The organism is Macrococcus equipercicus (genome assembly GCF_024205945.1).
GTDB classification, from domain to species: domain Bacteria; phylum Bacillota; class Bacilli; order Staphylococcales; family Staphylococcaceae; genus Macrococcus; species Macrococcus equipercicus.
In genome coordinates, this window is sequence record NZ_CP073809.1 from 1,153,433 (window position 1) to 1,209,516 (window position 56,084).

General features: G+C 47.2%; 66 protein-coding genes and 1 other RNA gene (2 of these 67 running past the window's edge). 6 read left to right on the forward strand and 61 right to left on the reverse strand.

From position 1 onward, the window contains the following. From KFV11_RS05875 to KFV11_RS05960, 18 genes are all read right to left on the reverse strand, one after another. Positions 1-135, reverse strand: partial view of a sensor histidine kinase gene (locus KFV11_RS05875; protein WP_254249472.1) — the start only. It extends 1,233 nt beyond the left edge of the window; 135 of the gene's 1,368 nt are visible here — the first part of the coding sequence; the start codon lies at positions 133-135; the stop codon falls past the left edge of the window. Beyond that, positions 132-794 carry a response regulator transcription factor gene (locus tag KFV11_RS05880; protein ID WP_149458699.1) on the reverse strand — a complete coding sequence of 221 codons (663 nt, stop codon included), beginning with the start codon at positions 792-794 and terminating at the stop codon, positions 132-134. Before KFV11_RS05880 ends, KFV11_RS05875 begins: the two co-directional genes overlap by 4 nt. A 179-nt stretch (positions 795-973) precedes the next feature. Further along, entirely contained in the window at positions 974-1,597 is a 624-nt protein-coding gene (locus KFV11_RS05885) for a phosphatase PAP2 family protein (RefSeq protein ID WP_149458698.1), read from the reverse strand. A gap of 11 nt (positions 1,598-1,608) precedes the next feature. Further along, positions 1,609-2,673, reverse strand: coding sequence for an undecaprenyldiphospho-muramoylpentapeptide beta-N-acetylglucosaminyltransferase (gene murG / locus KFV11_RS05890; protein ID WP_149458697.1), 1,065 nt, complete (start codon positions 2,671-2,673; stop codon positions 1,609-1,611). Positions 2,674-2,686: 13 nt separating this feature from the next. Continuing rightward, positions 2,687-4,075: a S41 family peptidase gene (locus KFV11_RS05895; RefSeq protein ID WP_254249473.1), complete on the reverse strand. Its 1,389-nt coding sequence runs from the start codon at positions 4,073-4,075 to the stop codon at positions 2,687-2,689. 93 nt (positions 4,076-4,168) lie between these two features. Beyond that, positions 4,169-4,345, reverse strand: coding sequence for a hypothetical protein (locus KFV11_RS05900; protein WP_254249474.1), 177 nt, complete (start codon positions 4,343-4,345; stop codon positions 4,169-4,171). Continuing rightward, positions 4,330-4,554 carry a YozE family protein gene (locus tag KFV11_RS05905; RefSeq protein WP_149458695.1) on the reverse strand — a complete coding sequence of 75 codons (225 nt, stop codon included), beginning with the start codon at positions 4,552-4,554 and terminating at the stop codon, positions 4,330-4,332. Before KFV11_RS05905 ends, KFV11_RS05900 begins: the two co-directional genes overlap by 16 nt. Further along, positions 4,554-5,054, reverse strand: a complete 501-nt coding sequence (locus KFV11_RS05910) for a PTS sugar transporter subunit IIA (RefSeq protein WP_149458694.1) — start codon at positions 5,052-5,054, stop codon at positions 4,554-4,556. The genes KFV11_RS05905 and KFV11_RS05910 overlap by 1 nt, the downstream gene beginning before the upstream one ends. 25 nt (positions 5,055-5,079) lie before the next feature. After that, entirely contained in the window at positions 5,080-5,508 is a 429-nt protein-coding gene (gene msrB, locus KFV11_RS05915) for a peptide-methionine (R)-S-oxide reductase MsrB (protein WP_149458693.1), read from the reverse strand. 1 nt (position 5,509) lies between these two features. Next, positions 5,510-6,028: a peptide-methionine (S)-S-oxide reductase MsrA gene (msrA, locus tag KFV11_RS05920; RefSeq protein WP_254249475.1), complete on the reverse strand. Its 519-nt coding sequence runs from the start codon at positions 6,026-6,028 to the stop codon at positions 5,510-5,512. Positions 6,029-6,033: 5 nt separating this feature from the next. Further along, a complete protein-coding gene (locus KFV11_RS05925) occupies positions 6,034-6,576 on the reverse strand; it encodes a DUF2140 family protein (protein WP_254249476.1) in 543 nt (180 codons plus the stop codon). Beyond that, a complete protein-coding gene (locus KFV11_RS05930) occupies positions 6,569-7,282 on the reverse strand; it encodes a lysophospholipid acyltransferase family protein (RefSeq protein ID WP_254250599.1) in 714 nt (237 codons plus the stop codon). Before KFV11_RS05930 ends, KFV11_RS05925 begins: the two co-directional genes overlap by 8 nt. 1 nt (position 7,283) lies before the next feature. Beyond that, positions 7,284-7,754, reverse strand: coding sequence for a dihydrofolate reductase (locus tag KFV11_RS05935; protein ID WP_149458689.1), 471 nt, complete (start codon positions 7,752-7,754; stop codon positions 7,284-7,286). Positions 7,755-7,765: 11 nt separating this feature from the next. Continuing rightward, on the reverse strand, positions 7,766-8,716 hold the full coding sequence (locus KFV11_RS05940) for a thymidylate synthase (RefSeq protein ID WP_254249477.1): 951 nt from the start codon (positions 8,714-8,716) through the stop codon (positions 7,766-7,768). 237 nt (positions 8,717-8,953) lie between these two features. Continuing rightward, entirely contained in the window at positions 8,954-9,733 is a 780-nt protein-coding gene (locus KFV11_RS05945) for a class I SAM-dependent methyltransferase (RefSeq protein WP_254249478.1), read from the reverse strand. After that, positions 9,717-10,154, reverse strand: a complete 438-nt coding sequence (locus KFV11_RS05950; RefSeq protein WP_149458686.1) for a BrxA/BrxB family bacilliredoxin — start codon at positions 10,152-10,154, stop codon at positions 9,717-9,719. The genes KFV11_RS05945 and KFV11_RS05950 overlap by 17 nt, the downstream gene beginning before the upstream one ends. 1 nt (position 10,155) lies before the next feature. Beyond that, positions 10,156-11,268: a conserved virulence factor C family protein gene (locus tag KFV11_RS05955; protein ID WP_149458685.1), complete on the reverse strand. Its 1,113-nt coding sequence runs from the start codon at positions 11,266-11,268 to the stop codon at positions 10,156-10,158. A gap of 10 nt (positions 11,269-11,278) precedes the next feature. Then, complete coding sequence (locus tag KFV11_RS05960; protein WP_149458684.1) at positions 11,279-11,455, reverse strand: zinc-finger domain-containing protein; 177 nt, start codon at positions 11,453-11,455, stop codon at positions 11,279-11,281. Between the two features lie 113 nt (positions 11,456-11,568). On the opposite strand from KFV11_RS05960, the gene KFV11_RS05965 reads away from it, so the two are divergent. Further along, positions 11,569-12,270 carry a queuosine precursor transporter gene (locus tag KFV11_RS05965; protein ID WP_254249479.1) on the forward strand — a complete coding sequence of 234 codons (702 nt, stop codon included), beginning with the start codon at positions 11,569-11,571 and terminating at the stop codon, positions 12,268-12,270. After that, complete coding sequence (locus KFV11_RS05970; RefSeq protein WP_170234533.1) at positions 12,251-12,655, forward strand: ribonuclease HI family protein; 405 nt, start codon at positions 12,251-12,253, stop codon at positions 12,653-12,655. The genes KFV11_RS05965 and KFV11_RS05970 overlap by 20 nt, the downstream gene beginning before the upstream one ends. Before the next feature lie 167 nt (positions 12,656-12,822). On the opposite strand, the gene KFV11_RS05975 is transcribed toward KFV11_RS05970, so the two are convergent. The 8 genes from KFV11_RS05975 to KFV11_RS06010 form a co-directional block, all read right to left on the reverse strand. Beyond that, on the reverse strand, positions 12,823-13,695 hold the full coding sequence (locus tag KFV11_RS05975; RefSeq protein WP_254249480.1) for a 5'-3' exonuclease: 873 nt from the start codon (positions 13,693-13,695) through the stop codon (positions 12,823-12,825). A gap of 3 nt (positions 13,696-13,698) precedes the next feature. Further along, positions 13,699-14,496 (reverse strand): sulfurtransferase, encoded by a 798-nt coding sequence (locus KFV11_RS05980; RefSeq protein ID WP_254249481.1) that lies wholly within the window; start codon positions 14,494-14,496, stop codon positions 13,699-13,701. Positions 14,497-14,507: 11 nt separating this feature from the next. Then, positions 14,508-17,873, reverse strand: a complete 3,366-nt coding sequence (locus KFV11_RS05985; RefSeq protein WP_254249482.1) for a dynamin family protein — start codon at positions 17,871-17,873, stop codon at positions 14,508-14,510. A gap of 109 nt (positions 17,874-17,982) precedes the next feature. Then, positions 17,983-19,101, reverse strand: coding sequence for a THUMP domain-containing class I SAM-dependent RNA methyltransferase (locus KFV11_RS05990; RefSeq protein ID WP_254249483.1), 1,119 nt, complete (start codon positions 19,099-19,101; stop codon positions 17,983-17,985). A gap of 147 nt (positions 19,102-19,248) precedes the next feature. Next, positions 19,249-19,622: RNase P RNA component class B (rnpB, locus tag KFV11_RS05995), an RNA gene on the reverse strand. A gap of 44 nt (positions 19,623-19,666) precedes the next feature. Continuing rightward, entirely contained in the window at positions 19,667-19,978 is a 312-nt protein-coding gene (locus KFV11_RS06000; RefSeq protein WP_149458677.1) for a DivIVA domain-containing protein, read from the reverse strand. A gap of 10 nt (positions 19,979-19,988) precedes the next feature. After that, positions 19,989-20,546 (reverse strand): SLOG family protein, encoded by a 558-nt coding sequence (locus tag KFV11_RS06005; RefSeq protein ID WP_254250601.1) that lies wholly within the window; start codon positions 20,544-20,546, stop codon positions 19,989-19,991. Next, the gene (locus KFV11_RS06010) at positions 20,546-20,878 is read right to left on the reverse strand and encodes a DUF1798 family protein (protein WP_254249484.1); all 333 of its coding nucleotides are present in this window, start codon (positions 20,876-20,878) and stop codon (positions 20,546-20,548) included. Before KFV11_RS06010 ends, KFV11_RS06005 begins: the two co-directional genes overlap by 1 nt. 74 nt (positions 20,879-20,952) lie before the next feature. Here KFV11_RS06010 and recU point away from each other — a divergent pair, with 74 nt between their 5' ends. Beyond that, positions 20,953-21,561 carry a Holliday junction resolvase RecU gene (gene recU / locus KFV11_RS06015; protein ID WP_254249485.1) on the forward strand — a complete coding sequence of 203 codons (609 nt, stop codon included), beginning with the start codon at positions 20,953-20,955 and terminating at the stop codon, positions 21,559-21,561. Positions 21,562-21,564: 3 nt separating this feature from the next. Then, positions 21,565-24,102 (forward strand): transglycosylase domain-containing protein, encoded by a 2,538-nt coding sequence (locus KFV11_RS06020; RefSeq protein WP_254249486.1) that lies wholly within the window; start codon positions 21,565-21,567, stop codon positions 24,100-24,102. Between the two features lie 59 nt (positions 24,103-24,161). Here the strand turns inward: KFV11_RS06020 and KFV11_RS06025 are convergent, their stop codons facing one another. The 11 genes from KFV11_RS06025 to KFV11_RS06075 all read right to left on the reverse strand — a co-directional run bounded on the left by KFV11_RS06025 (position 24,162) and on the right by KFV11_RS06075 (position 34,919). Continuing rightward, positions 24,162-24,491 (reverse strand): YpoC family protein, encoded by a 330-nt coding sequence (locus tag KFV11_RS06025; RefSeq protein WP_149458672.1) that lies wholly within the window; start codon positions 24,489-24,491, stop codon positions 24,162-24,164. Then, positions 24,481-25,140, reverse strand: a complete 660-nt coding sequence (gene nth, locus KFV11_RS06030) for an endonuclease III (RefSeq protein WP_254249487.1) — start codon at positions 25,138-25,140, stop codon at positions 24,481-24,483. Before nth ends, KFV11_RS06025 begins: the two co-directional genes overlap by 11 nt. Beyond that, on the reverse strand, positions 25,130-25,795 hold the full coding sequence (locus tag KFV11_RS06035) for a DnaD domain-containing protein (RefSeq protein ID WP_149458670.1): 666 nt from the start codon (positions 25,793-25,795) through the stop codon (positions 25,130-25,132). Before KFV11_RS06035 ends, nth begins: the two co-directional genes overlap by 11 nt. Positions 25,796-25,847: 52 nt before the next feature. After that, entirely contained in the window at positions 25,848-27,140 is a 1,293-nt protein-coding gene (gene asnS / locus KFV11_RS06040; RefSeq protein ID WP_149458669.1) for an asparagine--tRNA ligase, read from the reverse strand. Further along, positions 27,137-28,324 (reverse strand): pyridoxal phosphate-dependent aminotransferase, encoded by a 1,188-nt coding sequence (locus KFV11_RS06045; protein ID WP_254249488.1) that lies wholly within the window; start codon positions 28,322-28,324, stop codon positions 27,137-27,139. Before KFV11_RS06045 ends, asnS begins: the two co-directional genes overlap by 4 nt. Positions 28,325-28,385: 61 nt before the next feature. After that, positions 28,386-30,971 (reverse strand): helicase C-terminal domain-containing protein, encoded by a 2,586-nt coding sequence (locus tag KFV11_RS06050; RefSeq protein WP_254249489.1) that lies wholly within the window; start codon positions 30,969-30,971, stop codon positions 28,386-28,388. A gap of 1 nt (position 30,972) precedes the next feature. Then, positions 30,973-31,950: a biotin--[acetyl-CoA-carboxylase] ligase gene (locus KFV11_RS06055; protein ID WP_254249490.1), complete on the reverse strand. Its 978-nt coding sequence runs from the start codon at positions 31,948-31,950 to the stop codon at positions 30,973-30,975. Continuing rightward, complete coding sequence (locus KFV11_RS06060) at positions 31,943-33,109, reverse strand: CCA tRNA nucleotidyltransferase (RefSeq protein WP_170234532.1); 1,167 nt, start codon at positions 33,107-33,109, stop codon at positions 31,943-31,945. The genes KFV11_RS06055 and KFV11_RS06060 overlap by 8 nt, the downstream gene beginning before the upstream one ends. Continuing rightward, a complete protein-coding gene (gene bshA / locus KFV11_RS06065; protein WP_254249491.1) occupies positions 33,093-34,223 on the reverse strand; it encodes an N-acetyl-alpha-D-glucosaminyl L-malate synthase BshA in 1,131 nt (376 codons plus the stop codon). Before bshA ends, KFV11_RS06060 begins: the two co-directional genes overlap by 17 nt. Position 34,224: 1 nt before the next feature. Further along, entirely contained in the window at positions 34,225-34,599 is a 375-nt protein-coding gene (gene mgsA, locus KFV11_RS06070; RefSeq protein WP_149458664.1) for a methylglyoxal synthase, read from the reverse strand. Then, positions 34,596-34,919 carry a nucleotide pyrophosphohydrolase gene (locus KFV11_RS06075; RefSeq protein ID WP_149458663.1) on the reverse strand — a complete coding sequence of 108 codons (324 nt, stop codon included), beginning with the start codon at positions 34,917-34,919 and terminating at the stop codon, positions 34,596-34,598. Before KFV11_RS06075 ends, mgsA begins: the two co-directional genes overlap by 4 nt. A 96-nt stretch (positions 34,920-35,015) precedes the next feature. Here KFV11_RS06075 and KFV11_RS06080 point away from each other — a divergent pair, with 96 nt between their 5' ends. Beyond that, a complete protein-coding gene (locus KFV11_RS06080; protein ID WP_436970231.1) occupies positions 35,016-35,858 on the forward strand; it encodes a YitT family protein in 843 nt (280 codons plus the stop codon). A gap of 52 nt (positions 35,859-35,910) precedes the next feature. Here KFV11_RS06080 and KFV11_RS06085 read toward each other — a convergent pair whose 3' ends face one another. From KFV11_RS06085 to cmk, 22 genes are all read right to left on the reverse strand, one after another. Next, a complete protein-coding gene (locus KFV11_RS06085; RefSeq protein ID WP_149458661.1) occupies positions 35,911-36,606 on the reverse strand; it encodes a zinc metallopeptidase in 696 nt (231 codons plus the stop codon). A gap of 56 nt (positions 36,607-36,662) precedes the next feature. Further along, the gene (locus KFV11_RS06090; protein ID WP_149458660.1) at positions 36,663-37,232 is read right to left on the reverse strand and encodes a DUF1405 domain-containing protein; all 570 of its coding nucleotides are present in this window, start codon (positions 37,230-37,232) and stop codon (positions 36,663-36,665) included. A gap of 49 nt (positions 37,233-37,281) precedes the next feature. Then, entirely contained in the window at positions 37,282-38,070 is a 789-nt protein-coding gene (locus KFV11_RS06095; protein WP_149458659.1) for a menaquinol-cytochrome c reductase cytochrome b/c subunit, read from the reverse strand. Between the two features lie 32 nt (positions 38,071-38,102). Beyond that, positions 38,103-38,777 (reverse strand): menaquinol-cytochrome c reductase cytochrome b subunit, encoded by a 675-nt coding sequence (gene qcrB / locus KFV11_RS06100; RefSeq protein ID WP_149458658.1) that lies wholly within the window; start codon positions 38,775-38,777, stop codon positions 38,103-38,105. 12 nt (positions 38,778-38,789) lie between these two features. Further along, positions 38,790-39,293, reverse strand: a complete 504-nt coding sequence (locus KFV11_RS06105; protein ID WP_149458657.1) for a QcrA and Rieske domain-containing protein — start codon at positions 39,291-39,293, stop codon at positions 38,790-38,792. A gap of 117 nt (positions 39,294-39,410) precedes the next feature. After that, positions 39,411-39,839 carry a DUF2487 family protein gene (locus KFV11_RS06110; protein WP_149458656.1) on the reverse strand — a complete coding sequence of 143 codons (429 nt, stop codon included), beginning with the start codon at positions 39,837-39,839 and terminating at the stop codon, positions 39,411-39,413. 4 nt (positions 39,840-39,843) lie between these two features. Further along, entirely contained in the window at positions 39,844-40,359 is a 516-nt protein-coding gene (locus tag KFV11_RS06115; protein WP_254249493.1) for a YpiB family protein, read from the reverse strand. Next, on the reverse strand, positions 40,349-41,563 hold the full coding sequence (locus tag KFV11_RS06120; RefSeq protein ID WP_425463248.1) for a tetratricopeptide repeat protein: 1,215 nt from the start codon (positions 41,561-41,563) through the stop codon (positions 40,349-40,351). The genes KFV11_RS06115 and KFV11_RS06120 overlap by 11 nt, the downstream gene beginning before the upstream one ends. Beyond that, the gene (gene aroA / locus KFV11_RS06125; protein WP_149458653.1) at positions 41,560-42,843 is read right to left on the reverse strand and encodes a 3-phosphoshikimate 1-carboxyvinyltransferase; all 1,284 of its coding nucleotides are present in this window, start codon (positions 42,841-42,843) and stop codon (positions 41,560-41,562) included. The genes KFV11_RS06120 and aroA overlap by 4 nt, the downstream gene beginning before the upstream one ends. Then, positions 42,833-43,876: a 3-dehydroquinate synthase gene (locus tag KFV11_RS06130; RefSeq protein ID WP_254249494.1), complete on the reverse strand. Its 1,044-nt coding sequence runs from the start codon at positions 43,874-43,876 to the stop codon at positions 42,833-42,835. Before KFV11_RS06130 ends, aroA begins: the two co-directional genes overlap by 11 nt. Further along, positions 43,876-45,042 carry a chorismate synthase gene (gene aroC, locus KFV11_RS06135; protein ID WP_149458651.1) on the reverse strand — a complete coding sequence of 389 codons (1,167 nt, stop codon included), beginning with the start codon at positions 45,040-45,042 and terminating at the stop codon, positions 43,876-43,878. Before aroC ends, KFV11_RS06130 begins: the two co-directional genes overlap by 1 nt. Positions 45,043-45,129: 87 nt before the next feature. Next, entirely contained in the window at positions 45,130-45,576 is a 447-nt protein-coding gene (gene ndk / locus KFV11_RS06140; protein ID WP_254249495.1) for a nucleoside-diphosphate kinase, read from the reverse strand. 69 nt (positions 45,577-45,645) lie between these two features. Continuing rightward, complete coding sequence (hexs-b, locus tag KFV11_RS06145; RefSeq protein ID WP_254249496.1) at positions 45,646-46,581, reverse strand: hexaprenyl-diphosphate synthase large subunit; 936 nt, start codon at positions 46,579-46,581, stop codon at positions 45,646-45,648. 11 nt (positions 46,582-46,592) lie between these two features. Continuing rightward, the gene (locus KFV11_RS06150) at positions 46,593-47,303 is read right to left on the reverse strand and encodes a demethylmenaquinone methyltransferase (protein ID WP_254250602.1); all 711 of its coding nucleotides are present in this window, start codon (positions 47,301-47,303) and stop codon (positions 46,593-46,595) included. Between the two features lie 23 nt (positions 47,304-47,326). After that, complete coding sequence (locus tag KFV11_RS06155; RefSeq protein WP_149458648.1) at positions 47,327-47,782, reverse strand: hypothetical protein; 456 nt, start codon at positions 47,780-47,782, stop codon at positions 47,327-47,329. Between the two features lie 108 nt (positions 47,783-47,890). Beyond that, complete coding sequence (locus KFV11_RS06160) at positions 47,891-48,163, reverse strand: HU family DNA-binding protein (RefSeq protein WP_133442816.1); 273 nt, start codon at positions 48,161-48,163, stop codon at positions 47,891-47,893. Between the two features lie 111 nt (positions 48,164-48,274). Then, positions 48,275-48,991: a YphF family lipoprotein gene (locus KFV11_RS06165; RefSeq protein ID WP_254249497.1), complete on the reverse strand. Its 717-nt coding sequence runs from the start codon at positions 48,989-48,991 to the stop codon at positions 48,275-48,277. Further along, positions 48,984-49,190, reverse strand: a complete 207-nt coding sequence (locus tag KFV11_RS06170) for a DUF2768 domain-containing protein (RefSeq protein ID WP_149458645.1) — start codon at positions 49,188-49,190, stop codon at positions 48,984-48,986. The genes KFV11_RS06165 and KFV11_RS06170 overlap by 8 nt, the downstream gene beginning before the upstream one ends. A 9-nt stretch (positions 49,191-49,199) precedes the next feature. Continuing rightward, positions 49,200-50,198, reverse strand: a complete 999-nt coding sequence (locus KFV11_RS06175) for an NAD(P)H-dependent glycerol-3-phosphate dehydrogenase (protein ID WP_149458644.1) — start codon at positions 50,196-50,198, stop codon at positions 49,200-49,202. 12 nt (positions 50,199-50,210) lie between these two features. After that, positions 50,211-51,521, reverse strand: coding sequence for a ribosome biogenesis GTPase Der (gene der / locus KFV11_RS06180; RefSeq protein WP_149458643.1), 1,311 nt, complete (start codon positions 51,519-51,521; stop codon positions 50,211-50,213). A gap of 107 nt (positions 51,522-51,628) precedes the next feature. Beyond that, positions 51,629-52,786, reverse strand: a complete 1,158-nt coding sequence (rpsA, locus tag KFV11_RS06185; protein WP_149458642.1) for a 30S ribosomal protein S1 — start codon at positions 52,784-52,786, stop codon at positions 51,629-51,631. Between the two features lie 75 nt (positions 52,787-52,861). Continuing rightward, positions 52,862-53,515 carry a (d)CMP kinase gene (gene cmk / locus KFV11_RS06190; protein WP_149458641.1) on the reverse strand — a complete coding sequence of 218 codons (654 nt, stop codon included), beginning with the start codon at positions 53,513-53,515 and terminating at the stop codon, positions 52,862-52,864. A 74-nt stretch (positions 53,516-53,589) separates the two neighbouring features. On the opposite strand from cmk, the gene KFV11_RS06195 reads away from it, so the two are divergent. Then, positions 53,590-54,555: an asparaginase gene (locus KFV11_RS06195; RefSeq protein WP_149458640.1), complete on the forward strand. Its 966-nt coding sequence runs from the start codon at positions 53,590-53,592 to the stop codon at positions 54,553-54,555. Here KFV11_RS06195 and KFV11_RS06200 read toward each other — a convergent pair. Next, positions 54,545-55,525: a YpdA family putative bacillithiol disulfide reductase gene (locus tag KFV11_RS06200; RefSeq protein WP_149458639.1), complete on the reverse strand. Its 981-nt coding sequence runs from the start codon at positions 55,523-55,525 to the stop codon at positions 54,545-54,547. The genes KFV11_RS06195 and KFV11_RS06200 overlap by 11 nt on opposite strands. 45 nt (positions 55,526-55,570) lie before the next feature. Further along, positions 55,571-56,084: the 3' portion of a CBS domain-containing protein gene (locus tag KFV11_RS06205; RefSeq protein ID WP_149458638.1), read on the reverse strand. 125 nt of this gene lie beyond the right edge of the window; 514 of the gene's 639 nt are visible here — the last part of the coding sequence; its start codon lies beyond the right edge, outside the window; it ends in the stop codon at positions 55,571-55,573.

Consider the following 56,084-nt stretch of genomic DNA (forward strand, 5'->3'; position numbering starts at 1 on the left):
ACTGTCATATTCCTGCTCTTTCAAATAGATGCTGATGAAATAGATGATAAAGAAACTGAAGAGCATGAATATGATGAACGTAATACTTGTCGTAATCAGTGTCCATTTCGTTTTAAGGGATGTCGAGTTGTTCATCGAATGACATAGCCTACCCCTCTGACTGTTTCAATCATTGAGTGCAGCTGATAAGGCTTCAGTTTGTTGCGCAAGTAGCGGATATAGACATCGACCACATTCGTCTCCACTTCGCTTTCATAGCCCCAGACATGTGCGAGAATCTGCTCGCGGGTCAATACATGCTTCTGATGTTCCGCCAGCAGCTTCAGCAGTTCATATTCAGTCTTCGTCAGCTCCAGCAGTTCACCGCCGACAGTCACTGTGAAGGCATCGAGGTCAATGACCAGCTGATCGATAGTGATGTGATTGTCATGAGGCTGGTTGCGCCGCATAATGACTCTCAGTCTCGCCAGCAGCTCTTCGATGTCAAATGGTTTGACAATGTAATCGTCTGCTCCGTAGTCCAGCCCGATCACTTTGTCATACGTATCCCCTTTCGCTGTGATCATAATGATCGGTGTCTGTTTAATGTTGCGGATTCTTCTGCACACTTCAAGCCCATTCATACCGGGCAGCATCAGATCCAGCAGTAGACAGTCATAGTCATTGTTCAGCGCATGCTGCAGACCAGCAATGCCGTCATTGACGATATCCACCTTGTAATTTTCATGCATCAGCTCCAGTTCAATAAACCGCGCTAAATTCTGTTCATCTTCAATTATTAGAATGTTTTTCATGAGTAAGCCTCTCTCTTCAATTATTAACCAAATCATAGCAGTAATTATTTTTAAATTAAACAAAAAAAACCTGACGTCACCGTCAGGTTAATGGGCATAAAGGGGGTTACTAGAAAATGACTCTCCATTTAGAGGGGGAACTCTTGTTAAATGAGAATCACTTTCAATTACATTATAACTTATTGAGAATCATTGTCAATTAGATTATGTAAAAAAGTTTGCGCCAGCAGTATACTGATGACGCCGCCGAGTATACCTGCGATGATATCTGTCGGATAATGAACGCCTAAGTAGACCCGTGAAGACGAAATCATCATGATAAACAGAATGCACAAGCCAATTAAATAAGGTTTGGCTGCGCCTTTATGATGTCTGCTGACCAAGAAGGCAAGACTGCCGAAAAAAGCGGCTGACCCCATCGCATGGCCGCTCGGAAAACTGAATCCGGTAATATCAATTAACCGCAGCAGCGTAGGACGCTCCCGGTCAAAAATATTTTTCAAAAGCGGGTTTAGCGTGCCCGAGATGATCATAGCCAGGGCAAAGAATAAGGCATCGATCTTCATACGCTTCAGCATCAAGTAGCAGATGACGATGAGCGACATGACAATCATCGTCCATACTTCACCGAGCTTCGTGAAACCGAGCATGATAGACGTCGTGATAAAGCTTTCTGAGGAATAAATAAATTCATATACTTCATTATCAATCCATTTACCGAGCCGCGATTCATGGAAAAAAGCGATCATGCCAAAAATGACCGAGAAAATGATGATTAATGAAATTCTTTGAACTCTAGACATAGGCGTTCTCCTTAACTGGCATCATCCAATATTTTTTGCAGCAGTGCTTCCGGTGTAAACGACGTATATGCCTCATTCATTGCGGCTGTCAGTGCTGCTCTGTTGTCCTCAATCTTCTGCAGGGCAGCCATCAATGTCGCACTCGTCAGCTCGTTCTCCTGCAGGACGCCCGCATAGCCCTCCTGCTCAAATATACGGGCATTGTCAATCTGGTCACCGCGACTCTGATCCAGACCAAGCGGCACAAGCAGCATCGGTTTACGCAGTGCCAGAAATTCGTAGATGGCGTTAGAGCCGGCCCGTGACACAATCGTATCTGTAATCGCAAACAAGTGCGGCAGCTCGTCTTTCACAAATTCAAACTGCTTATATCCCGGTCGGTCAAGCTGCTGATCCGTCAACCCCTGGCCTGTAATATGGATCACCTGGTAGTGCCGAAGCAGCGCGTCAAGGTGACTTCTGATGGCCGTGTTCACGGTTTTCGAGCCGAGTGACCCGCCCATCACAAGCAGCACCTGCTTATCCGGGCTGAAGCCGGTCAGCTCATAACCCGTGTTCTTATCTCCTGTAAATATATCATCTCTGACGACACCACCGACAAAGTCAGCTTTACCGCCTGGAATATATTTCAGCGTCTCCTCAAATGTCGTGTAGCATTTCATCGCAAATTTCAGGCCGATTTTATTCGCAAGGCCCGGTGTCACATCAGACTCATGGATGATCGTTTTGATTTTCAGCATCCGTGCTGCGATGATCACAGGCACTGTGACGAATCCGCCTTTGGAAAAGACGATGTCCGGCCGTTCCTTACGGAGAACGTTCAGTGCATCAAATACTCCTTTTTGCACTTTGAGAATATCTTTTGCGTTGTCAAGCGAAAAATAACGACGCAGTTTACCGCTTGAAATGCCGTAGTATTTGACGTCAGGAAACTGAGAAGTAATCGCCTCTTTTTCAATCCCTGCTTTAGAACCGATATATATACATTCAATTTGATGTTTAGCAGCTTCCGGGATTAACGCCATGTTGACAGCAACATGGCCGATAGACCCGCCGCCCGTAAAAGCAATCTTCACTGTTTTACCTCCATTATTTAAGCGTGCTGATATAGCTGACTGCGCCGTTCAGCTGTGTATCATCAGCATTCAGTTTATTTCGCAGCAGTTCAGTGAACTTAAGCGTTGACTTACCGGTCATTTGACCCGTGACTTCAAGTCCTTCTTTCTGCTGGAACTGGGCAACGCTGAGCGCTGTGTTCTCGTCAAATGTCTTGTCCACTGCACCCGGGTTATAGCCGAGTGCTTTCAACCCTGTTTCAAGTGATTTCACCTCTGCACTGGACTCTCCTTTGACATAGACTTCGTCAGGATCAAGGATGTGAATGTTGGCATAATCCGGTAAATTAATCAGCTTGTCCGGTGTGATGCCTTTTTTATGAATCCATGTTTTGTCAGGTGTCAGCCATTTCATCTGCGTGAACTTCAGCATAGAATCATCCTTGAACGGTGCTGCCGTCTGCACGATGCCTTTACCGAATGACTTTGTACCGACGATATATGCTTTATCATGGTCGTGGAGGGATGCAGCAAATACTTCAGATGCGCTGGCAGATCCTTCATTCATGATGATGACAGTCGGCAAGTTCTTAGTGACCGGGTCAGCAGGATTTTCCGCTTTATAGGCCTGAGGTTTACTGTGATTATTTTCTGTATAGAACAGCACTTCACCTTTACCGATGAACTCATTGGCCATCTTGCTCGCCTCATCGAGATAGCCGCCCGGGTTGTTACGGAAATCGAGAATCAGTTTCTTCATACCCTGCTCGTGCATGTCTTTTAAGGCAGCATTGAATTCAGCTGCAGTGCCCTGCTGGAATTTAGTGACCGTAATTAATGCCACTTTATTGTTCAGCATCTTAGTTTCCACACTATTGACATGAACCGTGTCCCGTTTAATAGCGACTTTAAACGGGGTGCTGACGCCGCGTTTGATCAGCAGCGTGACAGTCGTCCCTTTTTTGCCGCGAATTTTTTTGACGACATCTACACTGTTCATTCCTTTAGTACTTTTGCCGTCAATTTCAACGATTTCATCATTCGCTTTAATGCCGGCCTTATCTGCCGGTGCTCCTTTAATAGGGCTTGTAATAATGATTTTGCTGCCTTCCTCTCCCATTTCAGCTCCGATACCCTGGAAGTCGCCGCTCATGGAATCCGTGAACTCCTGCTGTTCTGACTTCGTCATATACTCGCTGTAAGGATCGTCCAGTCCATTGACCATGCCTTTAATAGCACTGTCTATCAGCTTCTCTTTATTCACATTTTTGTAGTACTGTGAATTCAAGGTGTCATATACTTCATAAAGCTTCAGAAACTCAGTCCGCTTCGGTGTCTGCTGCGAAATCACTTTACTGCTGCCGGTCGTTGTTGCAAATGCAGTAATCCCGGCCGTTAAGATCACTGCCGTCAGCAGCAGCATGATGAATCTAAAAAGACTGATCGTTATTTTTCTCTCATTCTGTTTTTTTTCATGCGCATTGTGGTCTTTATCCAATTTTTTTCACATCCAAAATTATTTATAAGTCATTTTATCAATATAACGGACAAAACGAAAGTTTTCTACATGACTGTCTGCCGTTTCACTGATGAACCGCTGCCATATGCCGATTAAAAAAGCAGATGAAACTTGAGTTTCCATCTGCTTCTCAGTTAATTGTCTGGTATAGGTGTGCACTAAAATTTCAGCCATTCCTGGTACTTGTCATAAAGCTCATCAAAGACGGACAGCCGCATGTCTGCTGAACCGTAGTTTTCAATGTAGTCCGAGAGAAGATTATAATCCGTTTCATATTTCGGAAACATCAGATCATCAAATGCCTCATCAGCGAACACGCCTGCTTCTCCTTTAGCGCCTCTTACCGTCAGAATGTACTGATAGAAAGAAAAAGACTTGCTCATTAGTGGGTGTCTATTTTCAGCACGGTCGTCAAGCCTTTTTGCAGGTTGCCTGTCTGAACAATCTCAAACGTGTTGATGACATCGCTGTTTGTGATGATGACCGGTGAAATAATAGACGCTGCTTTCTGGTGGATCAGTTCAAGGTCGAATGTCAGCAACGTGTCGCCTGCTTTGACTTTATCGCCTGCTTTAACTTTCGTTGTAAAGCCCTCTCCGTTCATCGCAACGGTTTCGAGACCGACATGCAGCAGTATTTCAAGACCATTCGCCGCCTTCAGACCGATAGCATGTTTCGTCGGAAAGACATTGACCACTTCGCCGTCAATCGGTGCGACAAGCGTGCCTTCAATGGGTTCTACGCCGAATCCTTTACCCATCATCTCCTGGGCAAAGACTGGGTCTGGAACGTCAGCAAGCGCAACATAAGTGCCTGAAAGCGGTGCTTTGATTTCAATTGTTTTAGATGCTTCTTCACCTTTACCAAATAACTTTTTAAACATAGTTTTCCGCTCCTTCAGTATTCCATTAAGATTTAAAATGCCCTATAACATGGCTATACCCTAATTCCTCAAGTTTATCATAAGGAATGAACTGAACAGCCGCAGAGTTGATGCAGTAACGGAGACCGCCTGTTTCCTTCGGACCGTCATTAAACACATGCCCTAGATGACTGTTGGCAGAATCACTTCTCACTTCTGTCCGCACCATGCCGTGCGATTTATCGACAAGTTCGATGATCTCATCATCTGATATCGCCTTGGAGAAGCTCGGCCAGCCGCAGTTCGAGTCAAATTTCTCCTCTGATGTGAACAGCGGCTTACCGCTCACTTTATCCACGTAGATGCCTTTTTCAAAGTGATCCCAGTATTCATTCTGAAAAGGCGGCTCTGTGCCATTTTGCTGAGTCACAATATATTCCATTTCGTTTAAGTCATCGATACTTTTCTTGATCATGTTAACCCTCCCAGTGCTGTTCGATAAACGCTTTTCGTCCTGACCGCTCCTGATAGTTCTTGTAATGGACAGGATCTTTCTTGTAATAGTCCTGATGATACTCTTCTGCCGGATAAAAGTTTTTGTAAGGAATCACAGGTGTCACGATCGGACTGCTGAAAATATGTTGCGCATCCAGCTCTTCAATCAGTGCACGGGCTGTCTCCTGCTGCGTGCTGTCGTGATAGAATATAGCGGGCTCATAACTTTCCCCGCGGTCATAGAATTGTCCCGCCGCATCGGTCGGATCAAACGTCTTGAAGAACACTTCCAGTACTTCTTTATATGAGATGATCGTCTCATCAAAAGTAATCTGCACCGCTTCACGGTGACCGGTCGTATTGGAGCACACTTCCTTGTATGTCGGATGATCAACATGTCCTCCGCTGTAACCTGAGATGACTGATTCTACGCCGTCATACTGATGAAACGGTTTGACGAGACACCAGAAACAGCCTCCTGCTAATGTTGCTACTGCCATAAGTATCACTCCTCGATTGTAATGTTAAAGTGCCAGCCTGTCTGATTGATATGAGTAAGATCCAAGGCAGTTCCACCCAGTTCAATGGGTGCCATATCATAGTAAAAACATTCTTTGTTGACATCAAGTACTACATTGTCCGGCAGGCTGCCGAACCGTCTGATAAGATTCAGTGTCTGTTTCTTAGATAATGGAAGCCCGGCTACTGCGACATCATTAATGTCCAGCCTGAGTTTATTATGACCAATAACAACAGGTGTCGTCAAAATATTTGTTTTAATTTTCTGACTAAGAAAGTCACTGTACTGAACAATCTGCAGCTGTTCACCTGTCAATGATAATTTCATTGCCTGCGTATTCTCCTGCTGCAAGTAATGATTGACGACTTCGGGCTGCAGTGTCAGTGTATTCTTGCCTTGTGCTGCAGGTTGACTGGTCACGGTGACTCCCGGGGACTCCGCTGACAGCCGTGCGACGTATATGACGGTGATTAAGTTGATCAGAAGCAGCACTGCAAATAATACGGTCCAGCCGTTCAGCTTAAACATCTAGATGGTCCTTAATCTGTGCCTGGACTGCCGCCGCTACTTCCTGCAGGGACTGCTCCTTGAAGACGTCCGGGGAGATCGGCTCAAATACGTGTACTTGAACGTGACCCGGCACCATTTTTTTGCTGTCATACGTCTCCATAATTTTTGCTGTCCCGGAAATCGCAATAGGGATGACCGGCACACCCGCAGCCTTCGCCATTTTAAATGCACCGGACTTGAATTCCTGTAGTCCTTGACCTTTACTGCGGCTGCCTTCCGGAAAGATCATGACGCTGTGGCCTTCTTTTAGTGACTGGACACCATCTTTAATCATCTGCAGCGATGACCGTCGGCTCGAGCGGTCTAGATAAATACAGTTCAGCAGCATCATCCAGCGGTGAAGAAACGGGATCTGCTTCACTTCCACTTTAGAGACGAAGCCGAACGGTTTATCAATTGCAGCCATGAGGACGGGAATATCGAAGTTACCCTCATGATTGCTGACAAACAGTGCCGGCTGACCGTCGTCTTTATTATGACCGGTGACTGTCACGGTCACACCTGCACTGTCCAGTACTCGTCCGGCCCAGTTTTTAGCCATTAAAGCGGCGTAGCGGTCTTTGGCGTTGACGCTGTTCAGCAGCCGCTGATGCCGTTCCATGTAATCAATCTTCGTCGTCGCAAGTGCGGCATAGCCGATAATGACACCGACTGTTTTAATCATTCTAATCACGGCTTCTCCTGACGAGGTGCATAAATTTATGCGGCGGCTCAGTCGTCCCCGCTTCAATGGACTCCACTTCCCAGTCCAAAAAGGAATAAGCAGGAAAGAATGCATCTCCCATATGCTTCGCCTCGATGACAGTGACATACATATCATCGACGAGATCCATCGTCTGCTCATACAAGTTCTGGCCGCCGAAAATAAAGACGTGGCCGTCCAGCCGGCTGATGTCATCCAGTGAGTGGATCACTTCAACACCTTCAGCTGCAAAATCTTTGTCCCGTGTCAGGACGACATTGCGGCGGTTCGGCAGTGGTCGTCCGAGTGACAGAAAAGTGTTTCTGCCCATCACGATGGTGTTACCTGTTGTTAACTGCTTGACTCTTTTTAAGTCCTCCGGCAGATGCCACGGCATTTTGTTCTCATAGCCGATAACTAAGTTCTGGTCATGACAAACGATAGTTGATAGCATATTAGTCTCCTCTATACGGCAATCGGTGCCTTGATGGCAGCATGTGCCTCGTAATTGTTAATGGCTAAGTCTTCATATTCCATATCGAACAGTGATTTATTCGTCAAAATTTCAAGCTGCGGCGGCGCAAAGGATTTACGGGTCAGCTGCTCTTTGACGGCATCGATATGATTGCTGTAAATGTGGGCATCACCTATCGTATGGATGAACTCACCGACTTCCAGCCCGCATTCCTTTGCGACAAGATGAGTCAGCAGACTGTAGCTTGCAATGTTGAACGGGACACCGAGAAAGACGTCCGCACTGCGCTGATACAGCTGACAGCTGAGTTTCCCGTCCTGGACGTAGAACTGGAACAGCATATGACAGGGCGGCAGAGCCATCGTATCAATTTCTCCGGGGTTCCAGGCTGAGACAATATGCCGTCTTGATGAAGGGTTGATCTTAATGTTCTCCACCACATCTTTCAGCTGGTCCGTCACTCGGTCCTTCGTCTCGAAATGACGCCACTGCTTGCCGTACACATTGCCGAGGTCGCCGTACGTCGCCATGAAGGTGTCATCCGTCAGTACAAGGTGCTTGAACTTCGCCAGCTGCTCCTTGTACTGTTCGTTAAATTCCGGGTCGGCCAGCGAGCGGTGACCGAAATCTGTCATATCAGGACCTGCATAGTCCGCGCTCTCCACCCATTTCTTGAAAGCCCATTCGTTCCATATGTTATTGTTATACTGCAGCAGATATCTGATGTTCGTGTCTCCTTTGATGAACCAGATGAGTTCTGTCGCCAGCAGCTTGAATGACACTTTCTTTGTCGTCAGCAGCGGAAATCCTTCTTTTAGGTCAAATCGCATCTGGTGGCCGAATTTCGACAGAGTCCCGGTATGAGTGCGGTCGTCCTTCTCACGTCCCGCGGCTAATATCTCTTCACATAAATCATGATACACTTTATCAAATGAATTCATGAGGTCACCTCTTTCATAATTGTCTACTATACTTTATAATACAGATAGATGAATGATAAATAAAACGATAAATTTACACAGAATCATTTATCGTTGTATTGGGGGAAGAACGATGGAACAAGTGATGGTAGTATCTGGTTTATTCTTATTACTCGCCTACATGATCAGCATGATGATCACAGAATAGTTCTAAATCGATGACTAAAAAGCAGCTGAGGCAAATGCCTCAGCTGCTTTTTAGTTGCAGATAATCCCGAAATGACTTTTCGAGCTTTTTCTGACAGCCACCTGGAAACCGTACTGCTGAAAGAGCGGGCTTCTGAAATGTGCTTTCAGTATGACGCACGGCGCATGAACGATGAGCGCTGCTAAAAAGTCGTGATCCGCCTGCTGTACATGGTTGGTGAGCACCTGCATGCCTGAATCCTGACTGATGGTCGTCTCGAACATCGGGTCGGCATAGACCACATCTGACGCGGCGACTATGTCATCACACGCAGTGCCGTAATGAAATGTGATGCGGCCGGTCAGTTCCTCGCTGTAGTACCGTATGATCCCTTCTTTAATCACATAGTAGATCAAAGGATGTGCCTCGAACGCATGAAAACGTGCTGACTTCAGCATATGCGCCATCAGCATCAGGTCATTTCCGAGACCCATCGTCGCATCGACAATCACTGCACGGCTAGTCAGTTCAACCGGCATGACAGCAATCAGCGGGGGCACCTCCCCGTACTTATGGAACCGCTTCAGCTTGAAGTTCATCGTGTTCTCGTGATAGACTATTTTTTCATCGGCCGAGAAATAAAGGACAGGCAGCTGCCGGCTGATGACAATGACGGGTGAATCGTCTGTCTTAAACAACTCTGTAATCGTCTGCTTGCGCCGGGTCACGCGTTCTATCGCCATGTCAGGCACGAGCAGCGCGAGTTCTGCCTGCGTCTGTTTCATCATCAAAAAAATCACATCATCGGTCTTCACCGGTGATGTGATCCTCACTTTACTGACAATGCTCATCGAAAGCTTCCTTGATGTCCATGCAGATCTCTTCAATCGGCCGGCCTTCAATATGTTCACGCGGCATGAAAAACTTTAGTTCCGTGCCCTTGAACAAGGCCATTGACGGGCTGGATGGCACCTGACCGATATACTGACGCATCAGTTCAGTCGCTTCTCTGTCCTGACCGGCGAACACAGTGACGGACTCCTCCGGCTTATGATCGTTCTGCTGAGCTACGGTGACCGCTGCCGGACGCGCCAGGCCCGCTGCACAGCCGCACACTGAATTGATGACGACAAATGTTGTTTTGTCATCAGCAACGTCATTAAAGTAATCCGCTACTGCTTCTGCTGTTTCCAGGGACTTGAACCCTTGGTTTGTCAGTTCAGTTCTCATCGGCATTGCCAGTTGTTTCATGTATTCTTCATATGCATTCATATTACTGCTCCCTTTCTCTGTTCGCTATCTGCTTCCATACGGAGCCGACCGCTTCCTCGCCTTTCGTGATTCGTTCCTTTGCCATCCTTGCCTGCAGCCTGACTTCAAACGCCGGATCATCGAGATGTTTCTCTAAATACGGCAGGCTTGACTCGTCTCCTTCATCATAAATAAACATCGCTGCACGCCATCTGACGATTGGCTGTGTGTCATCGAGTGCTTCGTGCATCACCGGCAGACTTTCCTTGAAGCCGAGGTCACTTAACGTGTCACCCGCTGTGCGGCGGATCGTCAAATTTTTATCCGTCATCGCCGCATGCAGCAGCGGCAGTACTTCGCTACCCCCGATCATGCCGAGGAAGACGATGCCCAGTCTTCGCAGCTGCGGTTTGTCGTCCTGCATGACCACTTCCAGAAATGGAATGTCCGTTAAATCTGGCTCCGGAAAATGGTCAAGCATCCGGTAACGCTCCTGAAAGTCCGGCTCAGCCAGATATTCTTCCACCGCTGTTCTTGCCAGCTCTTTTTCCTTTATGACATACGTCGTCTCTTTTGCCGCTGCTGTCAGCTGATTTAACCGTGAATCAGGGAATAAGGCATCCACTTCCTCGATCACTGACTGAATGATTTCATCCATCTGTCCGTAACGGGTACCGAACGGCACCCATTTTCTGAGGAACACAACGTTATCGTCATCCTGCTGGGCATCGAGCATCGCATCTATAAACCGCAGATCCAGCTGCTTGCGTTTTTCGCCTTCGACATTCGTCACTTTGACTTGATACGGGATGCCTTTGAATGACAGCAGTTCCACCGTATGCTCACCCGTATCAATCTGAAGTTCAGGGTCTGCTGTCACTTCATCATCAAATATGTGCTTGATCTCCGGCAGTAACTGCTCCCAGTTTGCTTTCGGTGCCTTATCGACCGATATAAAATCCATGACATGGAAGACAGAACGGATGCCTTCAATGCCAAGGAGTTCATTGATGAATTCCGGGTTGCTGCTGTCAGCTGTGTGGTAAGTCCTGCTCTTATTGTCATCGCGCTGATAATCCAATATGATTTTCAGCGTATTAGGACTCGGCGTCGGTTCTATCTTTAATATTTTCATGCTGTGCTCCTTACTGAAGATTATTGCCCCACTGTTTAATCTGGAGGCCGACTGAGCATTTGGAAATGCAGTAAGCATGCGCCGCTGTCTTACTTTCCCTGCGCAACGTCTGCTTAATTAAACAATGATGACAATAGTGATCTTCTAGTTGATTGATCTTCCTTACCGTCTCAACTGTCTTCTTCACTTTATCACCTCAAACATGATTATAGCAGATAAGCGCCTCACTGTAATTGCCCTTGCTTAAATTGCATCCCTCACCTATAATTGTAAAGTTGAATTATGAAAGGAGGAATCAAGATGTCCAATGAATTCATTGCGGTCATCGCTTTTTTTGCGACATTCATCAGCTTAATTGTAATGTACCGCTTCTTCGGTAAAAGCGGCTTAATGATCTGGGTGGCGATCGGCACTGTCATTGCCAACATTCAGGTCACAAAGACCATCGAAGTATTTGGTATCACGGCAACACTCGGAAACATTCTTTTTGCTTCTATTTATCTGGCGACAGATATTTTAAATGATATATATGGAAGAAAGACCGCAAAACGTGCGGTCTGGCTCGGCTTCATGTCTGTCATCATCATGGTCGTGCTCATGACCATCGCGCTCAGCTATCAGCCGGCAGCATCAGATATCGCCCAGCAGAGCATGGCAACACTGTTCGGGCTTGTCCCGAGAATCGCTCTCGGCTCCATCATCGCCTATATTATCGGCCAGTACGTCGATGTCTATATTTTCAGTTTCATCAAGAAGTACTTCTCAAGCGACAGAACGTTCATCATCCGGGCTTACGGCAGCACAGCAGTCAGTTCCATCATCGATACAGCGCTGTTCACGCTCATTGCTTTTTACGGCCTGATGCCGAACGCCATACTGTTTGAGATTTTCCTGACGACTTATCTGTTCAAATTATTAACGACGATCTGCAATGTGCCGTTCGGCTATATTGCGAAATCTATCGCGAAAGATGTGGATGACGATGGCCCAGCTGTTCATTGATGCAGCAACAAGACAGAATCCGTTTGAAAGCAGCATCGGTTACGTCATTAAAGATGACGACCAGGTTCTTGAATTCGGTCAGTATTTAGGGGAGATGGACAACCATGAGGCTGAGTGGACAGGATTGATCGAGGGAATCAAACAGGCATCGCTCTTGAACATCAAAACATTGATCATTAAAAGCGATGCCAAAGTTGTCGTTGATGCGGTCAATAAAGCCTATACAAAGAACGCGAAGTTCAAGCCATATTTGAGCAAGTACCAGCAGCTTGAGCAGCACTTTGACCTCGTGCTGGTCGACTGGATTCCGCGCGACCAGAATAAACATGCCGACCACGTGGCGCGCCACTATTTGAATAAGGGAGCACACTTCAAAAAAGCCTGACGGTCACCGTCAGGCTTTTTTGAGGTGAGCAGTCAAAGGACGCGGACCGCTGCTGAAGCTTCACAGGACCATACCCCTACTTCTCTGGATAAGAAATTATTCGATTAACATCAGTTTAATAAGTCCGTCATTTGCCGATATACCTCGAAAATATAAATAATGAGCTGCTACAGTTTCATCAAATAGCTGCTGGCGACTTTCAGTTCATGACTATCACAGATGGCACACATTTTTTCGATGTCCGCTGTGTAAGGCATTGCACGCCGGATATGCTCAAGGTCAAGCGGCACAGTCGTATGAATCGCCGCAAGCTTGCAGCTGATCATCAGATCGTCATAAAATGTATCTATTTTATTCTGCTGTCCTTTTGGCAGCTGTGACTTATGCTGCAGTGTGCCGTCGACTGACCCGTAAGTCTGAATAAATTTCAGCGCCGTCTTCTCGCCGATACCTTTAACGCCCGGATAGCCGTCTGACGTATCACCCATAAAAGCTTTGACATCTATCAGCTGCGGCGGTTCTATACCGTACTCCTCCTGGAAGCGGTTCACATCATATTTATTGTATTCCGTGAAGCCTTTCTTGATGAGCCAGATCTCCACTCTATCATCCAGCAGCTGCAGTAGATCGCGGTCACCGCTGATCACCGTGATCCGATACTCGCCTTCCAGCTGCTTCGCAATCGTGCCGATGACGTCATCTGCTTCGTAGTTCCTTACGCCGATATTAAAGAAGCCGAGTTCCTCCGACAGGCGCTGCACCATCTCAAACTGCGGGTTCAGTTCAACCGGAGGCGCAGGTCTATGCGCTTTGTAGTCAGCAGAAATTGTATTTCTGAACGTCGTCGCTCCCATGTCCCACGTCACAATGACGTGATCAGCCTCTGAATCTTTAATGGCGCTCGCTACATGCCTGATGAACCCCTGCACGCCGTTAGTCGGCACACCGTCTGAATTGTGCATGAAGTGATGATTCATCGCTGTCGCGAAGTAATGACGGAACAGCAGCGCCATACCATCGACGATTAATAGTTTTTCCATAGTTTAACCTCTTTCTATGTCCTCCGGATGATGGAAGATCCATTCTGAATAGCTGCCCGGATACAGTTTGACCGGATGACCGACTGACTTCAGTGCTGCAAACAGTGGGGTCGCCGACATGCCTGAACCACAGTAAACAATGGCAGGGGACTCACCGACGGTCGCCTGCAGCTTTTCTGCACCATGTGATGCAAAGACGTTCTTATACGGAAAATTGACTGCACCTGGAATTCTTCCCGGATGGACGACAATTGGTTCTGTCTCACCTAAAAAACGCTTCTCCTCACGGGCATCCACAAGCTGCGCTCTGCTTGTCCGCGCCTGTCTGACTTCCTCCCGTGATGCCAGCAGCTCTGTGTGAATACGCGCCGGATGGACCGGCGTAAGCGCAAGTACGGCCGCCACGTAACCAGCCGCCTCTAGATGACTCACTGCTTCCGGCAGCGCCAGCGCCTCATAACCCTGCCTGATGATCAGGCAGGGAATGCCGACGAGTTCACAGAGAAAGAAAAACCGCGCGGCCATAAACGCTGCGCTCTCGTCATAGCAGACCGCAGTCTTACCCGCCGCGTGATGCGTCACAAACGTATAAAAGCGCGTCAAGTCAGGGAGCGGATGCCTTCCTTCTTCCGGCTTGTCCTTACTATAGAGCAGCGGATAGCCCGGTACGAAGACCGCACCTTCCATATGACTTTCATTAAATCGTTTAATGCTCGCCGCTAAATTATCCATGACATTTCTGCAGTCAAACAGCTGATGCTTCTCTGCAGTGAACTCTTCACTGTCGATCCAGACTTTCATATGGCTCACTCCTATAATGCAGCACGAATTTGACTGACCACACGATCATCGAGCTGCTGAGATTGTCTTTCCTGAATATCCGCAAGAACCTGTTCATTGTTGGCTGTCCACTCAGCGGTCACCGCTTCCCGCCGGTCATTTAAATAGCTGGAGACGGCCGACTGATAATCTTTCAGCTTCGCTGCCAGCAGCTGCATGGATTCTTCATGAATCCGCTCATACAATTCACTGATGGTCTCCTTAGTTCTATAGCTCCGTGCTGTCACTTTAACGGGGATGCGGCCGAGCTTGACATCGATGAATGATTCTGCCAGCTGGATGAGCTTCATTTCAGCCGGGCTGCTGATAATCTGATGGTCCAGCAGGTCCTGGCGGATTAAGCTTGAGTGATTCTGCACCGCCTGATTGAACACGTGATTCAGCCGCGGTGAGATCATTGATAATTCTTCTTCCAGCCGGTTCGACAGATGATTTAAATAGCCCGCTGAATCGTCCACTGTCCGTCTGTTATAGTACGTCTTGATCAAGTCGTGCAGCTGAATGTTAAAGCGGTCAGTGAGAAACGTCAGCTGCTCGTTCAGTTCCTGCGCTGCTTTGTCAATGCTGCTGTCAATAACAGCTGCAGTGAATGGCGGCTCTGATGCGAGTTTCGCGTAATAAGCCTTATGCGCAGCTTCTTCTGTTTTAGCGGCCTCAAAGTTCTGAACAATGAAGTCAGCATGCGCCGCCAGCTGATTCACGCCGCGTTCGAACTGCTGAATCTTCTGTGTCTTGCTGTCGACTGCCGCAAAGCGCGAAATAGCAGTCTTAAAGTCATTGAAACGGTCATCTTGTGCTGCGAGCGCCTGCTTGCTTGACAGCTGGAACAATGTCGCAGGGACATTTAACTGCGCGAGCTCTGATTCGAAGTAGCGGGTCACCTGTTCAATCTCTGCGTCGTTTCTCGCAAGGTCGATCGCATTGATGACGTAAAATGTTTCGCTGTCCTCACTTAATACTTGCAGCTCATTCAAATAAGAGATAAATGCTTTGTCGCTCTCCGTAAAGACATGGTTAAAATATGACACATAAATCAGCAGGTCACTGTCAGCAATAATTTCAGTCGTCTCGTTAGTATGCCGCATATTCGTCGAGCCGATGCCCGGTGAGTCGATAATGACTTTGCCGCGCAGAAAATCAATGTCGTACTGCAGGTATATTCTATCTACAAATGCTGAATGCGCGTCAACCGCGGTGAATTTGACGACTTCTTCCTCTGAAATCGCGATGATATCACCTTCAGCCAGATGCGTCATATAATGATGATAGTTTTCTTTAAGTGCCTGGATAAACTTTTTGTGCTGATTATCAAGCACCGGCTGCACTTTGTCATAAGTCTTTAACCATCCTTCAATCGTCGGCTCGTTAATATTGACCGCGCGGCCGATTTTATTGAGTTCAGCTGTCAGCACGGCTGTTGTCTTGAACTTCATCGTATGCTGACGGCCATAGCTGATTTCTGTAATTGCTGCAGTAGTCGGGTTGGGAGAGGAGACCAGCTTCTTGTCACCGAGCAGCGCATTGATCAACGAGCTTTTCCCGGCACTGAACGCACCGAAGACCACGATTCTAGTGACATCATTATTAATGCGGTCCAGCTGCTGACAGAGCCGTGCCGTGATATCGCTGAAATAGCTGATGCCGCTGAACTGACCGAGCGTCTTCACTGCCTGCTCGATGTCGGTCTCTGCTGCTGCTTTTCTTGTGAGCACGTGCTGCGCTTCATGTGCGTTCTCCTGCAGCGTCAGCGTCACTAAATGACGGTCGATCAGTTTATCGATCGATTCGTCTACGTGAATATAGTAATGGCGGTAGTTTTCAGTCGTTAATGAGTCAATCAGCTCATAGTTCTGTTCGTACTGCTCAAGCAGCTTCATCTGTTTACTATCACCTGACGACTGCACAGGTGAACGGTCCAGCTGCTGAATAAAATCAGCGATAATCGCCCGGTTATCACGGACGACATCCTGCTCGATAAATTTCTTCAGCTGGTCTGTGTAGTTCTGGACATAGTCGTTGTTGATGAGCGCCTGTGATTTCATCTGGGCGCGTAAATCTTCTGCAGTCACACTGTATGTATAATCTTTGCAGCTTTCAATCCAGCTGTTATCTTTTGTGTACTTCGCATAGTTCTGATAGAACGCGCGAATATGGAAGTTCACCTGCTTGTCAACCGACTGATTAAGTGCAGTGAGCACTGCGTCCATCTTATCGTTTCTCAGCTGCTCGCGCTTTTTCTCTTTACCGAACAACCCGCCGACTTTATAGTCCGGTGCATAGACTTCCAGCAGTTCACGAATCTGCTCTCTAATTTCAAACGGGATGATATAAGCGTTCTTCAGAATGTCACGTATTTCTTTCAGGAATGTGTCACGCGTCGTCTGCTCATCGCTGAAGATCGCCTGCTCTTCAGACAGCTGAGACTGCTCCAGCGCCTTTGCTTTGAAATCTTCGAACCCGTCAGCGTCAATGCCGAACTGTTCCAGCAGCTCTTTTTGTGTCTGTTCCAGAAAACGCAGCTGTTCAGTCGTAATATACGGTACGATTCTCTTGAAGAAGCCTGCAGCACTTGCATTCAGCACCTGCTGGTCAGTCATCAGTTCTTTCTTCAGCTGGTCAAACTGGTTGAGCGGATGGTCATAGATCGACGTGAAATATAATATCTCCAGGTCAATCTTCCAGAGGTTGATGTTGGACAAGATGGCTGCTTTGAAATCTTCGAACGCCACTTCCGTCTCATCATGTTTGTCAATCTGATTGATGACTAAAATCAGCGGCACACCAAGTGCATTCAGCCGCTGCATCTCCTTGAAGTTCTTCTCAGACTCCACATGGTTGTACTCAACCGTATAGATGATCAGATCGCTCGTCAGCAAATACTTCATCGTGTTTTCTTCGTGGTTGCTGAACGTCGCATCTATCCCCGGCGTATCCTGCAGCGTCAGCCCTTCAGCCAAGTGCTCGGCCTGATGCTTGATTTCAACAGACTCAATCCGCTGATTCTCAGTGTTGATCTTCTTCACCGTCTCATAGTCCTCTACGACCGCATATTCATGGTTCTCAAGATTGACGATGATCTCTTCATGGGCACTGATCGTGATCTGTGCTGAGTTGCTTGTCGTCGGCACAGGCGAACTCGGCAGAATAGCTTCTCCCAGCAGCTTGTTGATCAGCGATGACTTCCCGGATGAGAAATGCCCGACGAAGCTGATGATCTTTTTATCCTCATAAACTTTCTTGATGACTTCGTTGATCTGAGCAACGAGCAGTGTGTTACTTGATTTTTCGACTTCTTTTTTCAACTTATAGAGCAAATCAATCTTCTGTTTAACGTCCATCTGAATCCCCTTAGCTTGAATCAATGATATGTCCTATTATAAAGAAAGTATACAGTTTAAAACAACCGTAAAAAGACAGCATGTTTATGCTGTCTGTCATTATTCGATGCTATTTTCTGCCCCAGTACTGATAATAAGTACATTCAAGGTAGCCGTTGAAAAGCTTTCTTCTTTTCGTCGCTTTCCGGTCGACGAGCACTTCGAATTCCTTGTAGCTCGTCATAATGTAGAGCGACCACTGTGGATTGCGCTTAAGCAATTCTCCTAAATAAGTATACATCGCTTCCACTTCACGGCGTTCCCCGATTCGTTCCCCGTATGGCGGATTGCCGACGATGACGCCGCGTTCCGCATGTAAGTTCAAGTCATGGACATTCAGCTGCTTGAAGTCGATAATATCAGCAAAGCCGACTTCCGCCGCATTATTTCTCGCAATATCAATCATCTTAGGGTCGATATCACTGGCCTGAATCGCCACTTCTTTATCGTAGTCTGCCGCGTCTTCCGCTTTTATGCGTTCTTCATCATACATGCCGTCAGGAATAATGCTCCATTCCTCACTTGCAAAGTCACGGTTGAAGCCCGGTGCAATATTCTGCGCGATCATTGCGGCTTCAATCGCAATGGTCCCGGACCCGCAGAACGGATCGATGAACGGTGTAGCGCCCTTCCAGTTGGAGAGCAGTACAAGAGCTGCCGCCAGCGTCTCTTTCATCGGTGCCTCACCCTGCGCCAGACGATAGCCCCGCTTATGCAGCCCTGCTCCTGATGTGTCGATCGTCAGCAGTACTTCATCCTTCAGAATCGAAACCTCTACTTTATAGAGTGCGCCGTTCTCGGTCAGCCAGCCCTGCTTTTTGTGCGCTCTTTTCAGTCGTTCAACAATCGCTTTTTTGACGATCGCCTGGCAGTCCGGCACACTGTGCAGCGTTGATTTAACACTTTTTCCGGAGACCGGGAAACTGCCGTTCTCATCGATGATATCCTCCCATGGCAGCTGACAAGTATTATCAAACAGCTGATCGAATGTCACAGCTTTAAATCTGCCGACGACAATCTTCACCCGGTCTGCGCTGCGCAGCCATAGATTGGATTTGACGATAGCTCTTGCATCGCCTTTATACAGCACACGGCCGTTTTCTGTCTCAGTCTCATAGCCTAAAGCCTGTACTTCCTTTGCTGCCACTGTTTCTATCCCCATCGGTGTCGTCGCTAATAACTGATACATAATATTCTCCTTTATAATAAGTTTACATAATATTGTTATTATTATTTTTAAGTCAAAAAAATAAATTCTGCTTGTCTACCTACTATACCCGATAAACTGACAAATAAAAAAGCTCTCCGTAACGGGAGAGCTAACCTAGAAAGATATCTCTGTAAGCCATGTTCTGTTCCTTAGTACTGCTGGCGAGTCTAGTCACTCTCGTACGCCGGTGATAATCATCTGTCTGTATGTAACCATACCTCTTCTATACGTTCATTTCCGCTAGAAAAGTGCTCCTACCAAATTTGGATTGCTCACTCGAGGGGTTTACCGCGTTCCACCTTTTTTATTTCTAAAAAAGCTACGTCACTGTGGCACTTTCAAACTACTGAGACCATATCCAGGGACTTAGGTCTGGTCGTTGCCGTCAAATTAATGCCCTGGCTTATTGTTTCGCCAGGCACGATCACTACAGCCGTCTCAGGTCTGTGTGAGCATGGACTTTCCTCTATATACGATGTATATAGCGATTATCCGAGATATCTTCACAATTACTTTTCATTATAGCACATCATTTTAAAAAATACTATTTACCGAATACAGCTTTTTCAAGATTTGAGATTCTTTTCAGCAGGTCATAGTTATTGTGCTGCCCGCCAGTATCAGCTCTACCAGTGGCGACGCGGATTCTAAGATCCTCCACTTCACGTTTCAGTTTTTTATTTTCGTCCATTAATTTGATGAGCTGCTGATTAAGGTCACCCATCTTCTGGTAATCCGCGATTACCTCATCAAGAAAACCATCGACATCCTCCGGCTTGAATCCACGGACCATCGTTCTTTCAAATTCTTTCTCGTAAATATCTTTTGCCGATAATTTCAACGTTAAATCATCCATACGTTACACCTCATCCATTCTCCCATTGGTTACTTAAGTAGTCGTTTATGAACACTGACAGATCATCCAGTGAAATGATATCCATAGTATAGTCATTTTCAGCTGTAAAATCAACGAGTGTCCTCAGCGTATACTTCGGGCTCCCTTCCCGCTCATCGTCATACAGCACAAGCGCACCGTCCGTATTATTCACAATAAAGTCCGTTGCCGCCTTAAACATATAGCCTCCTTGATAGGGCTGCTCGAAGACAGTGGTGACAAAATCAGCGGCTCCGTGAATTTTCTGGTAGTACAGCTGGTTCTCTTCATTCCATTTGGAGGTATGTTCTAAAAAAGGGGTGATAATCGCAAGCTTCAGGCCATAATTTTTCTTCAGCCGTATGGCCGCTTCCGCTGCCCAGAGTTCCACACCAAGCTGCCCGCTGATAATGACCCATTCCAGTCCTTCTTCTGCATACTGCTTCAGCCGCTCCTGCAGGAAGAGCTTGATATACTTCACTTCAGGCTGGCTGTTCTTATATATATTCAGCTCGAACGGCTTATAGCCACTGACATACAAAGTCTTCATCACTTCGTCTGTCTTTCGATATAATGAAGGTCATGCCGGGCAGCCTTGAATTGGTCGATAAACATCTTTTTGCTTGTTCTGTCAAAGAAGCAGGATACCGACAGCTCCCTTATATGACTCACCAGCAGCTCAAGCTTCAGCGGATTCATCAGTCTGAGCGCGGTGATTGTTTCCTCGTACTGCATCAGTTCAGTCAAGTGCGCATCTATCCGCTCCGTGAACGGCTGGATATCGATGACGAAATTGAACTCACGGCCTTTTTTTGCTGCTTCGAACGTCGATTCGATCTCCGTCAGATCATCAATCAGAAAAATGATACATTCATGTAACATAGGACGTCACCTCACTTAAGTTATGGTAGAATCATCTATATCACTATAATACAAGAAAATCGGGATGATTTGGAATGGTAAACTATCCGAACGGAAAAAAACATACTACTAAAGACTTAGTTACAAAGCAGCAGAAACATAGTAAGATTGAGTATGGCAAACGAGGCATGTCATTTGAAGAAGCGATCGATAAGACGAATCACTATTATATCACGCATCATATAGCGGTTATCCACAAAAAGCCCACACCGGTGCAGATCGTCAAAGTGGATTATCCGATGCGCAGTAAAGCAGTGATCAAAGAAGCTTATTTCAAGACACCCTCAACAACGGATTATAACGGGATTTATCGCGGCAGACATATTGATTTTGAAGCAAAAGAGACGCATAATAAAACGAGCTTCCCGCTGCAGAATATCCATCTGCATCAAATAGAGCATATGAAACGGGTTGCAAAACAGGGCGGTATCTGTTTCCTCCTCGTCCATTTCTCAAGGCTGGAGGAAGTTTATCTGCTTCCTTTTGAGCGGCTCTCCGTCTATTGGAGACGGATGACCGAGGGCGGCAGAAAATCAATTGCTTTAACAGAAATTAAAAACGATGGTATATTGATACCATATGAGTATCAACCGCGGCTGGACTATTTAGCAGCCTTGAACTTGAAAGATGAGAGCGAGGAGTAATTCATGGCAACAACTAAGAAAAAAAGAAATAACAAGAAGTTAATACTTCAAATAATCGGTGGTGCAGTGATTGCAGCGGCTCTAGTACTCGTATTAGGCCTTATGTTATTTATTTATTATGCATGGAAAGCTCCGTCATTCAATGAAAGCAGCTTAAGGGACCAGCTTCCTACAAAGATCTATGACAAAAATAATCAGCTGGCAACAGTGCTGTACATGGGGCAAAAACGTGAAAGCGTCAAATTCGATGAAATTCCTGACCAGATGCGTGATGCGGTTCTTGCCACTGAAGATAACCGCTTCTATGAGCACGGTGCTCTCGACTTCAGACGTCTGGCCGGTGCGGTTATGAAAAATGTGACCGGCGGCTTCGGTTCACAAGGTGCTTCCACTTTGACCCAGCAGGTCGTTAAACGCTCATTCCTGACAGAGAAAAAGTCGATTGAACGTAAGGCGCAGGAAGCCTACCTGTCTTATCGACTGGAGCAGGAATACAGTAAAAATGATATCTTTACGATGTACATGAACAAAATTTATTATTCAGACGGCATATACGGTATTAAGACTGCGGCTAAATATTATTTCAATAAAAATTTAAGCGATCTGACACTTGCTGAGTCTGCTTATCTTGCGGGTCTCCCACAAATTCCGAATGGCTACAACATCTATGACCATCCTGAAGCAGCAGAGAAACGAAAAGACACAGTTCTTTATTTAATGAACCGTCATAACAGAATCACGAAAGCGGAGATGGAGAAAGCGCAAAATGAAGATTTGACGACTAACCTCGTCCATCGCACAACAGCAGACCGCAAGAATATCGATCAGAACGATCAACGCTATGCATCCTACGTCAATGTCATCAAAGATGAGATCAAGAAAAACAATGCATTTAAAGGTAAATCAATCAATGATATTTTGACAAGCGGGCTCAGCATTTATACTAATATGGACATGAATGCCCAGCAGGTCCTGCAAAATAACGTCAACAATATGATCGCCTATAAAAATGATGACCAGCAGGCAGGTGTGACGATTCTTGATACGAAGACCGGAGGACTTGCCGCGATTTCCGGCGGCCGTAACTATATGGACGTTGTTAACCGCAATCAGGCGACTGATCCCCATGCCGTCGGATCTACCATCAAACCGATCTTAAGCTATGGTCCTGTCATCGAGAATGAAAAATGGTCGACTGACCATAAACTACAAGATCAACGTGAATATGATATTAACGGCAATATATTCAGAAACTATGATACACAGAACCACGGTATTGTGACGATGCGTGACGCGCTGCGTAAAAGCTATAACATCCCTGCCCTTAAAACATTCCAGGTCGTTAAAAATAATGCAGGTAACAACGCATCATATAATTTCGCGAAAAATCTAGGATTGAATTACAGCACAAAAGACCTCGGACCTGCCGAAGCACTCGGCGGCGGCGCTTCTGAGTTTTCACCGGAACAAATGGCAGCCGCGTTCTCAGCGTTCGGCAACGGCGGTCAGTATAATGAGCCGACTGCCATCAGAAAGATTGTCACTCAGGACGATGAAACGATAAAATTCACGCACCGCTCCGAAAAAGTGATGGAAGACTACACGGCTTATATGGTCACAGATATGCTGAAAGATGTCTTTGAGCCATACGGTTCAGCTTACGGCACTGGTATTCCAGGGCTCAATATGGCTGCAAAAACAGGGACGTCTACGTATGCAGATGAAACTTACCGGGACTACAATTTGCCGGATGATGCTGCGAAAGATGTCTGGATCACTGGATATACACCGCAGTATACGATGTCAGTATGGATGGGCTTTACTAAAATAGCTCCGGACGGTGTCAACTCATTCGTCGGTCACGATGAACAGGTGATGCCGCAGATTCTATTTAGAAATGTCATGAGCACTATCAGTTCGTATGACGGCGCAGATTTTGATAAACCAGCATCCGTCACAGAAGTCGGCAATGAACTGCAAGTCACCGGAACAAATCCTGATAACTCAGTGACGACAGACCCAAATCATTCTTCAACTGAATATCAAGTATCAACTACAGAAGCTGCGCGATCATCTAATGAACGTGCAGCCTCTGTTGCAACTGAGGGCCCAGTGACGGAACAAGCGTCAACGGAAGCTGAATCGGCGGAAAGTGTCACGATCGAGGCACCGACGACGGAAAAGACAACGACGGAACAAGTCACGACCGAGGCACCGGCGACGGAAAAGACAACGACAGAACAAGTCACGACTGAGGCACCGGCGACGGAAAAGACAACGACAGAACAAGTCACGACCGAGGCACCGGCGACGGAAAAGACAACGACGGAACAAGTCACGACTGAGGCACCGACAACGGAACAAGTGACGACGGAACAAGTCACGACTGAGGCACCGACAACGGAACAAGTGACGACGGAACAAGTCACGACCGAAGCACCGACGACGGAAAAGACAACGACAGAACAAGTCACGACCGAAGCACCGACAACAGAAGCCGTCATAACGAAAGCCGTTACGACCGAAGCCGCATCGAATTAATGATCAATACAGAAAGCGTCGGAAGGATATCCTTCCGACGCTTTCTGTATTATAGTATGCTATTTATTGTTTCTTTTCTTCCTGATTTCCATGACTGCCTTCAATTTTTTAAGTTCCTGTCTCATTGTTTTCATCTGTTGATATCTCATGAAATGGAATTTATCCTGTGAGAAGTAATCCACCCGCTCTATGACATTCAGCGGCTTATACTCAAGTGCTGACAGCGCTGCTAAATCCACTTCACGGTCATTGATCTCAAACATCATTTCGAGGAGTGCTGTGCGGTACGCAGCGATAAGCGCGACACCTTCTTCACGGTGAAGTGCTTTTTGATCCGCGAGTGCATCCAGCTGCTCTTCCTTCTCTAGAAACCATTCTTCACTCTGCATCTGTAATCACCTTCTTCCGTTTCCGGCCTTCTCTGCAGTCTGCAAGCAGTGGACATTCATGACACTTCGGGTTGCGGGCGAGGCAATGGTAACGGCCGAAGAAAATCAGCTGATGATGCGTTTTGTTCCAGCGCTCGCGCGGCACTTTACTGCATAGTGTCTCTTCGACCTGCGTCACACTGTCCTTCCACTTACATATACCGAGTCGTTTTGACACACGCTCCACATGCGTATCAACAGCCAGCGCGGGAACACCGAATGCGACAGAGACTACAACATTGGCGGTCTTACGTCCGACTCCCGGCAGTTTAACGAGTTCACTGTGTTCCCGTGGAATGTCACCGCCGTGCTGTTCTATCAGTATTTTGCAGAGCGCCTGGATGTTTTTCGCTTTGTTCCGGTAGAGACCGATCGACCGGATGTCATCCATCAGCTCTTCCACCGGGACTGCGAGATAATCCTCCGGCGTCCTATATTTCTGGAATAATGAACGGGTCACTCGATTGACAGCAGCATCTGTGCACTGGGCCGACATGAGCACCGCAATAGTCAGTTCAAACGGATTATCATGGAGCAGTTCACATTCCGCATCCGGATACATAGCTGCGATGACATCCAGCATCTTCATTGTCTTCTTCTTACTTATCATATGGATTATCTCCATTCACCCAGTCAAACACCGGGAAGTTCTCAATCGTCTTTGTCAGCTGTTTGGTCTGCTCGAAATCTTTCCGTACAGTTTTGGAGTCATCGACTGTTTTGACATGGCGTTTTTTCCAGTTCAGCAGGATGCGGTCTATATACTTGAAACTGAGCTTGTCATGGATAGTCGCTTCGTCAAGTGCGGCGTTGATCAGGTCGGTGGAATGATGGTCTGTATCTATCCAGTGCGTCAGCGTCTGCATCTCAATGGGTGTCAGCGGTCTGCCGAACTGGACTTCAAACCGTTCGAAGAGCTGACTGAAATCCAGCTGTTTCTGCGCTGTTTCATCACTGTCAGTTTGAGCATGCAGGCGGTCATCGAGCGGCTGCAGTGAGAAGTGTTCACTGTACTGACTGCCTGCCTGTCCGACAGAGACATGCAGCAGGTCTTTCTGTATCAGCCCCTGAATAAGCGCGGCCACCTCGTTCACCTCAAGCGTCGTCTCCTGCGCCATTGCTTCAAACGAGGGCATTTCGCTCGTCTCGTGATGAATCAGAATGAGCTTCAGCAGGACAGCTAACTCTGTTTCATTGATGGCAAGTTTTGGATAATATTTAATCAGCTGTTTTGGCACAGCCATCTGCTGGTTAATATACTGCATATTTTTCACCTACAAGAAAGAGGTTGAGACGTTCGTCCCAGCCTCTTTGTTTTTATGGATATAATCTGTTCAGCAATCTTGGGAACGGGCTTGTTTCTCTCACATGCTCTACGCCGGACAGCCAAGCGACGGTGCGTTCAAGGCCAAGGCCGAAACCTGAATGCGGCACGCTGCCGTATTTACGCAGGTCCGTATAATACGTATAAGCTGCCGGATCAAGTCCATGCTCGTTAATACGCGTCTCAAGCAGCTCCAGATCATTAATACGTTCAGAGCCTCCGATAATTTCACCGTAACCTTCCGGTGCGATCAAGTCAGCACATTTCACTGTGCCTTCTTCCTCAGGGTTCGGCTGCATGTAGAACGGCTTGATCTTCGTCGGGTAGTTGACGATGAACACCGGCAGATCATAATGATTGGCGATCGCTGTTTCATGCGGTGCACCGAAATCATCACCCCACTCTATGTCGTCAAAGCCCCATTCTTTAAGCAGCTTGATAGCTTCTGTATAAGTGATACGCGGGAAAGGCGCCGCCACTTTTTCTAGTTTTTCTGTATCGCGGCCAAGAATCTTCAAGTCAAGCGCACAGTTTTTAAGCACTGACTGGACGACGAAGCTGACATAGTTCTCCTGTACACGAAGGCTGTCCTCATGTTCAAAGAATGCCATCTCCGGCTCGATCATCCAGAACTCGATGAGGTGACGACGTGTCTTGGATTTCTCTGCACGGAATGTCGGCCCGAATGAAAACACTTTGCCGTGGGCCATCGCTGCCGCTTCCATATAGAGCTGACCGCTCTGGGAAAGAAACGCATCTTCATCAAAGTATTTCGTATGGAACAGCTCACTTGTGCCTTCCGGTGCACTTCCTGTCAAGATCGGCGGATCGATTTTAGTGAATCCTTCGTTATTGAAGAACTCATAGGTCGCCCGAATCACTTCATTTCTAATTTTCATCACTGCATGCTGGCGTTTTGAGCGCAGCCATAAATGACGGTGGTCCAGCAGGAACTCAGGACCATGGGCTTTCGGCGTGATCGGATAATCAACTGCCGCATGAATGACCTCAAGGCCGGTGACTTCCATCTCATAACCGAAATCTGAACGTTCGTCCTCTTTAATGATGCCTGTCACATAGAGCGACGTCTCCTGAGTAATCCCTTTCGCTGTCTTGAACAGCTCTTCAGCGACATTCTCCTTAACGACAACTGCCTGCATGAAGCCTGTGCCGTCCCGCAGCTGCAGAAATGCAATTTTACCGCTTGAGCGCTTGTTTAAAATCCAAGCACCAAGCGTCACTGTTTCACCGACGTGACTGCCGGCCTGATTGATTGTAATTTTCATGAGTTGTTCTCCATTCTTTTCTCGACAAATTGTTTCATTCTATCAATAGCTTCAAGCATTGACGCTAAATCCGTTGCGTAAGACAGACGGATATTATCCGGGGAGCCGAAGCTTGAGCCCGGTACAGCGGCTACAAGTGATTCCTCCAGCAGCTGCTCGACAAATTCATCCGCTGACTCAAGACCACATAACTTGACCGTTTCGCTGATATTCGGATAAAGATAGAACGCCCCGCGCGGTTTAATGCACTGAATACCCGGAATCTCCATCAATTTAGGATAGATGGTCTCAAGGCGCTCCTTGAAGATGCTGTTCATCTCATCGATGAACGTCTCATCACCATTATATGCTTCGACTGCTGCCCACTGGGAAGGTGTCGTCGGATTACTTGTTGAATGGCTGGCAAGATCCGTCATCGCTTTGATGAGTGCTGCATCGCCTGCCGCATAGCCGATACGCCAGCCGGTCATCGAATGACTTTTTGACACACCGTTGATGACGACCGTAAGGCGCTTGATGTCATCGTTTAAACTCGCGATGCTCACATGGCTGCCGTCGTAGATCAATGTTTCATAGATCTCGTCTGACACTACGATGATGTCGTTCTTGACTGCAAAGTCTGCGATTGATTCAAGTTCTTCCCGTTCATAGATGACACCTGACGGATTGCTCGGTGAATTCAGAATCAGTGCTTTCGTTCTCGGTGTGACCACCTGTTCGAGCATTTCTGCTGTCACTTTATACTCCGTGCTTTCATCTGTAAAGACATAGACGGGCTTCCCGCCTGCCAGCACGACTTGTTCCGGATAACTCACCCAGTAAGGAATCGGTATGATGACTTCATCCCCTTCGTTCAAAATGGACTGGAACAAATTATAGAGTGCATGTTTCGCACCTGATGCCACCATGATCTCGTTCAGCTCATAATTCAAGTGGTCTTTCGCCAGTTTGTGCTGAATCGCTTTTTTGAGTTCAGGCAGCCCGCCTGCCGGTGTATATTTTGTTTTTCCTTCGTTGACCGCTTTAAATGCCGCTTCAATGATATTCGACGGCGTATTAAAGTCAGGTTCCCCGGCAGCAAGACCGATGACCGGTCTGCCGCTTGCTTTTAATTCATTAGCTTTCGCTGTAATGGCAAGCGTGGATGAAGGTCTCAGTTGTTTGACGCGGTTAGATAGTTCCATGAGTACAGCTCCTTAACATTATGATAACTATAGTTTACCAAAGTTAACTTGATTCTTTAAATCATTTATTGTTGACCGGCTTATTTTTCTCGATCCAGTCGATGAAGTCGTCTAATCTGCCCCGTCTGACTGTATACTGGTCAAGCACTCCATCAAAGACCTGGTGGTAGTGCGCCTCTACAATGCGGCGGTCCATGCATAGAATGATGCCGTCGTCCGTCTCATTCCTGATCAGCCGGCCTGCTGCCTGTCTGACTTTTGTAGCGGCATACGGCAGCTGATAGCTGTCAAAGCTGTCTCCTGTTTCATCCTGCATCAGCATGACCCGCTTATCATTCGGGTGAATGAACGGCAGACTGACAATCATCACGCATTTAAAGGCATCCGACTGATAGTCCAGCCCTTCATAGAACGACTGCGTACCGAGCAGGATACCGCTGTCCAGCTGATTGAACTGAGTCAGCAGCTTATGAGGATTGGACTGAGGTGTCTGGACGAGCCGGACATGATCAGTCATCGCCTCCAAATACTGCTCCACTTCCATGATCAGCTGATAATTGTTGAACAGGATGAGCATCTTCTTATGACCGGTCGCTAAATAAGAAGTGATATATAAAATCACCTGCTCAATAAACCCCTGCGTCGACCGATGATTGAACACGGGCACGTCGTCAGGAATGAAGAAAGTGACCTTGTCACTCCGGTGCATCGGATTGAACGCAATGATCTCCCGTTCATGATGGCCGAGGAGCGGACTTAAATGTGCAACGGAGTGGTCCAGCAGCAGTGAACCTGACAGCAGCACTAAAGACTCGAAATGACTGATCAGCTGTTTTGAAAACAGTTCCTCAAGCTTCCGGTCTTTGACATATATCGTCAGTGTTGTCTTATTAGCAGACGTGTTATAAAAAACGAGTCTGCCCTTATCAATCGCCTGCTTGATCTGCTGATAGATCTGCAGCACATAGCGCGACTGCTTTTTGACGATACGGCTGACAGGCAGCTGCTCTATGATTAAATGAAACTGCATGCATTTGGCCACAAGGTCATCCAGCAGCAGATGAGCGCCCAGCCGTGTGAAAGGCTGAGAGCTGTCATAGCTCAAGTCATCGAAAAACAGGTCATTGCAGCGTTCGATCTCCTGTATCTGCTCTTTCAGCTCATAGTGGGAGGCCATCAGTGAATCAATCGACAGCTTCGTCTGTACAGCCCTGTAGTTCGAGAATAACAGACCGTCCTCCTTAGACAGCTGTGACAGATTGTATTTGATGTTCTGGTAGCTCCATTCTGTAGACGTATGGTTCAATGCCACTTCCTGCAGCTGATGGCCTTCGTCGATGATAAGATGCTGGAAATACTTCGGAAATCCTTCGTAGCCTGAATGCAGGAGGTGTGAATGATTGGTCACACCGAGCATCGGCACAGCGATCGTTTTGACGTCCTGATAAAGATACGTATCCTGCTTCGGCTTATAGAGATTCCTCATCAGCTCAAAATAAATTTTGCGGCCGCCGTTCAAGTTCATGCGTTCAATATCACCGTCCTGCCCTGCAACGAGAAAGACCAGGAGCTGCATTTTCAGCAGCAGAATATCGTGATTTTCTTTTTTGTCAGCGAGTATGAATTTAACAAACTCAACAGAAATATAGTTCCGCTTACTTTTCAGCAGCACAAGCGGAAGTGATTGTCTCAACGTCTTTTCAATCTTAGCTGCGTCCGCATGAATCAGCTGCTGCTGCAGTGCCTTTGTCGCCGTCGTAAAGAGCACATTCTCTTTGTGAGTGAGTACATAATAGACGGCTGCCGTCAAATAGGCCAGTGTTTTGCCGCTGCCCACTTCTGCCTCGATCAATTTGACCTGGCTCGTCACCAGATTATCGTAGATGAGCTCTGTTAAATACAGCTGCTCTTTCCGGTAATTCAAGTCGTTGTCGGCTATGATCGCTGCATAAAATTGTGCGAGTGTCCCGTCAAACGTTCCTTGGACGAACGAACGGTCTGCCGCTATGTATTTCAATCCGGATGCTTCCGGCAGGTCATCTTCCGAACGGTGCGCCTCTATCAGCGGGAACAGCAGATGGTCGATGTCATTCTTCAGTCGTTTCGCCAGATGATACAGCTGAATCAGTGTCGTTTTCGGCAGTGAGGCTGCCTTATCCAGACATTTGATCAGCAGGGCCGCAGTCGCCTCTGCATCTGCAATCGCACTGTGAGCATCGTCAAGCGGGACATCAAGTGCTGCTGCAATGACACTCAGTTGATAGCTCGGCTGATCCGGATAGAAAATTTTGAACAGATCCACCGTGTCGATGGTATAGCGGGGATTGAACGATAAATTATTTTTATTGAACAGCTGGGTCAGAAAGTTCAGATCAAAGCTGATGTTATGGGCGACAAACACTTTGTTCTCCAGCAGTTCAAGAATACGCGGCGCCAGTTCACTGAATGTCGGCGCTTGTTCAAGCATCGCATTATTGATGCCGGTCAATGATTCAATAAACGGGGAAATCATTTCATCCGTATAAATGTAACTGTCGAAGCGTTCGATGACCCGGTTATCTTCCATGAGGATGATACCGATCTGGATGATATCATCAACGGCGGCATTATTTCCTGTCGTCTCTATATCAACAACGGCTAGCTGCATCTCAGTCCACCTGCATTTCTATATCAGCGCTGATGAACTGATGGGTGTTTCCTGCTTCATCCCGGACGATCAGGCGGCCGTCATCTTTAATATCAACCGCTTCCCCAAAAATCTGTTTTTTGCCCTCTGTATAGCGCAGCGTCCTCCCCCATATGTTGGAATACGCTTTATACTGTTCCTTTATATCGCTGAATTCAAGCGTCATAAACTGGTTATAGCTCCGCTCAATCTGCTGGTACAGCGCTTCAAAAAAGGCGTAGCGGTTGACTGTCCTGCCCCGTTCAAGCGCGATACTTGTCGCCGTCGTCTGCAGTTCCTCGGGAAAGTCTGCCGGCATGTGGTTGAGATTGATGCCGATGCCGCAGATGATATGATGCACACCTGCTGAGTCACCGCTGATTTCCGTCAGAAAACCGCATACTTTTCTGTCATTGATGTAGATGTCATTCGGCCATTTTACGGTCGCGTTGACCCCGTAATCCCGCATCGTCTCGGCGATAGCAAGAGAGATAAACAGATTGAACGTCGCGATTTTTGCAAACGGGATATGCGGATTGAAGACGAGGCTCATCCACAGTCCTTTCTTACCCTGCGAGTCCCATACCCGGTTAAAGCGACCCCGGCCGGCTGTCTGAACTTCACTGATGACAATAAACGGCTCGCTGTTATCCAGCAGCTTCTCATGAGCCACTTTTTGAGTGGAAGTCACTTCATGGTCAACATAGATCGTGCTGAAATAATCAGATTTTCTGATCATCAGCTGCATCAGATTGTTGTCCCAGACGTCCGGGAATTCAACCAGCTTGTAGCCTTTGTTCTGAACGGAGTCAAAGACAAAGCCCTCATCTTTCAAGGATTCGATGGTTTTCCATACAGCTGTACGGCTGATCTGCAGCTGCTCCGCTATATGCTGACCCGAGACATAACTCTCTTTATGGTCATAAAGATACGATAGAATTTTATATTTGTATTTAGACATTGTCATCAACCCACTTTAAAATAGCTTCCTTATTGTTTGGCAGTCGGCCAAGCACAATATGTTCCTCAACGCGGCCGAGAAGTCCCTTCAGCCAGCTCCCCCCTTTGCGGCCGAGGTGAGTCATCAGCAGGTGACCATCGACGGCCATTTCTGAACGGTCCTCTATCGGGAGCGCTGAATGCAGCTGACGGACCGCGGCCGCTGTGAGCACGGCCGGTATACCGAGCGCCGCCCGCATGTCGAGACAGTTGATGACGAGCGCCGCCCCGTACTTATAGACGAGCAGCATCGCCGCTCCAGCGTCCAGTTCCCGGTAAATTTCACATGATGCTTTAATGGCCTTCTTTTCCTGATTGGACAGCTTCAGCTGCGCAAGTCCGCGCTCGACGAACTGGCCCTTGTAAAGACAGTAGCCGAAATAAGCTTCCAGTGTCACCGCATGCCGAGGCTTCATCAACGGCTCCAGCTGCTGCAGCACAGGAATCGCTGCATGAATACCGGCAGCTTCAACGGTCATCAGGGCAGCCTCGGGATTCAGCCCTTGCAGCAGCTTTCTGAACTCCACGATAATTCGTTCAATCGCTACGTGACTGATCAGCTGCGCATGAGTCTTCATCGCCCTTGCCGTCTCGTCCTCAAGCCGAAAATCAAGTGTGCTCTGAAAGCGGCAGGCACGGATCATCCGCAGCGCGTCCTCATGAAAACGGTCATATGGATTGCCGACTGCACGGATGAGCCGATGATTAAGGTCATGCTGTCCGTCTGCATAATCAACGACATGCAGCGCACTGTCCAGCGCCATCGCATTGATGGTAAAATCCCGTCGCAGGAGGTCGTCTTTCAGTTCAGTCACAAAGATGACTTCATCCGGCCGCCTGAAATCTTCATAAGTCCCATCTATCCGGTAAGTCGTCACTTCGAACGGCTCTCCTGTATCAAGGACCATGATTGTTCCGTGTTCCTTGCCGACAGGAACCGTGCGCTCAAAAACCGCTTCTATTTCATCGGGCGTCGCACTCGTCGTGATATCCACATCGTTGATCGGTATATCAAGCAAATAGTTCCGGACAGCGCCGCCGACTATGTAGGCTGAATGCCCATGTGCATTCAGCTGTTCGATAATCGGCACTGCCGTCTCAAGCTTAGCGATATTGTCCATCGATGAGCTCCTGATACAGTTGTTCGTACTGGTCTGTAATATGATCGGACGCAAACCGTCTCTTAATATCCGCAAGCATGTTCTGCTGGAGTGTTTTATAATACACATCGTCCGTCAGCAGCTTGACCGCATAGTCGCTTGCTGTCTCTGTATCACCGACGTCAACAAGCAGACCTGTTTCGTCGTGGCTGATGACTTCACCGATTCCTCCGGCACGTGTACCGATGCAGACCACGCCGCAGTGCATCGCCTCGAGCAGGACGAGGCCGAAGCTTTCCTTCTCAGACATCAGCAGGAATAAATCTGACAGCTGATAGAACGGTGCCACTTTTTCCTGCTTACCGATGAACAGGACGTCGTCAGCGATGCAAAGCTTGTCGGCCAGCTGCCGCATCTTGGCCAGTTCAGGTCCATCGCCGATCAGCAGTAACTTCGCTTTGAGTGCTGTCCGGGTAATTTTAAAGGTCTGCAGAATATCCTGGATGCGTTTCACTTTGCGAAAGTTCGAGACGTGCGTCATGACTTTGTAGTCGTCCGGAATCCCATAAATGCGCTTTAAATCCGGATTGTCACAAGTCTCAAAATCCTGTTCATTGATAAAGTTATAAACCGTCACAATCTCTTTATCCGGATTGATGACCTGCTTAGTTTCCGCAATGAGCGCATCACTGACGCTCGTCACGACATCACTTTCTTCAATACCGAATTTAATGGCTTCTCTCAGTGTAGAGTCATAGCCGAGCACCGTAATATCCGTACCGTGCAGCGTCGTGACAATCTTGACGTCTCTCCTTGCAATCTGGCGGGCCAGTATGCCGCAGATGGCATGCGGCACTGCATAATGCATATGAAGTACATCCAGATCATAGTTGTTGATGACTTCCGCAATTTTAGTGGCAAGCGTTATATCATACGGCGGATACTGAAAGACCGCGTACTGATTGACGTCTACTTGATGAAGCGTAATATTCGGCCGGTGAAACTGTATTCTAAACGGCGTGTTCGACGTAATGAAATGAACGTCATGGCCCCGCTCCGCCATCTTCAGTCCAAGCTCCGTCGCTATAATCCCTGAGCCGCCCATAGTCGGGTAACATGTAATTCCTATCTTCACTTTAATCACCTAAGCTTTCATAATAACTGATGATGGCGCCGGCGCTCCCCTCATTTGTCGCCAGAGGAACGTCATAGACATCTGAGAGTCTGAGCAGTGCAGAGACATCAGGCTCGTGGGGCTGAGCTGTGAGCGGATCCCGAAAGAAAAAGATGGCATCGATCTCTTTATTTGCAACGAGCGCCCCGATTTCCTGGTCCCCGCCGAGCGGCCCTGAGTTAAACCGGTGCACATGAAGCCCCGTCTGTTCTGATACTCTCAGACCTGTCGTACCGGTCGCAAACAGCTCATGCCTGCTGAATTCATCAATGTGCTGCTTAATAAAGCTGACAAGTGCTTCTTTCTTCTGGTCATGTGCGATAATGGCAAATTTCATAGCTCGCTCCTTTCGAAGCGGTTCTTGTCTCTCGTGTTGAATTTAGTCATCGTCTGCTCAAAATAATCGGTCAGGTCCAAATTCATCGAATTGGCAAGACAGATTAAGACAAATAAATTATCTGCAAGCTCAAGACCGATCTCCTTTTCCTGTTCTGATAGTTTCTTCTGTTTCGGCCCGTATACATGGTTGATCTCTCTCGCAAGTTCGCCGACTTCTTCAGTCAGCCGGACCATATTTTCCATCGGTGTAAAATAACCCGCTTTGAACTGGTTGATGTAATCATCGACCTGCCGCTGCATCTCAAATAAAGTTTTCATAGTCCCTCCTATTGCCTATATCACGGTTTCATGTTTATTATGGAGTATAAAGGGGGTAATCAATTGCGCATTCAAATCAAGCCGCTCAATATTTTAATGATTCTGCTGGGTAGTTTCATCTTTAGTTTCGGCGTCGTCAACTTTAACATGGCGCACCATCTGACAGAAGGCGGCTTCACCGGCATTGCTCTTATATTATATCATTTATTTAACTGGAGCCCTGCTGTACTGAACTTAATTTTCAATATTCCGCTGTTTTTTGTCGGCTATCGACTGCTCGGAAAAACATCATTTGTCTATACGCTGATCGGCACTATCAGTGTCTCCGTCTTTCTCTATTTATGCGGACTTATGCCGGTTCACATCAATCTGCAGGACGATCTGCTGCTTGTCGCCTTATGCGGCGGTGTCCTCATCGGTCTTGGGCTCGGCATTATATTCCGTTTCGGCGGAACGACAGGCGGAGTTGATATTTTAGCCCGGCTGATGAAGAAGTACTTCGACGTACCTATGGGACGGACTATGTTTGCTTTTGACTGCTTCGTCATGACCTTGACACTCCTGGCCATCGGTGACTACAAACTCACTTTGTATACGCTCGTCTGTGTGTTCGTCGGTGCCCGTGTGATTGACGCCATACAGGATGCCGGCTACTCAGCGCGTGGTGCATTCATCATCTCTGAACATCACGAGAAGATCGGCGACGAAATTAACAGCCTGCTCGACCGGGGCGTGACCCAGTTATCAGCTCAAGGTCACTATTCAAAGAACAGCCGGCCGATACTGTACTGCGTCGTTCCAAAAAATGAAATCACCCGGCTGAAGCAGATCATCAATGCGGTCGACCCGCATGCTTTTGTCTCACTGCTTGAAGTGCATGATGTTCTCGGCGAAGGATTCACGCTGGATGAGAACAAGCAGCTTATCAGCGACCGTTAATATACAAAGAACTCAGACAGTGCCACTGTCTGAGTTCTTTTATCAACTTTAATTAATCACTGCTTCTTGCAAGCATGAACATTCTGACAAACTCTGCAACCGCAATCGCTGTAGCTGCGACGTAAGTCATGGCTGCAGCTGATAATACAGATTTGGCATGGCGGTATTCCTGAGCATCCACCATGTGAAGTGCCTGAATCTGCTGCATCGCACGTTTACTCGCATCAAACTCGACCGGCAGTGTCACGATTGAGAATAACACCGCGAACGCCATCAGTGCTACGCCAGCCCAGATGGCAAGCGAACCGATACCGCCTCCTGTACTGGATATGCTGGTCAGCACGGCACCGATCATGATGAGCAAGTAACTGAATGACGTTCCTAAGTTCGCAAGCGGTAATAAGCTTGTTCTGAATTTAAGAAAGCCGTAGCCGGTCGCATGCTGAATGGCATGTCCCACTTCATGCGCCGCGATAGCAGTTCCTGCTACGCTCGGCTGTCTGAAGTTAGATGGACTGAGCACGACGCGTTTACTCCGCGGGTCATAATGATCTGACAGGAAGCCCTGTCCCTCAATGACCTGGACGTCATGAATTCCGTTGGCTGCCAGTATCTCTTCAGCGACCTGTCTGCCTGACTTGCCTGAAGTTGATCTTACTTTAGAATATTTATTGTAAGTCGATTTCACGCGCGCCTGAAAATACATAGGAATCAACATGATCAATACAAAATAAATGATATATCCCATTTTACACTCTCCTTTAGCTTTATTTTATTAAGATGGTCAGATTAAGTCAAATAAAATCAACTTATAAATTTCCGCCATAAGATGACGACCGGTATGACTGTCAGCCAGAAAGCAAAGTAGCCGATATGCCGGATATACTGCTCAAGCATGCTGTAGACCGGATACTGCATATAGACGTAATCAATGACATCATTATGGAACACCCAGATGATAGCAGCGAGTATATGCCACTTCTTGATTTTGAAGAACGGCAGAAACAGTAGCGCCTCTACCGCCATAATACTATGCGAGACGCACAGCATCAAGCCCATTTCTGACACTTCTTTCAGCTCTATAAAGGCAAATATATTCATCGCTACAGCCCATACGCCGTATTTAATCAGCGTGATGAAGGCCAGTGCTTCCATCAGGCCCGAATGCCTGCCGAGCACGATGAAAACGAGAGCGATACATAAAAACAGGGATGCTGTCGGACTGTCCGGCACAAACGGCATGAAATACCATTTGGTGCGGGCCAGCTGACTACCGTACCAGTAGTAGCCGTAAAGTGTGCCGAGCAAGTTACAGACAATAAGCAAGACGAGAAAATAACGATTCATCATCCAGGCATAAAACTGCTGCTTCATCATGACCTCCTATAGAAAAAGAGTCATCTTCGCAGATGACTCTTTGTTCTTATTTTTTAAGTTCCTTGCCGCTTTCATCTGTTTCATGAAGGTTGGCAACGAATTTGGCAACTTCTTTGATCTGGTCTTTAGTCAATGTATCTTTGAAAGAAGGCATTGCGCCGTTACCATGAGTAACAAACGCTTCAACAGTTGCCGGCTGCAGATTAGCTTTTACTAAGTTTGGACCCGCGCCACCTGTCAGCTCACCACCGTGGCAGCTTGTACAGTTCGACTTAATGATTTTTTCATAAGTCGGGTCTTTTTTATCTAAGTTCGTAAAAGCAATCGCACCTTGTGCTTCCTGCTTCTTCCAGTCATGATAAGCTGCAGATTCCCAGGTTGTATAGAAAATTATTGCGAACGCTGTCAGCATCAAACCAGACGCGACCGGACGTTTGTACCATTTACGTTCTGGACCGCGGTCAAGCCATGGTGCAAGCAGTAACGCACCAAAAGCGATACCCGGTAATATAATAGCACCGAATGTGTTGAATGGACCCGATGCATATGTATATTTCAGAATTTGATACAGGAATAAGAAGTACCAGTCAGGAAGTGGCGTATAACCCGTATCTGATGCATCCGCGACACGTTCAAGCGGCGCCGGATGCGCCACAGTCAAGCATAAGAATGCGACCAGGAATACTGCGCCAGTCATCCATTCCTTCAATAAGAAATCCGGCCAGAAACTCTCGGTTTTACCGGGGAACTCTGAATAATCTCTATTTAGTTTGGCTTTCTTGTACTGTTTAATACGAGAGTCACCAACAAATGTCATACCTTTACCTTTATGCATTCCTCATTACCTCCTTTATAATATATTCGGTTTTATAGTGGGCCTGAAATACCTTGTTTTCTGATCATGATAAAGTGCGCCGCTAATAACGCGAATAAACAAGCCGGCAGGAAGAAGACGTGGATGGCAAAGAAACGCGTCAATGTCTGTGCACCAACAATCTGCGGGTCACCTGCAAGCAGTGTCTTAACCCAGCTGCCGATGAATGGAACAGATTCTGCGATCTGCAGACCAACTTTAGTTCCGAATAATGCCTTCATATCCCATGGTAATAAGTAACCTGTGAAACTTAAACCAAGCATAACGAAGAAAATTAATACGCCGACTACCCAGTTCAATTCACGGGGTTGTTTATAAGATCCTGTGAAGAAGACACGCAGTGTATGAAGAAACATCATAACAACGACTAAACTTGCTCCCCAGTGGTGCATACCGCGGACAATAACACCCGCTGCCACGTCATGCTGCAGGTAATACACTGATTTCCAGGCATTGACGATGTCTGGTACATAGTACATTGTCAGGAACATGCCTGAGAGTACTTGAATGACTGTAATAAAGAATGTTAAACCACCAAAACAATAGACGAAAGCAGAAAAGTGATAAGCAGGGTTAACATGCTCCGGCACTTCATGATCCGCGATATCACGCCAGATTGGTGTTACATCAAGTCTGTCATCGACCCAATCATAGATTTTCTCGATCATTATTTACCCTCCTTATTTCGCTATCTCGTTTGGATGTTTTTTACCGATTGTCAGCATACCGCCTTTTTCGCCGGTCTCATACTGGTCAAGCGGTGCAAGTGGTGGTGTACCTGGAATGTTCTTACCATTCTTTTTGTAACGGCCACTGTGACATGGGCAGTAGAACTGGTTTGGATTGTCTTTGTCTGAATTCCAGTTGACTGTACAGCCCAAGTGCTTACATGTCGGTGAAAGCGCGACTATATTCTCGCCGTCTTTGTAAACCCATGCAAATGCCGTCACTTCACTTGTATACCATGCGTCTTTTTGTTCGAATTTAAAGTCGACTTTAGTCGGTTCGTCTTTAATTTCAGAAACTTTGACGCTTGTTGTTATCATACCGCCGGCAGCGCCTGATTTAAAGATCGGATCCAATGCGAATCGACCCAGCGGCAAAGCAATACCTGCTGCCATAAATGACCCAACTCCCATTAGGGAATAGTTTAAAAATTGGCGTCTTGTGACACGTTGGCTCATTTAGATTTCCCCCCTCTAACGCTTCTTTTTCTTAAAAATATACTAGGACATATCAATTTTAGCCTAATAACTATTGATGGTCAATATGATGACAGAAATAAGTCCAGGAAAATAAGGTTACTTATTCCACATCGCGATGATCCTGCGCATCAAGTCTTTGACCTGACCTTCCATCATTTCCTGCTTGAAATGATCATCCATCGATGCCAGCGGAAAAATATTCACTTTGAACTGGTCTTCTGCTGTCTCAAGTCTGCTCGTCATCGGCGTCACGAATAAAATATGCTTCATCCCGAAGCCTTTCAGCTGTTCACCGATGACAACCGGCAATGTATAATCCTCCTGCACTTGAACCGGCGGCACAAGCAGCACCCGGCCTTTGAACTGATTTTCAGCGTCCAGCGTCAGCATCTGAATCACTTCGTACTGGTCGACGATAGCCATCAGCTGTCCACGGTAATCGACTTCAATGACCGGGATAATCGCCGTATCAATGTATTCAAGCTGATGCTTAAGTTCTTTTAAATCCCTGTAGTTAAATAACATCTCATCATTCCTTCAATCGTTTGATCAGTGAACTGTAATAAACAAAATCTTCTTTATCATGCAGCAGCAGGGCGATGTCTATTTTGCTGTTCAACAGCTCAGTGAGCCGTGTCCGGTCCGTCTCCCGCAGACCCTGCATATTTTCAGGAATGCGTCTTTCATCAATCAGCCGGCGGATACTTTCATACTGCTCGAGCTCAGCAAATTTCGGTTCGTCGAATGCCACATAGAAATAATACTGGCCTTCGATTTCATTCAGCAGATGGAAAATCACATCCGGCTGAGTGATGATGCGGTCCTTGAAATGAAACAGCAGATGATGGGACTGCGTCAAAATAATCCCTTCATCTTTCGCTGACAAAGGTCTGCGGAAAGTGAACTGCCGCAGCACCTCATGATCTTTCAGAAAGTTCAGCACCCACACGGTCTCTTTCTGTTCGATGGCGTAACGAAACAGTATATATTTTAACAGTCCACGCCGTTTCTCCGTAATATCGACCAGCATTGGATCATCTTTCATAAGGTTCAAAGTCCGGATCCAGACTGGCAAGCTGACCGCTGACCGCTGTACTGTCTCCACCGATTTCCAGCAAATATTGATAGTAATCATGCAGAAAGTCGATATTTTCGTTCAGTTCATTATAGGCCTGCTCATAGAAGTGCTTCGCCTCTATATCACGTTCAAGCTGCTGATAGCTGTAAGCGAGATTCCACTTGACGACCGGGTCCATGTCTTCCTCGTCAATCAGTGAGAACAGACGGACCGCTTCTTCGAACATGTCATTCTCCTTATAGTAATCGGATAACAGCAGTGCCGCTTCTGTGTAGGACGGGTCAATCGTCAGCGCCTGGATCAATAATGGCTCTGCTTCACCATTCTTCGTATGCAGCATCACCCGCGCCGTATCCACGAGCAGTTCCTTGAAGAATTCATTCAGTGCAAGTCCCTGCTTACCGATCAGAATCGCCTCGTCATACAGACGCTCTGCTTCGTACAGGTTGACGAGCAGCAAGTAAGCCTGCATATAGTCAGGATCTTTATCAAGCAGTGTTGTCAGCACTTGGATGGCATCCGGCAGGTGATCGTTTTTCTCGAATGCGATAGCTTTCTTGAAATAATCGTCACTCGTCATCTCCTTGTCGTCAAGCATGCTGTAGTACTGCTCCGCTCCCTCATAGTTTCCGCTCTGCAGCATCGTGTCCGCCAGACGACTGTTGATATTAATATGATTGATGTAGGTCTCACCGCCGGCAAGCAGCATTTCATAGCGGCGCGCCGCCTGTAAGTACTCCCCATCAAAATAAAACAGCTCAGCAAGAGCAAACGTAATAATCAGATCATCCGGCGCCAGTTCTTCTGCTGTCTTCAATTTTTCGAGCGCCACTTCATTCATCCCCTGCTGCTGATAGACATCAGCTTCCAGCAGCAGCCGTTCAGCTGTCATCGGTGCATGGTGGAGCACTTCGATCGCTTTGTCCACCTGATTCTCGTCGATCAGACCTTCAATGTAATAAACGAGCAGTTCGATCTCTTCAGGATAGAGATGATACAGCGCATCAAAAATTCTCATCCCTTGAGGCACTAACCCGTATTGATACAGCGTCTCACCGAGTATGAACAGACCTTCATGGTCCTCTGAAGTAAGCACCTCACTCACTTCATCATCAATATGTTCAATATGCTGTAAATGCACTTTATCTATCAGCTGATAAACATCCATCAAGCTCCCAACCTTTCCATCATCTCCATAAAGTCTGGGAATGATACAGCAATGCTGTCAAAACCATCGATATGGACAGGTTCGTCCAGTAACAGACTGGCAACAGCAAGCATCATTCCTATGCGGTGATCGCCGCGGCTGTCCGCAGCGTTCTGCCGGTGGTCCCTGCCGGATCTTATAATCATGCCGTCAGTTGTTGCCGTCAGACGGAAACCAAGATTTGACAGTTCTTCAACTACTGCATCGATTCTATTGGTCTCCTTCACTTTCAGTTCTTCTGCGTCTTTAATGACACTCGTCCCTGCAGCCTGCGTCATCAGCAGTGCAATGACCGGCAGCTCATCAATCAACCGCGGAATCAGCTCACCCTCAATGGTCAGCGGCTTCAAGTTCTCTGTATACCGGATACGAATCGCCGCGGTCGGTTCCCCTGTCGTCGTCTGCTTATCGACTTCAATGGCACCGCCCATCTTGTTGATGACTTCTATAATCCCGTCCCGCGTCTCGTTGATCCCTACATCATGAAGCGTGATATCGCTGCCCGGTGTGATCAGCGCAGCCACCATCAGAAAAGCTGCTGAAGAAATATCGCCGGGCACCGTGAAGTCACTGGCGTGCAGCTGACCGATGGCACGACTGCCGAGCGTTATTGCTTTGTCTTCTACTTTAACCGGGACACCGTAGACCGGCAGCATCGTCTCCGTATGATTCCTTGTTCTCACGTTTTCTATCACTGTGACCGGCGCTTCTGCAAACAGACCTGCCAGCAGGACAGCGGACTTCACCTGCGCGCTGGCTACCGGCAGCGTATAATGGATGCCCTGGATGCGTGCCGGCTCTATCACAAGCGGTGTCCGGGTGTTATGCCGGCTGCCGCTGACGCGGGCACCCATCTGTGTCAGCGGGTCGATAATCCGCTTCATCGGCCGTCTGCCGATGGAGGCATCGCCCGATAATATCGTTCTGAACGGCAGACCGCTCATCACGCCGGCAAGCAGGCGTGTCGTCGTGCCCGAGTTGCCGGTATAGAGGGCCTGTACAGGCTCCTCGAACTGCTGCCATCCTCGTGACTCGATAATGACCTGCTCAGCGCCCACAGTGATTGTCACGCCGAGACGTCTGAAGACATCGATGGTTGACAGACAGTCCGCTCCAAGCAGCGGCTGGTGAATGACTGACCGTCCTTCTGCAAGCGAGCTGAATATGATCGCCCGATGTGTGATTGATTTATCGCCCGGCACTTTTGCTTCGCCTTTAAGCGGGGCTTTCAGTTTAATATTCATCTTCCACTCCTAACAATGACTGCAGCTGAGTGAACGCTTCCTTCAACTCATCTTCACCGAAACTATGCATGCACGGCTGCGGATTCAGCAGCACGAACTGCACGTTTTCATCATTATTTTTCTTGTCTTTCTTCATCAATTCATAATAGTCCTGAAAGTCAGCAAACCGGGGTATCGGGAGCTGCAGCGCACGGAACCAGTCGATGAGGTGATGCGGGGTTCTTCCGGACAGTATTTCCATGTACAGCAGACCGATCATGACGGCATGACCGTGGGGGATTTTATGTCTGAATTCAACGGCATGACCGAACGTATGCCCTAAGTTCAAGTAACGTCTTGCACCGTGCTCCAGTTCATCCGCCAAGACAATCGCAAGTTTCTGCCGGATGCCGGACATCACCCAGTAGTCCATCCGGTTAAGCGCTGCTAATTCGTTCCAGGACGGGATGTCACGCTGCAGTTCTCTCCTTCTCTCCTCTGACTCAAGCATCGCATGCTTAATGACTTCAGCGAAGCCGCTCAGTTTCTCGTCATAAGGTAAAGAGGTCAGAAACGTCAGGTCATAATAGACTCCTGCCGGGCGTTTGAATGCGCCTATTAAGTTTTTACCGGCAGCGCTGTTCAGACCTGTCTTCCCTCCGACACTAGAGTCATGGGCCAGAATCGTCGTCGGCACCTGGATAAAGTCAACACCGCGCAGCAGCGTGGCAGCGACAAATCCGGCAAAGTCACCGACACTGCCCCCGCCGATAGCAATGACGACAGCACGGCGCGTAATGCCGGCTGCCAGTATATCTTCTATTGCTGCAGCATATTTAGTCAGCGTCTTCAATGCTTCACCGCCGTCCACTTCGTACACTAAAGCGTGCTTATGGATCAGGCTGTCAATCATCGCCCGGTGATGCCGCATGACTGCCCGGTCAATTATATAAATATAATGGCTGTAGCCGCTGACCGCTGCCAATGAAGACAGCGCTTCATCACCGACGATAATAGGATAATTGTTATCGGCATACGTCGTCATCAGCTGCATCAGTACGCTCTCACCTTTGCACGGTACTCGGCGACCTGCTGTATCAGCTGCTCCATATGATTCGACTGGAACTCCTCGAGAACCGCGCGGGCAATCTCGAATGCCACGGCGTGCTCACAGACGATGGAGGCCGCTGGAACGGCACAGCTGTCTGACCGCTCAATGCTTGCCTGATAAGCTTCTTTCGTCTCAATATCGACAGACGGCAGCGGTTTGTATAACGTCGGAATCGGCTTCATCACCGCATTCACTGTAATCGGCATGCCGTTCGTCATCCCGCCTTCAAAGCCGCCGAGATGATTGCTCAGCCTGTAATAGCCCTGCGCTTCGTCATAAGCGATCGGATCCTGAACTTCGCTGCCCGGGAGCGCGGCCATTTTAAATCCGGCACCAAACGAGACGCCTTTAAATGCATTGATGCTGATGACACTCTGAGCGATGCGCCCGTCAAGCTTTCTGTCATAATGCACATAACTGCCGAGCCCTGCTGGACAGTTGATAACCGTGACTTCCACTTCACCGCCGATAGAGTCACCTGCTTTCTTGGCTGCATCAATCCGCTCGCGCATGCGCTCGGCCACTGCTTCATCGAGACATCTGACATCATTCCGCTCATTGCCATTCCTAATATCCTCCAGCGTATACTCGTGCTCATCTTTGACGCCGCCGATTTCTTTGACGCGGCTGATGATCTCGATTCCCAGCTGTTTGAGCAGTAATTTTGCGACCGCACCGACAGCCACTCTTGCCGCTGTCTCCCGTGCACTTGAACGTTCAAGTACGTTCCGCAGATCCCGGTGATTATATTTCATGCCGCCGACAAGGTCAGCATGCCCTGGTCTCGGTTTCGTGATAACGCGTTTCATCGCCTCCTGAGCTGCCTCATCAATCGGTGCGGTGCCCATGATGTTCAGCCAGTGTTTATGATCGTCATTTTTGACGACAAGCGTAATCGGACTGCCGAGTGTATAGCCATTTCTTACACCGGACATGATTTCCACTGTATCTTTCTCGATCTGCATACGGCGTCCCCGGCCGTAGCCGCCCTGCCTTTTCAAAAGTTCACTCGTTATTTCTTCCGCTGTCAGCTGAAGATTGGCAGGAATTCCTTCAATAATCACAGTCAGCTGTGGGCCATGCGATTCACCCGCTGTTAAAAATCTCACACGCATACATCCTTTCACACTATTCAATACGTCTAGTTTAACATAAATAAAAAAAGTCGTGCCACGGCACGACCTGTTTTATGTATATTAATAGATCCAGGCTGCATTCACTAAAGAATAGTCAACCAGTTCGTCTTCCTTGAACCACAAGGCAATCTCTTTGTCTGCTGATTCAACAGAATCTGAACCATGGATAATATTTTTGCCGACTGTCAGACCGTAGTCACCACGGATAGTGCCAGGCAATGACTCAGAAGGATTAGTGACACCCACTAACGTACGTCCGACCTGAACAACGTTCTCCCCTTCAAGTACCATCCCAAACACTGGGCCTGATGTAATGAATTCTACAAGCTCACCGAAAAATGGTCTTTCACTGTGCTCCCCGTAATGCGTTTTTGCCAGCTCTTCGGACACAGTCATCAATTTAGCACCAACAATTTTTAACCCTTTGTTTTCAATTCTTCTGACGATCTCGCCGATCAAGTTACGACCAACACCGTCAGGCTTGATCATTAAAAATGTTCTCTCCATCATTATCCCTACCTTTAATTATTATAAAGCCAAAGACAGTTTACCATTGTAAACGATTTCTTTCAATGCCTAATATGTCCGTCTTGTCATCCGGTCCAGCAGTTCCTGCATCTTTGCTCGAGCCGGTGTCTCAGGCAGTTCATGGAGATGAGCGGCCGCTTTTCGGGCATAGGCTGCACTGATGTCCAAAGCAGGAGTAATACCTGCTGCTCTCACCGCTTCAATGACCTGTCTGAAATAATCTTCAGACTGCCCGGCGTGAAGTTCAGCAAGCAGTGCGCTCAGCTGCGCGTCATGTTTTACGGCGCACATCAGCGGGAGTGTCATATGACCATTCCTGATATCACTGCCGACCGGTTTACCAAGGGCTGCTTCATTGCTTGTATAATCCAGTACATCATCGATGATCTGAAAGCTCATCCCCATAAAATGACCGAACTTACCGAGATGATAAATCTCTTTGTCAGCTGCCCCCGTGCTGAGACCACCAAGTTTGCAGCTCGCCTCAAGCAGGATCGCGGTCTTTCTGTTGATGCGCCTCAAATACTTCGTAAATGATACAGCCGTATTAAACTGATCTTCCATCTGTGCGAACTCTCCGTAGCACACTTCCAGAATAACGTCTGCGAAGTACTGATGATAGGACTGATTATCAATGCCAGAGATCAAGTTAAGCGCCGAGGCGAGGAGATAATGTCCGGTCTGTATGGCTACCGGTGCATTCCATTCTTCATGAACAGCGCTGACCCCCCGTCTTTTAGCGCTGTTGTCGATATAGTCATCATGGACAAGACTCGCCATATGGATAATTTCCAGTGCAGTTGCGGTCCGGATCAAAGTGTCATCGTCCGCACTGCCGAATGTCCCGGCCAGCAGCACGAAATAAGGTCTGATTCTCTTACCACCAGACGTCAAAATGTGCTTCCCCGCTTCGTTCAAGGAAGAATGATTGTCACTGATGACCTCATTTAACAACGATTCAACTGAGCGGATACTTTCATTCATAGTGATCATCCTTAATGTGGTTTATAGCCGATATGCATCGCACTGACGCCGCCTGTAAATCCTTTGAATTCGATATTGACAAATCCGGCCTGTGCAAAAAGTTTTGCCAGCTCGTATTTGCCCGGGAAGTTAAAGGCAGATTGCTGTAACCAGCTGTATTCTTTCATTGATTTGGCGAATATTTTGCCGAACAGCGGCATGATGAATTTAAAGTAGACCTGATAGCCCTGCTTAAATACCGGCATGGTCGGGTCACTTGTCTCCAGACAGACCACCATGCCGCCCGGTTTTACCACACGGAGCATTTCTTTTAAAGTCTGCAAATAATCAGGGACGTTTCGGAGACCGAAACCGATGGTGACATAGTCGAACTGGTCATCTTCAAAGGGAAGCGCCATGGCATTGCCCTGGATCAGTTCAATGTTGGCAGTATGATTTGTCTTTGCCTTGGCGACTTTCAGCATGTTGGCACTGAAGTCAAGACCGGTCACATGTCCGGTGCGGCCGACAGCATCAGCCAGCTGAATCGTCCAGTCCCCGGTACCACAGCAGACATCAAGCGCATGGGCACCTCGTTTCACCTGCATCCGTTTCATGACTTTCTTACGCCAGCTCTTATGCTGGTTGAAGCTGATAATATCATTCAACCGGTCATAGCGCGTCGAAATGTTTTCGAAGACACCGTGAACCAGTTCTGTTTTTTCTTCCTGTGTTTGCGGCATTCCCTGTTTAGTCAATGTTGCACCTACTTTGTCAAATTATTAAGCGAAGACTGTTGAATCAATGTCACTACATCGGTATCGTCAAGCGACATAAACGGCGCGATGAAGGCGGTCTCAATCCGGGCGATTAATGATAAGTCCCCGGTTTCCTTGAACTGCGCCTTCCATATATTCTGGTCTTTAACCGCCTGTGTCAGCAGCTTGAACTGCTCCGGGTTGAAAGGCTCCGCCATATACCGATAGAAGAGTGCGCTCAGCAGGTCGGTTGTCAATAAAGCTGTCGCTTTGTTGCTATGCGTGATCGTGTCTGCATATCTCATACTCGAGTCAATGGCCAGCACAGCTTTTTTGATGTTGCTGCTTATATCGAGGCGCCGAACGATAGATGCGATATAAGGATTGATTTCAGGGCACTTGTATGATGTGTACCGCTGTTCAAGTAATTGGTTATCATGTTGGTACTGCGCGATGAAATCCATCATTTTTCCTCCAGTCATTACCTGTATATTATAACTTAAATATGAAAGAGATAAACTAAAATACTCAAAATAAAAAAGCCCGTTAACGGGCTTTTTTAAAAGTCACAATTATTTAACTGCGTCTTTCAAAGCTTTACCAGCTTTAAATCCTGGCACTTTGCTTGCCGGAATTTCGATTTCTTTACCAGTTTGTGGGTTACGCCCTTTACGAGCAGCACGTTCACGAACTTCAAAGTTACCAAAACCGATTAATTGAACCTTCTCACCATTAGATAATGATTTCTGAATTGATTCAAAAACAGCATCAACAGCTAAACCTGCTTCTTTTTTAGTTAAATTAGCATTTTCAGAAACTGCATTGATTAAATCTGTTTTATTCACGTCAATTCACCTCCCCAAAGGTTATGTAATGATAAATGATTATCATTATGTTATGACTTTAACACAACAAACGTTGATACTGCAATGTTTATTGTCAGTTTCACTCTTTTTTCACTCTGCAATAGCCTGCGATTTAAATATCGGTTCATTATGATTGTCTACTGTATATGGAACACTGTAGGCCGGCAGGATGGGTGAGTCGTCATAAAGAATATGACGGATATCTGTTCCTTTTTTCAGCTTCAACTGTTTTGTATTGATGATTCTGCCGAGATCCATTGTGTAATCCACGATGAATTCGCTGCCCCCGTTGATATAAACGGGCAGCGCTTCACCGCTGTAAGGGCTTTTTACAGTCGGATATTTTTTTAAGCCGTATTTTTTATAGTCAATCTCATAGACATTAGGTCCGATTTTCTTTTTCAGCGGCAGTTCATTATCTTTAATGTTCAGCCGGATCCTCAAATCTTTCAGCACTTCTGCTGTTCTCAGGTCGATCAGCTTCACTTTCGGATGCGTCTCGACGTCCATCAGCACATACTGGAAGTAGCCGCCTTTTTCGAAAGAAGAGCCGGGCAGCTGAGATAAGTAGCGCGGTGATAGTTTGTCGAAATCAATCGGATGCTTGACATACAGGTCATAGCTTTCATCCCGGTCTTTAAGCGGCAGCAGGCCGTTATTATCCTGCTGATACTGATTGACCGCAGTCTGCACCATGTTCAGCTGATCGGCTGGTGCCACCTGGTTTTCAGCGCGCTGCTCTTCCGGATATAGACAGCCGGACAGGAAAAAGACAGGAATAATTAATAGTAAGAGACGTTTAAGCATAACTGGACCCACCTAGCACAATAATCATCAACAGCCCGCTGATCAGCAGACTTAAATAAGCGGCAATGGTCAGCACAGTCGCTAGAGCTTTATTCTTCACTTTAAATCTGGCGAAGTAGATGAGTGCCATCGCCGCCAGCATTAATCCTAATGAGTAGAAAGATACCCACATTAAATCCATTCTAGAGATGTTAAACATTAGAGCCACCTATTCATTTGTTTTTTCGCGGTTCATCAAGAGCTTCACGTTATTTTCCAGCGGTTCATCATTGAACAGCACACCGTAGAGCGCTTCAGTGATCGGCATTTCGACATGATACGTCCGGGCCATCTCATAGGCCGCTTCCGTCGTTCTGACACCTTCGACCACCATACCCATCTCATTTAAGGCATCATTAAGTGATAGTCCTCTGCCCAGCATATTACCGCACTTCCAGTTTCTCGAGTGCACGGATGTACAAGTGACAATCAAGTCACCGATCCCTGCGAGACCGAGAAATGTCAGCGGATCTGCGCCCATTTTCGTGCCGAGCCGTGTGATTTCAGCAAGTCCACGGGTCATCAACGCAGCTTTCGCATTATCTCCGTAGCCGAGCCCGTCTGTAATACCGACAGCCAGCGCAATAATATTCTTTAAGGCGCCGCCGATCTCCACACCAACCAGATCATCATTGGTATAGACCCGGAAGTAATCACACATAAACAAATCCTGTGCCATTGTTCTGATGGTTTCACTGCAGGAGGCCACCACGACAGTCGTCGGCTGCTTCTGCGCCACTTCCTCCGCATGACTCGGTCCACTCAGCACGCCGACACCACCGAAGAATTCCGGTTTTATTTCTTCTTCAATCATTTCAGAGATACGCTTGAATGTTTTCGGTTCAATCCCTTTTGAGACGTGGATAAACACTTTCCTGCCAGCGACTGCATCATTCAGCTTCCGGCAGACTTCCCGGACGGCTTTCGTCGGCACAGCCATGATGACGATGTCGCTGAAGGCAGCCGCTTCGTGAAGAGCCGTCGTCGCCCGCATACGCGGGTTCAATAATATCCCCGGCAAATATTGACTGTTCGTTTGATCAGTCGTCAGCTCATTGACCGTCTGCTCTGTTTTACCCCACATGAGGACGTCATGACCGTTATCCAGCAGAACGTTCGCAAGTGCTGTTCCCCAGCTTCCTGTCCCCAACACTGTTATAGCTGTCATTAAAAGTCCCTCCTAATTACGCTTCCTTGTGATTAAATGGATCGGCGTTCCTTCAAATCCAAATGCATCACGTATTCTGTTCTCCAGGAACCGCTTATAGGAGAAGTGCATCATCTCTACATCATTGACAAAGATGACAAACGTCGGCGGTTCAATCGCGACCTGTGTACTGTAGAAGATGTTCAGGCGGCTGCCATTGTCAGTGGGCGTCGGGTTCATCGCTACAGCATCAGTGATTACTTCATTGAGCGTGCTGCTCTGCACCCGTTTTTTATGGTTTTCACTTGCCATATTGATCAGCGGAAACAATGTTGTCAGACGTTTGCGCTGTAAAGCAGAGACAAACGCAATCGGCGCATAGTCCAGAAACTGGAAGTGCGCCCGGATATTATCTTCGAACTTCTTCATCGTCTTCGAGTCTTTATCCACTGTATCCCATTTGTTGACGACAATGATGATAGCTTTTCCCGCTTCATGTGCGTAGCCTGCGATCTTCTTGTCCTGCTCAATGATACCTTCTTCAGCGTCGATGACAACTAAGACGACATTGGAACGTTCAATGGCACGCAGCGCACGTAAGACTGAATAGCGTTCCGTCGCTTCATAGACTTTCCCTTTTTTACGCATACCAGCTGTATCAATCATGACATATTCCTGGTCCTGGTAGGTATATACCGTATCAATGGCATCACGAGTTGTTCCAGCGACCGGTGACACGATGACCCGCTCTTCACCAAGAATACTGTTGATCATACTTGATTTACCGACGTTAGGACGACCGATCAGACTGAATTTAATGACATTGTCATCATAGTCCTCTTCACTTTCCTCAGGGAAATGCTTGCTCGCTTCATCCAGCAGGTCGCCCAGGCCAAGGCCGTGGGAGCCTGAGATAGGGAACGGTTCACCGAATCCCAGCGAATAGAATTCATAAATATCTGCTCTCATTTCCGGGTTATCCACTTTATTCACTGCTAGTACAACCGGTTTATTGGATTTATAGAGCAGCTGGGCCACGAATTCATCGTCGCGCGTTACGCCATCACGGGCATTAGTCATGAAGATGATGACATCTGCTTCATCGATCGCAATTTCAGCCTGGGCACGAATCTGCTCCTGAAACGGCTGGTCACCGAGCTCAATGCCGCCCGTATCTATAATATTGAATTCATGTGTCAGCCAGTCACCACTGGAATAAATTCGGTCGCGTGTCACACCGGGTGTATCTTCGACGATAGAGACGCGCTCACCGATAATCCGGTTGAATATCGTCGATTTACCGACGTTAGGACGGCCGACTATAGCTATTGTTGGTTTAGTCAATCTTGTTCTTCCTCTCAATTAATATCCTGTATATTCTATCATATCTTGAATTGTTATCATAATTAAAAAAAGTAACGCCGAAACGTTACTTCTTTAATAAGGGCTTATTATAATTTTAAATTTTTGAATTTGTCGCCGAAAACATCACCTAAAGTCGGTGCATCGTCGTCATGCTGTGCAGCACTTAAATAAGATGTATCAAAGTCTTCTGTCTGTTCTTCAGTCGCTTTGATAGATAAGCCGATACGTTCATCCGCTTTGTTGATATCAAGAATTTTCACGCGTACGGTCTGACCGACTTCTAGTACGTCTGATGGACTGCCGATATGTTCGTGGCTGATCTGAGAAATATGCACAAGACCCTGAAGTCCTTTAGCGATTTCGACGAATGCGCCGAATGCTGCAAGTCTCATCACTTTACCGTCGACAATATCGCCCACTTTGAACTGTTCATCGATTGTTTCGAAAGGTCCTGGCAGTGCATCTTTAATAGAAAGTGAGATTCGCTCTGAATCTTCATCGACATTTAAGATTTTAACTTTGACGTCCTGACCGATTTCAAGGGCATCCTCTACTTTTTCAAGACGGTCGTGGGTAATCTGCGAAATGTGAACCAGCCCGTCGACGTCGCCGATATTGACGAAAGCGCCGAAGTTCGTAATACGTGCGACTTTACCGTCTACGACCGCACCTGTTTCAAGTGATTTCAACATTTCTGCACGCTTCACTTTGTTCTCTTCTTCTTCAATAGCCTTATGGTTCAGGATGACACGGTTTTTCTCCTGATCCAGCTCCTCAATTTTCAGTGTCAGCTGACGGCCCTGGTAATCTGAGAAGTCTTCAATATAGTTAGTGGAAATCAATGAAGCAGGAATGAAACCGCGCAGACCGACATCTACTACAAGGCCGCCTTTAACGACTTCTTTAACTTCTGCTTCAATGGTTTCATTATTTTCGAATTTCTCACGTAGTGAATCAAATGATTGAACTTCATCTAATTGACGTTTAGAAAGAATATAGTGTCCATCTTCTTCTTTGTCTTCGATTTTAGTGACAAATGCTTCGATTTCGTCCCCAACAGAAACCGCTTCTTCAGCTTTGTCGATATGAAGGCTTGTTAATTGGCTGATTGGGATGATACCATCATATTTTGCACCGTCGATATGCACGACTACATGCTTATCTTCGAGTTTTTGGACAGTACCTGTCACTTTATCGCCTTCATTAATTTCAGTAATCATATTTTCGTTGAATTCTTCAGTCATCGTCTCGTCCTCCTAATAATAAATCTTCCCTATTAAACTTCTTATAATATTGTTTAAAAGTCAAGAGATACGCCTTTACTGCAGTTTTTCTTCAGCAAGGGCGAGAATTCTCTCGGTTACTTTGTCGATCGTCAGCCCTGTTGTATCGATCTGGATGGCATCTTCTGCTTTTGATAGCGGGGAGATGTCACGCGTCATGTCCAGATGGTCACGCTCGGAAATATCAGCGACAAGCTGGTCATACGTACTCACGATGCCGCGGGCGGCATTGTCCAGCAGCCGTCTGTTAGCCCGTTCCTCGACAGAGGCGATCATATAAATTTTCAGTTCGGCATCAGGAATGACTGTCGTGCCGATATCGCGGCCGTCCATGACCACTCCCTTGTCGCGGGTCATCAGCTGCTGCAGCTGCACAAGAAACTCACGGACTTCTTGCTGACTCGCTACAAACGATACATTTTCCGTGATATCATTCTCCCGGATTCTGTCTGTAATGTCTTCACCGTTCAGCAGTACGCGCTGACCGTCATCGTTGATCAGTCTGAGCTCCAGCTGACCAACCAGCTCCTTGAAAGATGTCTCCTGATTATTAAGATGTGCAAGCGTAATGGCACGGTACATGGCACCTGTATCCACGTAGACCATACGGAGTGCTTCAGCCACTCGTTTAGCAATCGTGCTCTTCCCGGCTGCTGCCGGGCCGTCTATTGCGATGTTTATCTTATTCATCATGTTACCTACCTTGTCGTTTAATCTTATTTATTCTATCATAGAAATAACAGCAATGTAATAAGGAGGCAGCCATGAAAAAGCTATTAGTGCTCCATACAGGGGGCACCATCAGCATGTCAGAAAATAAAGACGGCTATGTGACAACGAACAATGAAAACCCAGTATCCAATGCTGCGACGGTACAGCAGCTGGCAGAAATTACAGAGATTCATCCATTCCAGGTGCCCTCACCGCATATGACGTTACATCATATGAATGACTTAAGAAAGACCATTATCCTGCATATTAATGAAGATAACTATGACGGCGTCGTGATCACCCACGGCACTGATACGCTTGAAGAAACAGCGTATTTTCTGGATCTGACGTTAAATGTCTCCATCCCTGTTATATTGACCGGCGCCATGCGTTCCTCCAATGAAATCGGTGCGGACGGTCTATACAACTATATCGCAGCGGTACGGACTGCCTGTGATGTGAATGCCAAAGGAAAGGGCGTACTCGTTGTGTTTAATGACGAGATTCACAGCGCTAAAAACGTGACAAAGACCCATACTTCCAACACCAGCACTTTCCAGAGCCCGAACTACGGGCCGCTCGGCATTATTACAAAGAACAACATTTACTTCCATCATCTGCCGGTGAGGCATCAGCCGCTCGTCAAAGTCGATGAATCCATTAAAGTCGGACTGATTAAAGCACATGCCGACCTGGATGCAGAACTGCTCCGCTTCTTCAGTGAAGCGCACTATAACGGCGTCATCATTGAAGCACTAGGGCAGGGAAACCTGCCGCCGAGTGCGCTCAGCGGGCTGAACGAACTGCTTGCCCAGCATATTCCAGTCGTCCTTGTCTCACGCTGCTTCAACGGCATCGTCAGCAATAACTATCAGTATGAAGGCGGCGGCTATGAGCTTCATCAGAAAGGAGTCATCTTCTCGAACGGCCTGAACGGTCAGAAAGCCCGGCTGAAGCTGATTGTTGCACTCAGCAACGGTCTGCACAGTGAGAAACTGACCACTTATTTCAGCCGGTAACGGCTCTCCTCTTATTGATGGTTTCCGCTATAAGACCGCCGTGGAACTTACCATTTTCGATGAAAATGGTGTTCGCATCATTTCCGGCAGCGATGACGCCTGCGATGAACAAATCAGCTACATTCGTCTCCATCGTCTCGCGGTCATAGTAAGGCGCTGTACCGTAATCATTGGTCACAAGCTCGATGCCCGCTGCCTTCAGAAATGAATAGTCAGGATGATAACCGATCATCGCAAACACATCATCATTCTCAAGCTCATAAGTGTTACCTTCCGCTGAGAAGATGACGATGTTTTCAGTAATTTCTTCAACATGCGCATTGAAATGCATCTCAATCTTTTCGTTTTTGACGAGTGAATCAAATATCGGCAGTATCCATGGCTTAATACTCTTTGAATACGCAGCGCCACGGTAAATGACAGTCACTTCTGCCCCTGCCTTCTCCAGTTCGATTGCAGCATCGACTGCTGAATTTTTGCCGCCGATGATTACTACTTTCTTGTTGAAGTACGGATGTGCCTCCTTGAAATAGTGATGGACTTTCGCAAGCTCTGCACCCGGCACTTCAAGTGTGTTCGGCTGACCATAGTAACCTGTCGCAATCGTCAAGTAGCGGCACTGATACGTGTCCTTAGTTGTTTTCAGCCGGAAGCCGTCGTCATGTCGTGTCACTTCAAGCACGGTCTCTTCAATACGGATGTCCAGGTCATAATATTTTGCAACCGCACGGTAGTAGACAAGCGCCTGGTTGCGTCTCGGCTTATGCTCTTCGACTATAAACGGTACGTCCCCGATGCCGAGCTTCTCACTGGATGAGAAGAACGTCTGATGGGTCGGATAGTTGTAGATTGCCTGCACTACATTCCCTTTTTCAATAATCAGCGTATCAATCCCCAGCCTTTTCTGCTCGATTGCTGCTGACATACCGCACGGCCCTGCTCCGATAATAATACTTTCAATTACTTTCAAATGATTACACCTTCCTCATAAAAAAGAAGCTCAGCAACGAGCTCCTTAGTCTTCTTGAATATCAAGGATTTTAAATCCGTGATTTTTTAAGTATTTTGTAAATTTCTTGATGTCCTTATCTGATTCTACTTTAATGATCATACGGCGGTGCATCTTATCTGTCTCATCAAATGTAACAAATGAAATGGCGTTCACTTTGAATTTCTGCATTGCCTGCGCCAGACGCTTAATACGGCCTTCTGCATCGATGGAAGTGATGGCGATACGGACGCCCTTACGGTTCATGCCGAATGCACTCTTGAACTGCTCCATAACATCAAAGCGTGTGACTACACCGAGAAATTCATTACGGTCATTGATGATACTTAGAATCGGGAAATCTTGAAGTGACAAAAATGATTCTTCAAATAATGAGTCGTCTTTAACACTATATTTATCAAGTGTCAAAATGTCTTTAATCTTCGTATTATCCAGAAAATCGTCCTTACCTTTTCTATCTTTCATGAAGAAGAAATGTCTGAAAATATCAAACTGTGTCGCTGTGCCGAAATAAGTACCG

Excerpts from the sequence above, each read along its gene's own strand:
- KFV11_RS05940 (WP_254249477.1), bottom strand. The coding sequence starts at position 8,716 with ATGAATTCATTTGATAAAGTGTATCATGATTTATGTGAAGAGATATTA.
- KFV11_RS06130 (WP_254249494.1), bottom strand. The coding sequence starts at position 43,876 with ATGCAGCTGATGACGACGTATGCCGATAACAATTATCCTATTATCGTC.
- KFV11_RS06085 (WP_149458661.1), bottom strand. The coding sequence starts at position 36,606 with ATGGGATATATCATTTATTTTGTATTGATCATGTTGATTCCTATGTAT.
- KFV11_RS05900 (WP_254249474.1), bottom strand. The coding sequence starts at position 4,345 with ATGGCTGAAATTTTAGTGCACACCTATACCAGACAATTAACTGAGAAG.
- KFV11_RS06010 (WP_254249484.1), bottom strand. The coding sequence starts at position 20,878 with ATGTTACATGAATGTATCATTTTTCTGATTGATGATCTGACGGAGATC.
- KFV11_RS06150 (WP_254250602.1), bottom strand. The coding sequence starts at position 47,303 with ATGCCGCAAACACAGGAAGAAAAAACAGAACTGGTTCACGGTGTCTTC.
- KFV11_RS06195 (WP_149458640.1), top strand. The coding sequence starts at position 53,590 with ATGAAAAAGCTATTAGTGCTCCATACAGGGGGCACCATCAGCATGTCA.
- KFV11_RS06165 (WP_254249497.1), bottom strand. The coding sequence starts at position 48,991 with ATGCTTAAACGTCTCTTACTATTAATTATTCCTGTCTTTTTCCTGTCC.
- KFV11_RS05975 (WP_254249480.1), bottom strand. The coding sequence starts at position 13,695 with ATGGAAAAACTATTAATCGTCGATGGTATGGCGCTGCTGTTCCGTCAT.
- KFV11_RS06110 (WP_149458656.1), bottom strand. The coding sequence starts at position 39,839 with ATGTTATTTAACTACAGGGATTTAAAAGAACTTAAGCATCAGCTTGAA.
- mgsA (WP_149458664.1), bottom strand. The coding sequence starts at position 34,599 with ATGAAATTTGCCATTATCGCACATGACCAGAAGAAAGAAGCACTTGTC.
- KFV11_RS05990 (WP_254249483.1), bottom strand. The coding sequence starts at position 19,101 with ATGTATCAGTTATTAGCGACGACACCGATGGGGATAGAAACAGTGGCA.
- KFV11_RS05945 (WP_254249478.1), bottom strand. The coding sequence starts at position 9,733 with ATGAGCATTGTCAGTAAAGTGAGGATCACATCACCGGTGAAGACCGAT.
- KFV11_RS05925 (WP_254249476.1), bottom strand. The coding sequence starts at position 6,576 with ATGTTTAAGCTGAACGGCTGGACCGTATTATTTGCAGTGCTGCTTCTG.
- KFV11_RS05910 (WP_149458694.1), bottom strand. The coding sequence starts at position 5,054 with ATGTTTAAAAAGTTATTTGGTAAAGGTGAAGAAGCATCTAAAACAATT.
- KFV11_RS06020 (WP_254249486.1), top strand. The coding sequence starts at position 21,565 with ATGGCAACAACTAAGAAAAAAAGAAATAACAAGAAGTTAATACTTCAA.
- KFV11_RS06170 (WP_149458645.1), bottom strand. The coding sequence starts at position 49,190 with ATGTTTAACATCTCTAGAATGGATTTAATGTGGGTATCTTTCTACTCA.
- KFV11_RS05950 (WP_149458686.1), bottom strand. The coding sequence starts at position 10,154 with ATGAATGCATATGAAGAATACATGAAACAACTGGCAATGCCGATGAGA.
- KFV11_RS06050 (WP_254249489.1), bottom strand. The coding sequence starts at position 30,971 with ATGCAGCTAGCCGTTGTTGATATAGAGACGACAGGAAATAATGCCGCC.
- KFV11_RS06025 (WP_149458672.1), bottom strand. The coding sequence starts at position 24,491 with ATGCAGAGTGAAGAATGGTTTCTAGAGAAGGAAGAGCAGCTGGATGCA.
- KFV11_RS05955 (WP_149458685.1), bottom strand. The coding sequence starts at position 11,268 with ATGAAAATATTAAAGATAGAACCGACGCCGAGTCCTAATACGCTGAAA.
- KFV11_RS06000 (WP_149458677.1), bottom strand. The coding sequence starts at position 19,978 with ATGGATGATTTAACGTTGAAATTATCGGCAAAAGATATTTACGAGAAA.
- nth (WP_254249487.1), bottom strand. The coding sequence starts at position 25,140 with ATGATAAGTAAGAAGAAGACAATGAAGATGCTGGATGTCATCGCAGCT.
- msrA (WP_254249475.1), bottom strand. The coding sequence starts at position 6,028 with ATGGCAGTAGCAACATTAGCAGGAGGCTGTTTCTGGTGTCTCGTCAAA.
- KFV11_RS05905 (WP_149458695.1), bottom strand. The coding sequence starts at position 4,554 with ATGAGCAAGTCTTTTTCTTTCTATCAGTACATTCTGACGGTAAGAGGC.
- KFV11_RS06005 (WP_254250601.1), bottom strand. The coding sequence starts at position 20,546 with ATGAAGACTTTGTATGTCAGTGGCTATAAGCCGTTCGAGCTGAATATA.
- KFV11_RS05980 (WP_254249481.1), bottom strand. The coding sequence starts at position 14,496 with ATGAAAGTCTGGATCGACAGTGAAGAGTTCACTGCAGAGAAGCATCAG.
- KFV11_RS05885 (WP_149458698.1), bottom strand. The coding sequence starts at position 1,597 with ATGTCTAGAGTTCAAAGAATTTCATTAATCATCATTTTCTCGGTCATT.
- KFV11_RS06060 (WP_170234532.1), bottom strand. The coding sequence starts at position 33,109 with ATGGACAATATCGCTAAGCTTGAGACGGCAGTGCCGATTATCGAACAG.
- KFV11_RS06115 (WP_254249493.1), bottom strand. The coding sequence starts at position 40,359 with ATGAAAGATGATCCAATGCTGGTCGATATTACGGAGAAACGGCGTGGA.
- hexs-b (WP_254249496.1), bottom strand. The coding sequence starts at position 46,581 with ATGAATGAAAGTATCCGCTCAGTTGAATCGTTGTTAAATGAGGTCATC.
- KFV11_RS06035 (WP_149458670.1), bottom strand. The coding sequence starts at position 25,795 with ATGCAGTATATTAACCAGCAGATGGCTGTGCCAAAACAGCTGATTAAA.
- KFV11_RS06095 (WP_149458659.1), bottom strand. The coding sequence starts at position 38,070 with ATGCATAAAGGTAAAGGTATGACATTTGTTGGTGACTCTCGTATTAAA.
- ndk (WP_254249495.1), bottom strand. The coding sequence starts at position 45,576 with ATGGAGAGAACATTTTTAATGATCAAGCCTGACGGTGTTGGTCGTAAC.
- KFV11_RS06105 (WP_149458657.1), bottom strand. The coding sequence starts at position 39,293 with ATGAGCCAACGTGTCACAAGACGCCAATTTTTAAACTATTCCCTAATG.
- rpsA (WP_149458642.1), bottom strand. The coding sequence starts at position 52,786 with ATGACTGAAGAATTCAACGAAAATATGATTACTGAAATTAATGAAGGC.
- KFV11_RS06055 (WP_254249490.1), bottom strand. The coding sequence starts at position 31,950 with ATGTCTAAATACAAATATAAAATTCTATCGTATCTTTATGACCATAAA.
- KFV11_RS05895 (WP_254249473.1), bottom strand. The coding sequence starts at position 4,075 with ATGCTGCTGCTGACGGCAGTGATCTTAACGGCCGGGATTACTGCATTT.
- KFV11_RS05880 (WP_149458699.1), bottom strand. The coding sequence starts at position 794 with ATGAAAAACATTCTAATAATTGAAGATGAACAGAATTTAGCGCGGTTT.
- KFV11_RS05985 (WP_254249482.1), bottom strand. The coding sequence starts at position 17,873 with ATGGACGTTAAACAGAAGATTGATTTGCTCTATAAGTTGAAAAAAGAA.
- KFV11_RS05965 (WP_254249479.1), top strand. The coding sequence starts at position 11,569 with ATGTCCAATGAATTCATTGCGGTCATCGCTTTTTTTGCGACATTCATC.
- KFV11_RS06175 (WP_149458644.1), bottom strand. The coding sequence starts at position 50,198 with ATGACAGCTATAACAGTGTTGGGGACAGGAAGCTGGGGAACAGCACTT.
- KFV11_RS05970 (WP_170234533.1), top strand. The coding sequence starts at position 12,251 with ATGGCCCAGCTGTTCATTGATGCAGCAACAAGACAGAATCCGTTTGAA.
- cmk (WP_149458641.1), bottom strand. The coding sequence starts at position 53,515 with ATGAATAAGATAAACATCGCAATAGACGGCCCGGCAGCAGCCGGGAAG.
- recU (WP_254249485.1), top strand. The coding sequence starts at position 20,953 with ATGGTAAACTATCCGAACGGAAAAAAACATACTACTAAAGACTTAGTT.
- msrB (WP_149458693.1), bottom strand. The coding sequence starts at position 5,508 with ATGATCAAGAAAAGTATCGATGACTTAAACGAAATGGAATATATTGTG.
- aroA (WP_149458653.1), bottom strand. The coding sequence starts at position 42,843 with ATGAATATTAAACTGAAAGCCCCGCTTAAAGGCGAAGCAAAAGTGCCG.
- KFV11_RS06090 (WP_149458660.1), bottom strand. The coding sequence starts at position 37,232 with ATGAAGCAGCAGTTTTATGCCTGGATGATGAATCGTTATTTTCTCGTC.
- qcrB (WP_149458658.1), bottom strand. The coding sequence starts at position 38,777 with ATGATCGAGAAAATCTATGATTGGGTCGATGACAGACTTGATGTAACA.
- KFV11_RS06075 (WP_149458663.1), bottom strand. The coding sequence starts at position 34,919 with ATGAAAACTTTATTTGAGATGCAGCGGCAGGTCGATGATTACATCAAC.
- KFV11_RS06045 (WP_254249488.1), bottom strand. The coding sequence starts at position 28,324 with ATGGAACTATCTAACCGCGTCAAACAACTGAGACCTTCATCCACGCTT.
- KFV11_RS06080 (WP_436970231.1), top strand. The coding sequence starts at position 35,016 with ATGATTCTGCTGGGTAGTTTCATCTTTAGTTTCGGCGTCGTCAACTTT.
- KFV11_RS05930 (WP_254250599.1), bottom strand. The coding sequence starts at position 7,282 with ATGATTAAAACAGTCGGTGTCATTATCGGCTATGCCGCACTTGCGACG.
- asnS (WP_149458669.1), bottom strand. The coding sequence starts at position 27,140 with ATGAAAATTACAATCAATCAGGCCGGCAGTCACGTCGGTGAAACAGTG.
- KFV11_RS05935 (WP_149458689.1), bottom strand. The coding sequence starts at position 7,754 with ATGCTATCAACTATCGTTTGTCATGACCAGAACTTAGTTATCGGCTAT.
- KFV11_RS06155 (WP_149458648.1), bottom strand. The coding sequence starts at position 47,782 with ATGGATTTCATCGCGCAGTACCAACATGATAACCAATTACTTGAACAG.